Here is a 55,391-nt window from a genome sequence, read left to right on the forward strand (position 1 = left end):
GCACCGAACCCGAATACTCAGTGGCGCTCAACGACAAGATCGCGTCGACGAGCAAGTGGCGCTCAACCGCGATACCCATGGCGCTCAGAGAAGCGAATATTCAGCACGATGAACGCCACGATCGTGAGACCCGCCGCGACGAGGCCGAAAACGGCCCACCCGCGAGCCCCACGGAGACCGGCGATGCCGGTGACCACCGCCCCGAGAAGACCGATCGGGAGAAACACGAGCCCCAGGATGCGCACCCAGTTCGGCGGGTCGAGCGGCGTGGCCGACAGCACCCAGAGCCAGGCGAACGCCGCGAGCGCGACGAGACCGAACACCGCGCCCAGCCGACCCGGAGTCTTCGACGGACCGGACGCGGATCACGCACATTTCAGAGGGATCGATTTGAGCACTTTGCTCCGTATGGACCGCTCTATGCCGATATAGCTAGCAACATGCTCAATCGTACGCCGACGCGCGATGACGGCAACCCGTGCCCGGACGGCATCCCTCCCGCGGTGATCATCGACAGCTCGAGCGTCCGCGAAGTGCTGGTCAGTCCAAGGGAAAGGTGTGCTTGTCGAGCCACAGCTCGACGTCGTGCGGAGGCGGTGGGTTCGCGCCGGCGATGAGCCGAATGTAGTGGTCGGCGTCCTCGGCGTCGGCGCGCAGGTCGTAGCCGTTGATCTCATAGAAGGCGACCGTGACGAACCAGCTCAACCGCTTGTTTCCGTCCAACAGCGGATGGTTGTGGTTGATCGCGCTCATCAGGACGGCCGCCTTCTGGTGAATCCCTGGGTAGACCTCCTCGCCGAACACGGGCATCGGGGACGCCAGCGCAGACAGCAGGCCATTGCGATCCCGGTAGTGAAATCCCTCATCCTCGACGAGGTCGTCGACGTCTTCCGGCTCGATGTACTCCGTCACCGGGACAGCCGGTCGAGCAGCTCAGCGTCGCGGTCGCGGACCCGATCGAAGGCGCGGCGTACCCGCTCGCGCCGGATCGTGCGAGCGTCCAGCTCGAGCACGGCCTTCTCGATCACGCTGTTCTTGCTCTGCCCCATCAGGGAGGCGAGCTCGGTGAGCTTCGTTTCCGCCTCTGGCGAAAGGCGCACAGTGCGGGCCATGACGGTTCCTCTCCTCGTGGTGTCATCATGATACCACCGACGTAGCGCGGCTGCACCGTACCGCGTCCACGGCAACGCATGACCGGACGTCGTGCGCACGGCGTCATCGACCGATCGACGGCCCTCCGGGCTGAGACGGCCCGACGTGGGGCGCCGAAGGGTCGTACGGCCTGCCCGGGTTATACGGGTCAACCGCTGGCGCCCGCCGAGGCTCCTGGATCCGTACTTCCGGCGCGAGACTCGCATCACGGGCGCGGGTCATGAGGCGGGTCGCGGTGCTCTGACTGATCTTGAGAGTGTCGGCGACGAGCTTGAGCGGGGGGTAGCTGATTGCCGTCGCGACGCGATAGACGGCGATCGCGGCGTACAGGGACTCCAAGGGTTCGCGCTCCTCCTCCGCCAGCACGCGGCTGAGAAAGTCTCGCACCGGGATGCGGTCGCGATCACCGACACCCTCCCCGCCGACGTCCACCGTGACAACCTCGAGCGCCGACCTCGTCATGATCCAATGCGTGCGCACCTCGCGGAGCACCTGGCTGGTGATGTCGACGCCTTCCCCTTCGCGTTCGAGAGCGGCGAACACGACGGCAGTGCGGCCGAGCGCAGCATCCCACTCCACACGCACGGTGATCGTGCCGGGCACGTCCTGCTCGCCCGACACGCGCGCATGCCAGGACTTCGGCAGCGTTACGCGGCTGCCGAGATCAATGCGTTCGTCACTGATGTCAAATGCCTCGACGTCTGCCATAGGGCCCACTATTCCAGGTTCGCCGCCGATTCGCGAAGAAGAGTGTCGATCTTGGCTCACATGTGTGCAACCTTGCGACGAAGGGAGACTGACACTGCTGGCTCAGAAAGGGAAGGGCTATGAACCACTCACCGGAGCACCTTGTGTTAAGACGATGAAGGATGCCGCCAAGCTCGTCGGCGTCGACTACCGCACGATCAAGCTCGGCATCGAGAGCGGGACCATTCCCACGGTCCAGCTTGGCCCGCATACCAGGTCGCTGGACTATCGGTACCGAGAAGCGCTACGCGCCACAGATGATCGACCGCCTCACCAAGCGAAGCCTTCGGTTTGTTGGTCAGAGTCCGACAGAGCGCTTCAAGGGCCTTTACGGGCTCGCGGATCGCGGGGAGGCAGTCGGCCGGTCGACTATTGAGCGCGTCAAGTCCACGCTGATACTGCCGCCGAACCGACGCGAACGCATGACTCCGACCGGGGTCATCGAGATCGAGTTCGAAGTCTGCAGCTTCCGGGTCGAACGGCTCGAACTTTCCGTCCACCAGCAATCCGCTCTTCAGTCCGAGTTCAGACTAAGCGCCCACCACGCACCGCGATGGACAATTAGTGGAAGATCAGGGTTCACTGAAAGATTCGAATTTAGGTACCTAAACTCATGGTCTCTCGTCTCAGCACTGCGGTCGTGGCCAATCGCCGAGCACTCGAAGAGGATCTGTACGGCTTCAAGGACAGGGAGATCCGACCCGCGAGTTTGGGCGAAATTCGAGAGGCTGTGTAGCGTGAAGGACCTCTTCCGCAGGGCAGAGAACAACCCGAACACGCCGTCTACGTGATCAGGCTTGAGGTATCCCTGGAGTTCGTCCTTGAGTTCGGGAACAAAGTAGTCAGTCGAGTATTCGTTCAGGGCCTTCTGAATAAGGCTAGTGGTTACTGCGGAGCGCCCGACTTTACGTTGAACTTTCGTAAGGAGGGCGATCAAATCGCGTGGAGTTCGCCGGGTATGTTCGACGAGATACGGCCACATGTCTGTTTGATGCTTCCCGACGGAAGCCTTGTGCGGCAGCAGATCTCTAATCGGATCGTCTCCCACATAGCCACTGAGACGCGCACGGTGCAGGATCAGAGCCTCCAACGAGGCCTCATCAGGCTCGTCTGAGATGGCCGACCATCGAAGAGTGACCGCGAAGTTTTGGCGAATTTTGTTCTTATTCGGACTGCTGAGCCGCTCATATAGATCTGCTCGACACAGGAGGACGATCTTTATTGCGCTTTTCGCCCTATAGAACGCCTCGTTGAGTGATTCGACCTCTCCTAACAGCGCTGATAAGGACGCATATGTACGGTCGTCGGGCGACAGCAGCTCGTCGAGCCCGTCGATGATCTGAATGTGGCGGCTCTCGGTGCTGAACGTGGATGCAATCTGCTCCACTCTTCCCGCCGCATCTGTGAGTTGCACTTGACGTGTCGAGAATTCCGCATCGACGGATGCACCGTACACAGACGGCAAGCCGCCTTTCAGCGCAACGTTGACGGATCGGAGACTCAATTCGGTGAGGTTCTTACTTGGGATCAGGCTCTCCTTGACGAGGAGTCTTTTCAAGCGCTCGCACTCGGCAGCATCCTGCGGGTCGGCGCCGACATCGGTGAGCATCGACTGAAATACTCTGAGCAGTAGGAGCCAGCGCCAGCTGAGACGGAGAAGCTGAAGTGATGAATCATCAGACGCAAGCTGGCTAAGCGTGCCATATGGGAAGTCTTTGAGGTCGATTAGGTCGACGAACAGATTGGGATCAAGGTCCGCCCTCCGGACGAGATGCTCACCGATGGCGGACTTTCCCGAGCCCTTGTGACCAAGCACAACATATTCGCTGCCTTCGACGAGCGAGCGCGCCACGTCTCGATTGTCGTAGAAGCCCTCAAGCAGGAGTTGCGGTGCTCTTGCGCTCTCAGCGCCCGCGGACGCGTACCCGAACTGGATGTCGGCGAAAGAGACACCTTGCGGCTCGGGTGGGAACAGATCGACCACACTACGGCCGTGACCCGGCCGCTCCTTAAGCACCACATAGCCAGCCTGTTCAGCATCGCGAAGAAACTCTCCGAATCGCTGGTACCGCAACGCGCCCTCGGAGAAAGTCGCGTCCCACTGGATGAGCAGCTGCTTTGCACGAGAGGCGTTTGTAGCGGTCCCGTTCTCATGTCGTTCGGTAACGATCCTCCGCAATGCAGCGAAGGCCTCGTCGAGAGGAATCGCCTTGACCGCTAAGCCAGCCTCATTCGCACCATCTAGCCGCCGTTGGTCTTGGGTCGCCGAGGGGATCTGAGATTTCGAAGCGAGCTCGGCCGCGCCACCCTGGTTGGCAACTGAGAGCGTGAAGTCCGGCATTTCCGGCTTATCGAGCACAGAGACGTACCCCGCACGTTGAGCCGCCATGCAAAATTCCTTGAAGGTTCGATAGCCCAAAGCTGACTGATCGAAGTAGACACCGAGCGCGTCAGACAACATGGGCTTGACGTATGCGCCCTTTGCCACCGCCCCGCGCGAAGCAAAGTGCTGGACGACCTCGGAGAGCACCCGAAACTCGGTATTTACCGTCCCCAGTACGATGTCCGAGTTCTTGTGTACGCTCACCACCCGGAGATAGCCAGCTTCGGCCCCCGCAGTAACCAATCTTCTGAAGGTGCTGTAGCCGAAGTCAGCCTCCACGATCTTGTGACCGAGCGTTACTTGGGCGCGAGATTTCACAATGGCACCCGTTGGTAGGATGCGTCGGTCCTCGAACTCTCCGACGGTGTCGGCGATCAAGGTCCAGATGGCCTCGACGGGCCCTCCACTGACCATTCATTTTCCCCTTCTGAAATGGCACTTGTTGCCCCTGCGCTCGCCCGACGGCGCCCGCACCCACCTTCCTATCATCATGACGATCTCGAGGCCTGACGCGGACCGAGACGACTCGCCGAGGACGGATCGCCACGGTGAGCCACTTCAATAGGCGGTCGGATATCTCATAGCGGTGATGCGCGGCCGATCAACTAACAGACCATCCTTCGGGACCGTGACGGATTTCTGTGCTGCGACCTAATGTGCCGCTTCTCCGGCCATCCACCGCCAGTGGTCGCAATTTCGTCTGGGGATCTCGAGAACATGCCCACTCGCGGTATCGAACGTCGCTACATCCCCATCACACGCCCCGCACTCGGCGCGCCAACCACCGGCCCGGTCGCCATCGCCGTCTCCCGGTTCCGCGCCGCGCGCCGCATCTCCGCCTGAGCTGCGCGCACAGCATCCTGCATCGTCAGTTCGGGCGTGCCTCGCTGGGCGAGGCCACGGGACTGCGCGTGCGCAGCGTGAACCGACTGCGTCGACGCTTGGTCATCGAGGAGAACGCGGTAATGATCGCCTACGAGATCCACGTCGGCACGCCCAAGACGCACGAGAAGCGCTCGGTCCCCTACCCCGAGCGTCTCGCTCCTATGATCGAGGAAGCCTGCGCCGGCAAGGGCCCGGAAGGGCTGCTGTTCGGTGACGGGGTCAACCACATGCGCAACTCTGGCGACAAGGGATGGTTCGCGAACGCGGTCCGGCGCGCGCAGGCGTTCGATCCGTCAATCCCCCGGCTCACTCCTCACGACCTTCGGCACACCGCCGCATCGCTCGCGATCAGCTCGGGCGCGAACGTGAAGGCTGTGCAGCGGATGCTCGGCCACGCGTCGGCCGCGATGACGCTGGACACCTACGCCGATCTCTTCGACGACGATCTGGATGCCGTGGCGACGAGACTGAACGACGCCATGCCGCTGGTGGCACTGCCGACGGGTCCGCAGACCCGGTACGCCCGACCGCGGTGACCACAGAGAGCAAAACGCTCAGTTTCGAGCCTGGGCGCACGGCACCCCAAAATGCTCGATTTCGGCGCTCCGAGACGTCGAACGAACGCCTTTGAAGACCGTCGTCGCTGCCCTCGGAGTTTTTAGAATGCGGGCAAAAAACGGGCAAAAACGCACTTCTGTGTGGTCTGACCTCAGAAGAATTCTTTGGTCAGAGGCAAAAAAGACTGTGCCCCTGGAGGGACTCGAACCCCCAACCCTCGCCTTAGGACGGCGCTGCTCTTCCATTGAGCTACAGAGGCTGACCGCACGAGTCTACCGGCTCGCGATAGCGTCGTGAACGGCACGAAGGGCGCCGCGGCGGGCGCCGCAGCCGGAGAGCGAGGCGGGCAGCATGACCACGACGGAGACCACGCGGTTTTGGGTGGGTGCCTCGACGTCGGGCCGACTCGGGTCGCCGTCACGCCGTTCGGCCCCGTAGGCGGCACCGGCGCCGGTGGTCCCTGCTTCCCCGCGTTCGACGAGTCGGGGTCGTGGATCTTCGCCGCGAACTACTCGGGTGGTCGCCTCACGGCCCACCCGGTGGCTCCGGATGCTCCGGCCGACGCCGTCTTCTCGATCGGGTTCGACGGATCGGGCCCGCACGAACGCCAGTCGTCGCCGCGTCCGCATCAGGCCGTTATCGACGCCGCACGCGACCGCCTCCTCGTGCCCGACCTCGGCTCGGATCGCATCCGCGTGCTCAGGCCGGCCGACCTCCCCGATCGGCTGAGGCACGACGACGACGACGATATCGTCGTGCACGCCGGCGCCGGTCCCCGACATCTGGTCGTCGCGGGCGATGTCGCGATCGTCGCGAACGAGCTCGACCGCACGGCGAGCCTCGTCGACCTCGCCGAGCGACGGGAACTCTCGTGGGTGCCCGTCGACGCGACGGTCGCCGCTCGCGGACTCGGCGTCTCGGCCATCCGGCTCACGAGCGCCGGCACCGTTCTCGTCGGCGATCGCGACGCCGACGCGATCGCCGCACTGCGGTACGACGCCGACGCGCGGTCGCTCGAGCATGTCGCGTCGATCACGACCGGCGGGGGGCATCCGCGCGACCTGCACGTGACGCACGACGAACGATTCGCCCTCGTCGCCGACCAGGCCTCGGACTCGATCGCGGTCATCGTGCTCGAGCAGGGCGTGCCGGTCGAGGTGGTGGAGACCCTCAGCACTCCCGCGCCGGCATGCCTCGCACGGGTCTGGTAGGCGGGTTTCGAGACCGGCGCTGGCGCGCCCCTTCGACCCGCCGGGACCCGGTCAGTTGTAGCCGAGGATGACGATCGCCGAAGTCGACGGAGCGGGCTCGTCGACGAACCCGATCTCCTCGAGCCGCACCTCGTCCAACGGCTGCGCCATCTCGGTCACCTGCCTGTTCATGGAAATGACACCGGGACCTCGCACACGGGTTCACTGGCTGCGTCGTCCAGCGAAGCCGACCGGATTCGCCATGGTGTCCACGACGACCCGGTGCGGCGAGACTCATCCCGGCGGGTACAGATAGAGCGCGTCGCTCGCGGCGATCGTGCGCCGATGGTACGAGTGGTCGGAGTTCCGGTTGTACTCCTCGAGGTTCACGCTGCCGTCGGCGTTGATCGACTGCACGTACGCCACGTGGTTGTACGGGAACCACGCAACAGCTCCGACGACGGGCGTGCTCGAGGTGGGCCATCCCTTCGACGCCCAGGCATCGGCCCACGCGTACGCGCTTCCGGACGCGAGGTTCCCCCAGTCCCACTTCCACGGGGCGCTCGTCACACCGGCGTCGCGGTTCAACCGCCAAGCGACGAAGTCCACGCACTCGCGGTAGTAGTAGCGCAGGGGCGAGAGCCCGCCGCCGTAGTCGTCGGGCACCTGGTCCCACCAGGGGTAGTCGTCGCCCTCGGCCTTGACGGTGTAGATCGCGTAGCTGCCGGAGCCGGAGCGCGACGCGAGCTCGGCGGCCCACGCGGCCTGCTCGGCCGCCTCGGCATCGAGGCGGGCCCGCTCCAGGTCGGCCGCCGTGGTGATCGCGTATGAATCGCGTGAGACGGGTACGCCGCTCGCGAGCACGGAGACGTCGACATCCTGCGCCTCCGCGACCGAGAGGCTGAAGACTCCGGATGCCTCGAGCCCGTCGCCGCCCGGCATGAGCGCGTAGGCGGGCAATGCGACGGTGCCGACGATCGCCGGCACCACGAGTACGGTCGCGAACGCGCGCAGCGGGCCGTTGCGTCGGGTCGCGCGCGGCGCCGCGACCACGGCGCGCGTGGCGGAGGTTCCGGCGGCCGCTCCCGGCGCGACCGAGACCGGCATGGAAGACGCGGGCGGCATGTACGCGGCACGATCGGATCGGGCGCGGCCTGGCTGCGTGGGGGCGGATCGACGGGTGCGGGCTCGCTCGGCCGCTCGCCGGGCAGAGCGCGTGTACGCGTGGGCGCCGTTCTCGTCACCGTGCAACAGTCGAACCTCCGGATCCCGCTGAATGCCGCACTGCAGCACCGAACGGGTTGGCGTCATGTGCTCCGGAGGTCAGGGGTGGCTCCGGACTCGTACCACGATAGGGCACACCCGCAGGGCTTGTCACGACTCTCCACACGGCGGGTCGCGACCTCGGCGGCCCGCGAGGTCAGGCCGCAGTGGAGAGGAACTCGTCCCACTGCGGCAACGGCCGCTCGAACCCGCGCACGACCCAATTGCGCCCCTGCGGCATCCTGGGCGTGAATCTCAGCTGCCAGCCCATCTCGGCGGGCGTGTGGTCGCCCTTCGTGTTGTTGCATCGCAGGCAACAGGCGACGAGGTTCTCCCACGTGTCGCGCCCGCCCCGCGAGCGTGGCAGCACGTGGTCGATGGTGGCGGCCGATCGTCCGCAGTAGGCGCAGCGATGCTCGTCGCGCCGGAGCACGCCGCGACGGCTCACAGGAACCTGGTGCACGTGGGGCGTTCGCACGTACCTCGTGAGCAGGATGACGCTCGGTCGCTGCCACGTCCCGCTCGCCGCGCACACCGGATTGTCCTCCTCGTGGAGGATCACCGTGGCCTTCTGGTTCATCACGAGCAGGAGCGCGCGCTTGAATGAGACGACGGCGAGCGGCTCATATCCGGCGTTGAGCACGAGGGTGCGCATGGGGTGCCTTTCGATCGGGGCTGGATGGCTTCCAGCCGCGTGAACGGATCGACGCCCGGAGCGCGCGAGCGCGCGCCGGTGAAGGGGGTGCGAGTCGTGCGCGAACGCCCGCGAAACGAAGAACGGGCACCGTCATGAAGACAGTGCCCGTCGGCGCGCTTGCGCGAAGGATGCTCGGCTGACTACTGCGCCGTTGGTCGAACTGCGCGCGCACACCCGTGGAATGGGTGCTGCGCGTCTCGGCCATCGGCTTTCCCTACCCGGTTCTCGGATCGTCAGAGTACAAGGCTAAGGCACGAATGGCGCACCGGGAGCCACCGGCGCGCCATTCACGCATCGAGTAACGCGATGTTCACGAATCAGATGCGGACGATCCAGTAGTCGCTCGTCCAGATCGGCTGGATTCGCACGGATGCTCCCTCATAGGGTGCGTGCAGGATCATCCCGTTCCCCGCGTAGAAGCCGTTGTGACCCGCCATCATGACGATGTCGCCCGGTACCGCGTCAGCTACCGAGATCTGAGTGCCTCTGTCGCCCTGTGCCGCAGCGGAGTGCGGCAGGCTGATGCCGAACTGCGCGTAGACGTACATGATGAGCCCTGAGCAGTCGAAGCCTGCGGGCGTGGCGCCGCCGTACACGTACGGGACGCCGATGTACTGCTGCGCCACGGCGAACACGCTCGCCGGATCAGCGGAGCCGTAGACCGGCGCGGCGGCGAGTTCGGCGGCCGACGGACCCGAGTAGCTCGCGGCATACGAGGCCATCTGCGCTTCCGCTGCCTGGCGGGCCGCCTCGGCCGCGGCGGCCGCCTCGGCCGCCGCCTGGATCTCGGCGCCCGTGACCGCGGAGTAGGTGTCCTTGGTGAGCGGCGCCGCGATGACGTCGTCGGTCACCTCGACCGACTGCGCCTGCGCCTTCGTGAGCGCAGTCTCGGCGGACGTGCCGAACTGCGGACCCTCGCCGCCGGGCGCGAACGCGTACGCCGGAATGGCGAGCGTGCCCACGATGCCGGCCGCCACCGTCATGACGACGACGTTCGCGAGACCGCCCCGCCGGAGGCGGCGCGTGGACGCGAGCGGCGCGGTGCGGACAGTGGTGGCGAGGTCCTGGGAGCGGGTTGCCGGAGCCTTCGGGGCGGCAGTCGCCCTCGAGACGGCCCCTCGGGCGATGTTGCGGGTCTGACGCCGCCGGGGGAATCGAGCCAAAACGGTACCTCCGCCCCACGACATCGCTGCCGTCCCACCTGCTGCGCACAATGGCGCGTCGCGGGTTCTGAATCGAGCGGTGGGCGCCGGGGGGCGATCTCGATCCTGTTCCGCCGACCGGCTTCTTGCCGGCGGACTCGAACGACGATACGCGAGGCACGCCCAAATGTCACACTCTGATCACGGCGTGCCCGACTTCCGGGCGGATCGGGCCTATTCCCCGATGAAGATGTGCCCAGCGACCTCGGCGGGCAGCTCGAGGCCGCCGTCGACGCCGTCGACCTCGACGAGCACCCGGGCGCCGGAGGCCCTGAACGTGGCCGTCGCGCCGGGCACCACGCCCGCGAGCTTGAGCTGGGCGAGCAGCTCGGGGTCGAACTGCACCGGCTCGCCGAGACGCCGGACGACGCCGCTCACGCTTCCCTCGCCTGCCGACAACGCGTCGAGCACGCGCACCACGCCCGTCATGAACGAGTCGGCGGCCGGGACGCCGAGCTCATCGAGTCCGGGGATCGGATTGCCGTACGGCGACTCCTTGGGCTGTCCGAGGATCTCGATCAGGCGACGCTCGACCTGCTCGCTCATCACGTGCTCCCAGCGACATGCCTCATCGTGCACGAACTCCCAGTCGAGCCCGATGACATCGGCGAGCAGCCGCTCCGCGAGTCGATGCTTGCGCATGACGTGCACGGCCTTGCTGCGCCCCGAGGGCGTGAGCTCGAGGTGCCGATCGCCCGAGACGACGACGAGTCCGTCGCGCTCCATCCGGGCGACCGTCTGCGAGACGGTGGGTCCCGAGTGACCGAGACGCTCGGAGATGCGGGCACGCAACGGCACGATGTTCTCCTCCTCGAGGTCGAGGATCGTGCGGAGGTACATCTCCGTCGTGTCGATGAGATCGGTCACCTGAAGCCTCCCGGTCGCGCCGTCATCCAGACTACCGGCCCACCACCCGTCGATAGACTCGACGCATGCCGAGCCTCGTGATCCCCAGCGACCTCCTGCCCGCCGACGGACGATTCGGCTGCGGCCCGTCGAAGGTCCGGGCCGAGCAGCTCGCCCACCTCGCCGCCGAAGGCCCCGAGCTGATCGGCACGTCGCACCGCCAGGCACCCGTGAAGAACCTCGTCGGCCGCGTCCGCTCGGGGCTCGCCGACCTGTTCGCCCTGCCAGCCGGCTACGAGGTCGTGCTCGGCAACGGCGGATCCACCGCATTCTGGGATGCTGCGGCATCCGGTCTCATCGAACGCCGCGCCCAGCTCTGCTCGTTCGGCGAGTTCGGCCAGAAGTTCGCGATCGAGGCAGGAGCCCCATGGCTGGAGGCACCCGACGTGCGTCGGGCCGCACCGGGCTCGCGGTCGGCGCCCGAGCCCGTCGAGGGCGTCGACGTCTACGCGTGGCCGCACAACGAGACGTCGACGGGCGTCATGGCGCCCGTCACCCGCGTCACGGGCGATGACGGCGCCCTCACGGTCATCGACGCGACGAGCGCCGCGGGCGGCGTCGAGGTCGACCCGACGCAGTTCGACGTGTACTACTTCGCCCCCCAGAAGAACTTCGCCTCCGACGGCGGCATCTGGTTCGCGCTGTTCTCCCCCGCGGCCATCGAACGCGTCGAGCGCATCGCGGCCGGCGACCGCTACATCCCCGAGTTCCTGTCGCTGAAGAACGCGATCGACAACTCGCGCCTGAACCAGACCCTCAACACGCCCGCGATCGGCACGCTGCTACTGCTCGAGAGCCAGCTCGAGTGGATGAACGAGTCGGGCGGCCTCACCTGGGCCGATGCGCGCACACGCGAGTCGTCGTCGGTGCTCTACGACTGGGCCGCCCGCACCGAGGTCGCCATGCCGTTCGTCGCCGAGCCCGCCGACCGCTCCCAGGTCGTCGTGACGATCGACTTCGACGAGTCGACGGATGCCGCGCGCATCTCGTCGATCCTGCGCGAGAACGGCGTCGTCGACACCGAGCCGTATCGCAAGCTCGGACGCAACCAGCTGCGCATCGCGACGTTCACGGCCATCGACCCCGACGATGTCCGCGCGCTCACCGCGTGCCTCGACCACGTACTCGAGCGGATGGGCTGACCGCCGTGCGGTTCTGGCTGAGCGAATCCGAGCGGCGCCCCGACCCGGCGCCCGCCCGGGCCGACGCGCGCAAGGCGCTGTTCGCCGGAACGCTGGCCTGGCTCGTGGCGTTCGTCGTGTCGCTCATCACTCGCGCGCAGCTGGCCGCCGCCGGACTCGAGTGGTTCGTATGGGCCGCGGCGATCGGCACCGGCATCGGCGTCGTCGGGCTCGTCGTGGTGCAGCTGCTCCGTCGCCGCGTGGCGCGTCAGGAGCGTCGGTCGTCCGACTGACCGGCGGCGTCGTCCGCCGAGTCGTCCTCGTCCGCCGAGTCGTCCTCGTCCGCCGGGTCGTCGATGGCCGAGTCGTCGAGCGAGTCGATGTCGATGCCGTCGAACGCGTCGTCGCCGGAATCGTGGCCGAAGGCCGCGTCGAGCTCCGCCTCGTCGTCGAGATCGGCGTCGTCCTCGTCCTCGTCCTCGTCGTCCGCGAGCTCGTCCTCGTCGTCCTCGAGCTCGTCCTCGGCTGCCGCTGCGAGCTCCTCGAGGTCGCCCGCGCCGCCCTCGGCGGACGCCGCCGCGGCGGCGGCTTCCTGCGCCGCACGGTAGTCCGCGAGCCGCTCCGACCACGGCACCCACTCGGGGGCGAGCAGTGCGGCCTCGCCGGGCATGAGCTCGGTCTCGAGCACGGTCGGCTCGGCGCCCTCGACGCGAGCGATCGTCACGCTCCAGTGCCAACCGGGATACCCGGACAGGTCGGCGGCGAAGAGCAGGGTGAGCACGTGCTCGTCCTCGACGACGTGGCCCACGACCGAGCCCACGGTCTCGGGGCGTGTGACCTCGAGCATGGTGCGGCGCGCCAGGTCGACGGCGGCGAGGAGCACCTCGTCGGCCACCGGGGCGGGCGCGGGGGCATCCGTCGCCGGGCTCGGCGACTCGGCCTGCTGATGTTGCTCAGACATCCAGGTCGTCAGCCACCCTGCGCAGCACCGCTGCCACCGTGCGCGCCTTGGACTTGTCGGGGTACCGGCCGCGACGCAGGTCGGCGCCGATGCCGTCGAGCACCTTCACGACGTCCTCGACGATGATCGCCATGTCGTCGGCGGGCTTGCGGTTCATCTTCGCGAGGCTCACGGGGGCGTCGAGCACCCGCACCGAGAGCGCCTGCGCACCGCGCTTGCCCTGCGCGACGCCGAACTCCAGCCGCGTGCCCGCACGCACGGTCACGCCGGCGGGAAGAGCGGACGCGTGGAGGAAGACCTCCTGGCCGTCATCGGAGCTGATGAAGCCGAATCCCTTCTCCTCGTCGTAGAACTTGACCTTGCCGGTGGGCATCGTGGAACCTCGCTAGCGTCGGAAGGCGCGCGGAATCGCGTCGCGGTGCAGACTCCAGTCTAGGAGGCTGCAACCCCTCCGTCGGCCCGCTGCCCTATTCTTGACAGGTGAGCGAATCCGGTCCCATCACCGAACACCGCGCCGAGCGCATCCTGGCGTACATGTTCGTCGGCATCGTCGGGATCTCGATCCTCGCGTTCCTGGCGGTCATGTTCGGCACCCTCGCGGGCGCCGCCGAGAACGACGGTTTCAGCTCGGGAGTCTGGCCGTTCGTCATCATGCTGCCGTGGTTCGGCCTGCCACTGGCGTTCCTGCTCCTCATCGCCCTGCTGATCGTGAACGGCGTGCGCCGACGCCGCCAGTCCACCCCCGGATCGAGCTGACGGGGGCCGATGCTCGAGCTCGCCGCACGACTCCGGGGGCTGCCGCGAGAAGCACTCGCCGCGGCACTGCAGACGCGCGAGTTCGAGACCTCGGCCGCGCGCGACCTCTTCGATCTCGCTGAGGCGCTGCTCGCCCCCGACTCGGTGGACCACGCGCTGACCCGCCTCGATCGCCGTCACCTCGCCGTGCTCGTCGCAGCCTCCGGCGTCGCCGACGAACACGGGTCCACCACCACCCGGGCAGTGTACGACGAGCTCGCTCGGCTCGGTGGCTCCGAGGAGCTGTCGGATGCCTCCGCCGCCCTGTTGGACGAGCTCGCCGCGAGCCTGCTCGTGGTGCTCGCCGCCGATCACGTGCACGTTCCGACCGCGATCAGCGCGCGACTCGCCGTGCACGCCGGCCGTGAACTGCCACCGGCCGCGGAGCTCGCCGCGCCGGCGCCCGCCGTGCTCGCGGCCGTGGACGACGTGGACCGGAGCCTCCTCGAACGCCGGGCGGCCGAGGCCGCATACGCGACCGTCGCCGCGACGTCGGAACTTCTCGCAGAGCTCGGCAGCCAGCCTGCCCGCGAGCTGGCGAAGGGCGGGCTCGCCCTGCCCGACTCGAAGCGGCTCGCCGAGTCGGCCGGCATCGAACTCGAGGCACTCCCCCGGCTCTTCCATCGCGCCGACGAGGCGGGCCTCGTGGTTCGCGACGGGGCCTTCTGGCTGGAGTCCGACCTCGGCGCGGCGTGGACGCAGCGGCGCGCAGCCGCGCGCTGGCGCCGACTGGCCGAGTGCTGGCGCGACCGCATCCCGGCACCCCTGCGCGACCTCGTCGCCAGGCGCAGCGAGACCCTCTCCGCTACGGACCTCCGCGACGATGTGCGATGGTTCTACCCGGCGGGCGGGCGCTGGATCGACGAGGCGCTCGACCGGCTGGTGGACGACGCCGAGGCGCTCGGCCTCGCCGTCGCCGGAGAACCCGTGGAGACCGGCCGGCTGGTGCTCGCCGGTGACATCGACCGCGCAGCACGCATGCTCGCAGCCCACTTCCCGGCACAGGTCGACAAGGTGTACCTGCAGCACGACCTGTCGGTGGTCTCGCCCGGACCGCTCGAGCCCGCGCTCGACGCCCGGCTCCGCGGGTTCGCCGATGTCGAGGGGCGCGACCTCGCCTCGACGTATCGCGTGAACGCGGCATCCGTGAACCGCGGACTCGCGGCCGGCGAGACCGCCGAGTCCATCCTCGAATTCCTCACGGGCGTGTCGCTCACCGGCATCCCGCAGCCGCTCGCGTACGTCGTGGGCGAGGCTGCAGCGCGGTTCGGCACCGTGCGCGTCGCCGCCGCCGACGAGCGCGACGCCCCGGCACGCTCTGCGGTTCGCTCCGACGACGATCAGCTCGTGCGCACGCTCGCCGTCGACCAGTCCCTCGCCTCGCTCGGGCTCCGGCAGACCGGCCCGCACCGACTGCTGTCGCGGTTCACCGCCGACATGGTGTTCTGGGCCCTCTCCGACGCGAAGTACCCGGTCGCCGCAGAGGACGCGAACGGCGAGATCGTGCGCCTGCGCCGCCACCGCCTCGCGGCGTCGCCGACCCCGCCGCCGAAGTCGGATCCGGTCGCGGCCCTCCTCGATCGGGTGCTCGCGACCGGCGACGATGGTGCGACCGAGCAGGCCTGGCTGGCCCGCCAGCTCGAGGCCGCCGCCCGCGCCAAGGAGACGCTGACGGTGACCGTGCGGATGCCGGGCGGCCAGACGGCCGACTACCTCCTCGCGCCCGCGAGCGTCGCGAACGGCCGGCTCAGGGCCCGCGACCGCAAGGCCGACATCGAGCGGACGCTGCCGCTGTCGGCGATCGCCGCGGTGTCGCCGGCGCCGACGAACGTCTGATCCGCGGGTTTCGAGACGCGTCCACGGCCGTCTCGAAACGCGCGAGGTGCGCGACCGGCCGTGCACCCATGAAGCGGGCGTAGACTCGAACGCTATGTCAGACGGCCCCCTCATCGTGCAGAGCGACCGGACCGTGCTCCTCGAGGTGGCGCACCCGCTCGCCGAGGACGCACGCCACGACCTCGCGGTCTTCGCCGAACTCGAGCGGGCACCCGAGCACGTGCACACGTACCGCATCACGCGCCTCGGGCTGTGGAACGCGCGCGCGGCCGGCCACGACGCCGAGGACATGCTCGGCACGCTCGAGCGCTACGCGAAGTTCCCGGTGCCGCAGACCGTGGCGGTCGACATGCGGGAGACCGTGGGCCGGTACGGCCGTCTCGTCGTCGACCGCACCGAAGACGGCGCGCTGCGGCTGCACTCGTCGGACGTCGCCGTGCTCACCGAGGTCTCGGGTTCCCGACGCATCGCGCCGCTGCTCACCGAACGCCTCGCCGACGAGAGCTTCCTCGTCGCGCCGTGGGCGCGCGGCCAGCTCAAGCAGGAGCTCGTGAAGCTCGGCTGGCCCGCCGAGGACCTCGCGGGCTACACGCCGGGCACCCCGCATCCGATCGAGCTGGATCAGCGGGAGTGGCACCTGCGCGACTACCAGCAGAAGGCCGTCGACAACTTCTTCGACGGCGGCTCGGGCGTCGTCGTGCTGCCCTGCGGGGCGGGCAAGACCCTCGTGGGCGCAGGCGCGATGGCGACCGCGAAGACGACGACGCTGATCCTCGTCACGAACACAGTGTCGGCCCGGCAGTGGCGCAATGAACTGCTCCGCCGCACGTCGCTCACGGCCGACGAGATCGGCGAGTACTCGGGCCAGGTCAAGGAGATCAAGCCCGTCACGATCGCGACCTATCAGATCCTCACCGCGAAGCGGAAGGGCGAGTACGCCCACCTCGCGCTCCTCGACGCGCTCGACTGGGGCCTCGTCGTCTACGACGAGGTGCACCTGCTGCCCGCGCCGGTGTTCAAGCTCACCGCCGAACTGCAGGCGCGTCGTCGCCTCGGCCTCACGGCCACGCTCGTGCGAGAGGACGGCCGCGAGGGCGACGTGTTCAGCCTGATCGGGCCGAAGCGGTTCGACGCGCCGTGGAAGGAGATCGAGGCCCAGGGCTTCATCTCGCCCGCCGCATGCTACGAGGTGCGCATCGACCTGCCGCAGTCGGAGCGGCTCGCCTACGCGGCATCCGCCGACGACGAGCGCTACCGACTCGCCGCGACTGCACCCGCGAAGCTCGACGTGGTGCGCGAGCTCGTGGCGAAGCACGCGGGCGAGCGGATCCTCGTGATCGGCCAGTACCTCGACCAGATCGACGAGCTCGCCGAGGCGCTCGATGCGCCGCAGCTCACGGGTTCGACGCCCGTCGACGAGCGCGAGCGGTTATTCCAGGAGTTCCGCGAGGGCACGACGCCCGTGCTCGTGGTGTCGAAGGTGGCGAACTTCTCGGTCGACCTGCCCGAGGCGACCGTCGCGATCCAGGTCTCGGGCTCGTTCGGCTCGCGCCAGGAGGAGGCGCAGCGTCTCGGGCGCCTGCTGCGCCCGAAGGAGTCGGGTCTCTCGGCGAACTTCTACACGCTCGTCGCGCGCGACACTGTCGATCAGGACTTCGCGCAGAATCGTCAGCGGTTCCTCGCCGAGCAGGGCTACAGCTACACGATCCTCGACGCGCACGCGCTTGCGGCCGCCTGAGGTCCCGCCGTCATCCGGCGGCACGACTTTGCGGCGGGGCGCGAATTAGCTTAGGCTTACCTAAGCCGCGGCACGCGGTCCCGCACCCGACTCTCGGAGACCGACCTCCATGCGCTCATCCCGTCACGCCCGCTCCGCCGGCGCGTTCATTGCCATCGCCCTCACCCTCACGGCGTGCACCGCAAGCCCCGAATCGGGGTCGACCGGCGAGGGCACCCTCACGATCTACGCCGGCCGGAACGAGTCGCTCATCGGTCCGCTCATCGAGCAGTTCACCGACGACACGGGCATCGAGGTCGACGTGCGCTACGCGACGAGCCCCGAACTCAACGCGCTGCTCCTCGAGGAGGGCGAACGGACCCCCGCCGACGTGTTCTTCTCGCAGGACGCCGGCGCGCTCGGCTCCATCGCGAGCGCCGGGCTCACGTCGACGCTGCCGGGCGAGCTCGCCGACCTCATCCCGGCCGGCTTCACCTCCGACGACGGCAGCTGGATCGGCGTCACGGGCCGCGCGCGGGTCATCGCCTACGACGGCGACGACCTGACGAGCGAGACCGTGCCCGACACGGTGGATGCACTGACGGCGCCCGAGTGGAGTGGTCGAGTCGCCTTCGCGCCCGGCAATGCGAGCTTCCAGTCGTTCATCACGGCGCTTCGCGTGCTCGAGGGCGAAGCGGCCGCCGCCGAGTGGGTGAACGCGATCGCCGCGAACGATCCCATCCTCACCGACAACAATCTGGCGACGCTCGACCTGGTGAACTCGGGACAGGCCGACATCGGGCTGATCAACCACTACTACTGGTTCGAGCGCGCGGCCGAGCTCGGCGAGGAGAACATGCGCGCCCAGCTCGAGTTCCTCCCGGGCGACCCCGGCGGCATCGTGAACGTGAGCGGCGCGGCGATCCTGAAGGGCGCAGCGGGCGACGCCGACGCCCTCGCCTTCGTCGAGTACCTCGTCTCGGAGGCGGCACAGCGATACTTCGTCGAGGAGACGTTCGAGTACCCGCTGGTTCCGGGCATCGACGCCCCCGAGGGCCTGCCCGCACTCGAGAGCCTCGTGAATCCCGAGCTCGACCTCTCGGACCTCGAGTCCCTCGAGCAGACGCAACGGCTGCTCGCGGACGCGGGCCTGCTGTAGGTCGCCGTAAGCTGAGACGGATGTCCCACACGCGCGCGGTGCGGCCGCCGCGAGCGTTGCTCGCGGCGGCCGTCGTCGCGTGTGCCGTCGCCGCGATCCCCCTCGCATACCTGCTCGTGCGCGTCGGCGCTGCGGGGATCGAGGAAGTCATCGCCGTGTTCGGGCGACCCCGGGTGCCGGTGCTCATCGCGAACACGGTGCTGCTCGCAGCATCCGTCACCCTCACGACCGTCGCGATCGGCGTTCCGAGCGCGTTCCTGCTCGCCCGTGCACGGCTGCGCGGCCGGGCGGTGTGGACCATGCTCGCGGCCCTGCCGCTCGCGGTGCCGTCATACCTCGCGGCCTACGGGTGGCTCGCGGCGCTGCCGTGGATGCAGGGTTTCTGGGCGGCATGGTTCGTGCTCACGCTCGTCGCCGTGCCCTACGTGACACTCCCCGTCGCCGCCGCGCTGCGGGCCGGCACGACGGGACTCGATGACGTGGCGCGCACGCTCGGACGCGGTCCGCTCGCGGCCTTCCGGCTGGGCACCTGGCCGCAGATCCGGCCCGCCGTGCTCGCCGGCGCACTGCTCGTCTGCCTCTACACCCTGAGCGACTTCGGCGGCGTGGCCCTGTTCCGCTACCAGGTGCTGACCACCGCCATCCAGCAGGCGTACGGAGCGAGCTTCAACCGCGACTATGCGGCGATCCTCGCGACCCTCCTGGTGCTGCTCGCCGTGGCGGTCGTGGTGGGCGAGCAGGTGGCTCGGGGCCGGGCCGCCCGGCAGTTCGGCGCCGTCACGGGTCCGGCCCGGCAGCGGAGGGTCCGCCTCCGACGGTGGACGGTGCCCGCCCTCGCGCTGTTGCTCGTGCCGCCCGCGCTCGCGGTCGCGGTGCCGGTCACCGTGCTCGTGGTGCGGCTCTTCGAGGCGCAGACGCTTCGGGCCGTCGATGCCGTGGAGCTCGGGTCGGCGGTCGCCAACACCGTGCTGCTCTCGGCGAGCGGCGCCGTCGTGGCGATCCTGCTCGCACTGCCCATCGGCATCCTCGCGGCCCGCTACCGCGGGCGAGTGGTGCGCGCCGTCGAGACGACGGGATACCTCGCCCTCGGGCTGCCCGGCATCGTGGTCGGGCTTTCGCTCGTGTTCTTCTCGCTCGCCGTGGTGCCGGTGTTCTACCAGACCGCGTTCGTGCTCGCCTTCGCCTACGGAGTGCTGTTCATGCCGAAGGCCATCGGCGGCATCCGCAGCGCGACCGCACAGGTGCCCACGTCGCTCGAAGACGTGTCCCGCACGCTCGGCAACGGCCGCACCCGCACGTGGTGGTTCGTGACCGCGCGGCTCGCCCGGCCCGGCATCGCCGCCGCGGCCCTGCTGGTCACCGTCACGGCCATGAAGGAGCTGCCCGCGACGCTCCTCCTGCGTCCGACCGGCACCGACACGCTCGCGACCGAGCTCTGGTCGCGCACCGACGTCTCGGCATACGGCGCGGCCGCGCCCTATGCTGTCGTGCTGCTCATGGTGGCCGCGATACCGGCGTTCCTGCTCTCGCGGGCGCGCACGGGTGAATTCGACGAGGCCGTGCCGTGAGTCGGCTCGAGGTGCGCGACCTCGTGGTCGGCTACGAGGCCGCCGACGTGCTGCACTCCGTGAGCCTCGACGTGCCCGACGGCGCACTGCTCGCGATCGTCGGCCCGAGCGGCTGCGGGAAGACCACGCTGCTGCGCACCATCGCGGGGCTCGTGCGCGCTCGCGCGGGCGAGATCCGCATCGGGCAGCGCATGGTCACGACGCACGGCATCCACCTCGCGCCCGAGAAGCGCCGCATCGGCTGGGTGCCGCAGGACGCGGCGCTGTTCCCCCACCTCACCGTCGCCGAGAACGTGGCCTTCGGGCTTCCGAGCGCCCGCGGCTCGGCACGGAGCGCGCGGCGCGCCGCGCGCGGCGCGGACGTGCGGCGGCTGCTCGACCTCGTGGGCCTCGGCGCGCTCGGCGACCGCCTCCCGGCCCAGCTGTCGGGCGGCCAGGCGCAGCGCGTCGCGCTCGTGCGAGCACTCGCCTCCGCTCCCGACGTCGTGCTGCTCGACGAGCCGTTCGGCGCGCTGGACCCCATCCTCCGCGCGGAGCTGCGCACCTCGGTGCGGGAGCTCCTCCGCGAGGAGGGCGTGACGGGCATCCTCGTGACCCACGACCAGGCCGAGGCCCTCTCGATCGCCGACCTCGTCGCGGTCATGCGCGGCGGCGAGGTGCTCCAGCTCGACACGCCCGAGCAGGTCTACCGCCGGCCCGCGACGCCGTGGGTCGCGGGATTCGTCGGCGACGCGGTGTTCCTGCCCGGCACCTGGCACGGCGACGAGGTGGCGTGCACGCTCGGCCGGCTCCCCGCCGACTGGGTGTCCGATGACCAGACGTCGACGTCTCTGGCCGACGTCCCCGTCGACGGAGCGCCCGTCGAGGTGTTGGTGCGCCCCGAGGAGCTCACGCTGTCGCCGCTCGCGGACGGCGAGTCCGGCCGGCGCCGTGAAGCCGGCGAGTCTCGCGACGAGTTCGCCGCGACCGTCGTCGACATCAGCTACACCGGCCACGACGCCATGCTCACCCTCGTCGCGGGCGAGCTGCGGCTCCGGGCGCGGGTCACCGCGGCGGGCCTCCTGCCAGTCGGCTCCCGGGTGGGCGTGCGCGTGGCGGGTCGCGTGCTCGCCTACTCCGCCCGGGCGTAGCGGAGCAGCAGCAGGTCGCCCGCGGGGATCGCGTGCACGAGCCGCATGCGGCGCTCCGCCTCGCTCGCTCCGCGCACCATGCGTCCGGCGTCGCCGCCCACGAGCATCGGGCTGAGGCTCAGGCACAGCTCGTCGACGAGGCCCTCCTCGACGAGCGCACCGAACAGGTGCGGGCCGCCCTCGCAGAGCAGCTGCGGCATCCCGGCCTCGGCGAGCGCGCCCAGCATGGCGCGGACGTCGAGGGCCTCGGACCCGACGGTGAGCACGTCGGCCACCTCGCCGAGCGCCGCGCGCCGCTCGGCCGGGGCGGACGCGTGCGTCACGAGGATCGGGCGCTCCGCGGCCCCCGCGAAGAACGCGTGCTCGGGTCCGAGGTCGAGGCGCGAGGACACCACGGCGACCCGGGGCTGGCTCGGGAGGCCGTGCGCACGGCGCCACGCGGCATCCGTCTCGTCGACGCGCACGCCGCCGTAGCCCTCGACGCGCACCGTGCCCGCCCCGATGACCACCACATCGGCGAGCGTGCGCAGCACCCCCATGGCCAGCCGATCGGTCTCGTCGCCGAGGCCGCCGCTGCGCCCCTCGAGGGTGACGGCGCCGTCGAGGCTCATCACGAAGTTCATGCGCACGCGCGGCGTGGCCCGGTCGTCGATGGCGTACGCCGCCAGCAGCTCCTCGCGGCCGATCGCGGCGATCATCGGTTGTGCTCCAGGACGACGGGCGCGCGCCACCCCTCGATCGCACCGAGCATCCGCACCGCGTCGACCGTCTCGCGCACATTGTGGACGCGCACGAGACGCGCACCCCGAATGACGCTGTACACCGCGGCGGCGATCGACCCCTCGACGCGCTGCTCACGAGGGCGGCCGAGGCTCTCGCCCACGAAGTCCTTGTTCGAGAGGGCGACGAGCGTGGGGTAGCCGAGCGCGACGACCTCGTCGAGGCGGCGGGTGAGCTCGAGCGAGTCGAGCGTGTGCTTGTTGAGATCGTGGCCCGGGTCGACGATGATGCGATCGGATGCCACGCCGCGGGCCTCGGCGAGAGCAGCGCGCTCGCCCAGGAACGCCACGACGTCGGCGACGACGTCGTCGTAGCGGGGCGACGGGTATGGCGTTCGCGGCGCGGCGAGACTGTGCGTCACGATGACCGTGGCCCCTGCCCCGGCCACCACGTCGGCCATCGCGGGATCGTGCAGGCCTGTCGTGTCGTTCACGACGTGCGCGCCCGCCGCGAGCGCCTCGTGCGCGACCTCGGGGTGGAAGGTGTCGACCGAGAGCACGGCGCCCGATCCGGCCAGCGCGGCGACGACCGGAAGCACGCGGTCCAGCTCCTCGGCCACCGGCACGGGCGGCCCCGGGGCGAACCTCGCGCCGCCGATGTCGAGCCAGTCGGCGCCCTCCTCGATCGCACGGTGGGCCGCCGCGACGGCCGCGCCGAGCGAGTCGGTGCGCCCCCGGTCGTAGAACGAGTCGGGCGTGCGATTCACGATCGCCATGACGGCGACCTGGCGCGAGAAGTCGAAGTCGCGCGGTCCGATGCGCCGGCGCATGGCTGGCGAGACCACGCTCATCCGGCGGCAGCGGCGAGTGCCTCGAGGGGCACCGCCGGATCGCTGAGGCGCCGGGGATCGACCACGGCACGCGAGCGGATGAGTCGCTGCACCGCGTCGTTGACGTCCCACACGTTGACGTTCATGCCGGCGACGACGCGGTCGTCGCGGAGCCAGAACGCGATGAACTCACGGGCGTCGCGGTCGCCGCGGAATACCGGGACGACACCCGCGGCGAGCACGCCGTACCCGGAGTATTCCATGCCCAGATCGTACTGGTCGGTGTAAAAGTACGGGATCTCGTCGTACTCGACGGCCTCGCCTGCGAGCGAGCGCCCGGCGGCCCTTCCCGCGTTCTCGGCGTTGGCCCAGTGCTCGATGCGGATGCGCTGCCGCAGCACGGGATGGAAGACGCTCGCGACGTCGCCGACGGCGTACACGTCGTCGGCGCTCGTGCGGAACGCGGCATCCGTCAGCACACCGCGGTCGACCTCGAGGCCGGCGGCCTCGGCGAGCCCCGTCTCGGGGACCGCGCCGATGCCGACCACCACGACGTCGGCGGGCACCACGTCGCCGCCCTCGAGCTCGACGCCCGTGACCCGGCCGCCCTCGCCGCGGATGCCCGCGACGCTCGTGGACATGCGCAGGTCGACGCCGTGTTCGCGGTGGAGGGCGGCGAAGACCGAGCCGGCGTCGTCGCCGATGGCGACGTTCAGCGGCACGGTCTCGAGGCCGAGCACCGTGACGTCGTTACCGTAGCCGCGCGCCGCCGCGGCGACCTCGAGGCCGATCCAGCCTGCACCGATGACCACGACGTCTCGCCTACCGGCTCGCAGCGCGTCGCGAAGGGCGACCGAGTCCTCGACGGTGCGCAGCAGGTGCACCCCCGCGAGGTCGGCGCCCGGCCCGCCGAAGCGGCGGGGCGACGCGCCCGTCGCGAGGAGGGCGCGCCGGTACCGCAGCGCCCTGCCGTCGTCGAGCTCGATCGCGTGCGCCGACGGGTCGAGCCGCGCCGCGCGTCGCCCGAGCAGCACGTCGACGCGCCGCTCCTCGTACCACTCGGCAGGGTGCACGTCGATGGAGTCGCGCCCGGCGTCACCCGCCAGGAACTCCTTCGAGAGCGGCGGTCGGATGTAGGGCAGCGCGGCCTCGCCCGCCACGATGACGAGCGGTCCGTCGTGGCCCGCGTCGCGTGCGCCCTCGGCCGCCCGCGCACCGGCGAGCCCGCCGCCGATGATGACGATCGCGTCCTGCTCGGGCATGTCCATCCACCTCACTCCATGATCCCGCGCAGGCCGCACCGCGCGAGGAACTCGCGTCGCGTGCGCCCGTCGTCGCGGACGACGCCCACGAACGAGCTCGTGACCGTTCGCGTGCCCCGCGCCTGCACGCCTCGCACCGACATGCAGAGGTGTTCGGCCTCGAGCACGACCCCGACACCGGCCGGGGCGAGCTCGGCCTCGATCCACCCGGCAACCTGCCGGGTGAGCCGCTCCTGCACCTGCAGGTCGCGGGCGAAACGTTCGACGACCCTCGCGAACTTCGACAGGCCGAGGAGCCGCGCGCCCGGCACGTAGCCCACGTGCGCCGTGCCGCTGAACGGCAGCAGGTGATGCTCGCAGAGCGAGTCGAACGGGATTCCGGCCACGACGATGAGGTCGTCGTACCCCTCGTCGTTCGGGAACGTCGTGGCCTCGAACGGGCGCGGGGTCAGCAGCTCGATGAACGAGTCGGCGACCCGGCGCGGCGTCTCGGCGAGGTGCGGCGAGCGGATGTCGCGGCCGAGCGCCGTGAGAAGCTCGGCCACGGCCGCCGTGGCGCGTGCCCGGTCGACGGGCTCGACGGTCTCGCCGGGTGCCACGGCGGCGCGCTCGATCGAGTGGGCGGACGTATCGGGTGCGACCGCATGCAGGTGGGCCCTGGCCGCACCCGGCTCGGCGAGTTCGATCGAGGTCATGCCGTACACCCTTCCGTCGATCTCGACGCTAGGCCCGCCCTGTTCTTTTGTCAATGAATGTTGTTTTTAGAGCTATGATCGGCTCATGGCATCCGATGACGGAGTGAGCTTCGAGCAGCGGCTGAGCGCGGTCTCGGCGCTCGCCGATCCGCTGCGCCGACGCGCGTACGAGGTCGTGGCCCGCAGCCTCGAGCCACTCGGCCACGACGCCGTCGCCACGACGCTCGGCATCCCGCGCTCGACGGCCGCATTCCACCTCAACCGGCTCGCCGCCGAAGGGCTGCTCGACGTGGAGTTCCGCCGGCTCGGCGAACGCATCGGCCCGGGGCAGGGCCGGCCCGCCAAGGTGTACCGGCGCACCGACGCCGACCTCGCGGTGCAGCTGCCGCGTCGCCTCTACGAGGTGGCCGGGCGCATCATGGCCGGGGCGATCGCCGATGCCGCAGACGGGGAAGCACCCGTGATGGACTCGATGCGCGTCGTGGCGGCGACGACCGGGGCACGGCTCGCCGGCGCATCCGCCGATCTCGACGAGGCGCTCGCCCGCCTCGGCATGGAGCCGATGGCCGACGGACCCGACCTGGTGCTCGGCACCTGCCCCTTCCACGGCCTCGCCCGCGAGAACCCTGCGATCGTCTGCGCGCTCAACCACGCACTGGTCTGCGGCATGGCGCAGGCGGTCGGCGACGACCCCGACCGGGTCCGGCTCGATCCGGGAGCCGGCCGGTGCTGCGTGCGCATCGGCCCGCCCACGCCTGTCCAACGAGTTCCCAGCTAGGTTTCAGCCAACGCGCAGATAATCGTTCGCATGAGCGACGGACCACGCATTCTCATCGTCGACGACGAGCCCAACATCCGCGACCTTCTCACCACCAGCCTGCGGTTCGCGGGATTCGCGGTGCGCGCCGTCGGCAACGGCGCCCAGACCATCTCGGCCGTGCTCGAAGAGGAGCCCGATCTCATCATCCTCGACGTCATGCTGCCCGACATGAACGGCTTCGGGGTGACGAAGCGCCTGCGCTCCGCCGGCTACACCGCGCCGATCCTCTTCCTCACCGCCAAGGACGACACGGAAGACAAGATCACCGGCCTCACCGTCGGCGGCGACGACTACGTCACGAAGCCGTTCAGCCTCGACGAGATCGTCGCGCGCATCAAGGCGATCCTCCGGCGCACCATGCACGCCGAGGAGGATGCCGTCGTCCGCACCGGCGAGCTCACGATGGACCAGGACACGCACGAGGTGCTCGTGGGCGATGTGCCCGTCGAGCTCTCCCCCACCGAGTTCAAGCTCCTGCGCTACCTCATGCTGAACCCCAACCGGGTGCTCTCCAAGGCGCAGATCCTCGACCACGTGTGGGAGTACGACTTCAACGGCGACGCGGGCATCGTCGAGAGCTACATCTCGTACCTGCGCCGCAAACTCGACCAGCACTCCACCGAGCCGCTCATCCAGACCAAGCGAGGATTCGGGTACATGCTGAAGTCCTCCAAGCCCTGACTCAGGCTTCGCCGCCTAGACTCGGCCCGCCATGCATCAGACGATTTCCGAGCGGTGGAACCGCATCTCACTGCGCACCAAGATCACCGGCGTGACGGTGCTGATGCTCACCCTCGGCCTGCTCGTCTCGGGCATCGGCACCGCGGCCATGCTGCGCTCCTACGTCGAGGAGCAGATGGCGTCGAAGCTCGACACCATCGCGACGGGCGACCTGACCAAGTACTTCGAGCAGGACGAAGGCCGTTCGGCCGACCTCTACGGGCGCGACTTCGCCGACTCGGAGGACGTCTTCGTCGCGGTCTACCGGCCGTCGGGCGAGTACGTCGGCAACAACTGGGCGACGACCGACCGCGACACCCCGCGCATCCCCCGCACGCTCACCCAGGCCGAGGTCACGGAGCTCAACCCGGGCGAGTTCACCGTCATCCAGCTCGACGACTCGAGCGGTGCGCAGACCTACCGTGCGGTGACCGCCCTCATGCCGGCCGACAACCACGGCAACTACGCGCCCATCATCATCGCGATCTCCTCGAAGGACACCGAGCGGCTCCTCGCGGTGTACCTCACCATCTTCTTCGGATTCGGACTCGGCGTCGTGCTCGTGGGCGCCCTGCTCACTCGGATGCTCGTGACGACGACGTTCACGCCGCTCCGCGAAGTCGAGCGCACCGCGGCCGCGATCGCCGACGGCGACTTCGGCCAGCGTCTCGGCGGCGCGACGCCGAACACCGAGGTCGGCCGGCTCAACCGCTCCCTCAACACCATGCTGAACCGCATCGACCGGGCCTTCCGCGACCGCGCCCGCACGATCGAGCAGATGCGCCGATTCGTCGGCGACGCCTCCCACGAACTCCGCACCCCGCTCGTCTCGGTGCGCGGCTACGCCGAGCTCTACCGCATGGGCGCCTTGCAGACACCCGACGAGGTGGCGCAGGCGATGGACCGCATCGAGAAGGAGGCCATCCGCATGGGCGGCCTCGTGGAGGACCTGCTGGCCCTCGCCCGGCTCGACGAGGCCAAGCCTCTCGAGCTGGCCGAGGTCGACCTCGTGCCCCTCGCCCGCGACGCCGCCCTCGACGCCATGGCTGCGAACCCCGGGAGAGTCGTCACCGTCATCGCCCCCGAGGAGCCCGGCACGGCGGATGCCGCGGGCGAACGGCCGGCCGACGTCGAAGTCGAGCTCGAACCCGAGCGGCCGGTGACCGGGGCCATGTCGTTCGCCGGCGCGACGCTCGCGCGGCTCCGGGGGCGCAGCCCACGGGGCGAGGGCGCGGGCGGCGGAGGGGGCCGGCGCGGATCGGGCCAGAAGGCCGGCGCCGGGGCATCCGGTGCCTCGAAGCGGTCGGGCGGCTCGCGCAACCGCGGCTCGTCGGCCGAGACTGCCGCGACGACCGTCGCACCGGCTCCGTCGGCACCCGAGCCGAAGGCGCCCGTGACGGTGCCCGTGCGGCGTGCGGTCGTGCTCGCCGAGGAGAACAAGATCCGCCAGGTCATCACGAACCTCATGGCGAACGCGATCCGCTTCACGACCGACGGCAGCCCGCTCGAGATCCGCGTGTCGGTCGACGATCCCGCCGAGCGCGCGATGATCGAGGTCGTCGACCACGGCGAGGGCATCGCCCCCCAGATCCGGGAGAAGATCTTCCAGCGCTTCTGGCGCGCCGACACGTCGCGCACGCGCGAGACGGGTGGCTCGGGCCTCGGGCTGGCCATCGTCTCGTCGATCGTCGCGGCCCACAACGGCACGGTCGACGTGGTCGAGACGCCCGGTGGCGGTGCCACGTTCCGCGTCTCGCTGCCGCTCGCGGGGTCGGCGGCGGCCCCACAGCCGGTCACGCAGGGCTGAGCCGACTCGTCCTCACGAGGCATCCGCGACCGGATGCCACTCCCTGCGCCCCGGTCCGGGCTCGCCATGCGCATCGTTCGTCGTAGCGTGGCGCGCACCACTCGAGCGAAGGGAAACCCCATGACCACCTATCACGTCGACGCCGCACAGGTGTCCGCCGCCACCCAGACCGTGCAGGGCACGATCGGCCGCATCCAGGCCGAGGTGGCCTCGCTCCTCGGCCAGCTCACCGGGCTGCAATCCTCCTGGTCTGGCCAGGCCGCCACGGCGTTCCAGGGCGCCGTGTCCGATTGGCGGGCCACCCAACTGCACGTCGAGCAGAGCCTCGCCCACCTGAACCATGCGCTCGGCATCGCCGCCACCCAGTACGCCGAGGCCGAGCAGGCGAACGCGCGGCTGTTCCTGCGCTGACCGAGGTGTCGCGTCCGCGCAACGACCCACTCGCATACTCACCCGCCGCACGCCGCTGCGCCACTTGTAGGTCGTCTGCGCCAGCAGTGGTGGCGCAGAGGCCGCAGAAACGGCGCGCAGGCAGAGAGACGTGTGGCGCACCGACGACGAAGGGCGCCTCCCGGAGGAGGCGCCCTTCGCGCGTGGTGAGGTGCGGACTAGAAGTCCATGCCGCCGCCCATGTCACCGGCTGCCGGAGCCGCGACCTTCTCGGGCTTGTCGGCGACGACGGCCTCGGTGGTGAGGAAGAGGCCGGCGATCGACGCGGCGTTCTGCAGCGCCGAGCGCGTGACCTTCGCCGGGTCGATGATGCCCTGGGCGATGAGGTCGCCGTACTCGCCGGTCGCGGCGTTGAGGCCGTGACCGTCGGGCAGCTCGGAGACCTTGTTCGCGACGACGCCCGGCTCGAGGCCCGCGTTGAGGGCGATCTGCTTGAGCGGCGCCTCGATGGCGACCTTCACGATGTTGGCACCGGTCGCCTCGTCGCCCGTGAGCTCGAGGTTCGCGAACGCCTTCTTGCCGGCCTGGATGAGGGCCACGCCACCACCGGCGACGATGCCCTCCTCGACGGCGGCCTTCGCGTTACGCACGGCGTCCTCGATGCGGTGCTTGCGCTCCTTGAGCTCGACCTCGGTCGCGGCACCCGCCTTGATGACGGCGACGCCGCCAGCGAGCTTCGCGAGGCGCTCCTGGAGCTTCTCGCGGTCGTAGTCCGAGTCGGTGTTCTCGATCTCGGCACGGATCTGCGCGACGCGACCGGCGATGGCCTCGGGGTCGCCCGCGCCCTCGACGATGGTGGTCTCGTCCTTGGTGATGACGACCTTGCGAGCCTGGCCGAGCAGGTCGAGGGTGACGTTCTCGAGCTTGAGGCCGACCTCCTCGGAGATGACCTGTCCGCCGGTGAGGATCGCGATGTCCTGCAGCTGCGCCTTGCGACGGTCGCCGAAGCCCGGGGCCTTGACCGCGACCGACTTGAAGATGCCGCGGATCTTGTTGACGATGAGCGTCGCGAGCGCCTCTCCCTCGACGTCCTCGGCGATGATGAGGAGCTGCTTGCCCGTCTGGATCACCTTGTCGACGATGGGAAGCAGGTCCTTGATGTTCGAGACCTTGCCGTTGACGATGAGGATGTACGGGTCCTCGAAGACCGCCTCCTGGCGCTCGGGGTCCGTGACGAAGTACGCCGACAGGTAGCCCTTGTCGAAGCGCATGCCCTCGGTGAGCTCGAGCTCGGTGCCGAAGGTGTTCGACTCCTCGACGGTGACGACACCCTCCTTGCCGACCTTGTCGATCGCCTCGGCGATGATCGCGCCGATCTCGGGGTCTGCGGCGGAGATCGAGGCGGTGGCCGCGATCTCCTCCTTGGTCTCGATCTCCTTCGCCGCAGCGAGCAGCTCCGCGGTGACCGCCGCGACGGCCTTCTCGATGCCGCGCTTGAGGAGGATGGGATCGGCGCCGGCGGCGACGTTGCGAAGCCCCTCGCGCACGAGCGCCTGGGCGAGCACGACCGACGTGGTGGTGCCGTCACCGGCGACGTCATCGGTCTTCTTCGCGACCTCCTTGACGAGCTCGGCGCCGATCTTCTCGTACGGGTCGTCGAGCTCGATCTCCTTGGCGATCGACACGCCGTCGTTCGTGATGGTGGGGGCGCCCCACTTCTTCTCGAGCACGACGTTGCGACCGCGCGGGCCGAGGGTCACCTTCACGGCGTCGGCGAGCTGGTTGAGGCCACGCTCGAGGCCGCGGCGGGCCTCCTCGTCAAAAGCAATGATCTTTGCCATGTGTGTTTCTCGTCCTTTCCCGGACGTATTCAAAGATTCGTTGGTTTAGCACTCAAAACGAGTGAGTGCTAAGACGATTCTGGCACTCTACCGGCACGAGTGCAAGCGAGACCGGATGCCCCGGGGCCGCCGCCCGCCGCCGAGGCCGCCCGCCTCACGGCGCGAACGCGACCGACCCCTCGAGCGGCACGAGCTCGACCCACGTGTTGCCCGGGGCGAGACGCAGCACGCTGCCGTCGTCGGCGGTGAGCACGATGGGCGACGCCTCGGCGTCCTTCGACCAGGTGCCGTGGGCGGTCCGCCCTGCCACCGACACCCACGCCTCGCCCGAGCCGACCAGGATCGTGAGCGGCACCTCCCCGAACGGCCAGTCGACGCCGACGCGCAGGGTGACCACGTTCGTGGCGCGCACCCGCTCACCCGAGGCCTCCAGGTCGGGCTCGCCATCCTGCGAGCGAAGCCACGCGGACGCCCCCGCATCGAAGTCCCACGAGCGCGACCCACCCTCGGAGAAGGCGAGCGCCAGATGCGTCGTCGAGGCGGCAGCGAGGGCCGGCGAGGCGAGCGGGTCACCGCTGCCGAAGGCGAACTGCACCGGCGGCGGCGGCAGTTCCGCATTGCGGCCCACCGCCTCGGTGGCGTCGAGGATCACGTCGTGCGGTCCGGGCCGGTCGGCGGCGCGCTCGAACAGTCCGGTGTCGTCCTCATCGAACACGAGGTTCACGAGCGAGGTCGCCTTCATGAGGTCGACGAAGTACTCCTGGCCGCCCGAGTACGCGATGACGCCGCCGAACGGCGAGACGATGGCCGGGTCCATGGGCCGGATGGAGCGCACCGGGCCGACTGCCTCGGGCACGTCGGAGTGCCAGACCACGAGGTACCGCGTGAGCCCGCCCTCGACGAGTTCCTCGAACACGATGTCACTGCGGTTCAGGGCGAGCTGCGGCCGAGCGCCCGGGTGGTTGTCGATCTTCACGGCGAGCGACGGATGCCGCAGCCCCGCGGCATCGGCGGGCGTGCCGCGCAGCGGTGCGAACGCCACCGCGGTCGGCGGACCGCCGTCACCCACCGGTCGGGTCGGCTTCGGCGGCAGGAGGACGTCGACCGGCACTTGGGCGCACGCGGACAGCAGGAAGGCGGATGCCACGACCGCGACGAGCGGCATCCCCCACGCACGGGCCGTACCGGCCGCGCTCCCCATGGCGTCATGGTACGACGGCACCCGGGCGCGCGCCATCGACGCGCCATCGGGTCATCCGTTCCCTGCCGCCGGCGGCCCCCCTACGTCGGGACGGCGGACGCGCCACCGGAGCACCGGCGACGCGCTCGAGCGCGAAGGTCAGGCGGGGCGGACGGCCTCGGCCTGCGGCCCCTTCGAGCCGGTGCCGACCTCGAAGACGACCTGCTGGCCCTCCTCGAGCACCTTGTAGCCCGCCATGTCGATGGCGGAGTAGTGGACGAAGACGTCCTGACCCCCGCCGTCGACGGTGATGAACCCGTAGCCCTTTTCAGCGTTGAACCACTTGACGGTTCCGTTCGCCATGCGTTGCTCCCATGTTGCCGTTGTGCAGATCAGCACGTGCCTCTCGCCTGTACCGGGCCCCCTCGGATCGTGCCGACCGGGCGCCGCGCGCGGCGCCGGGCTTTCCACACGGGATCGAGCGACCAACCCCAGATAACAACGACGAGATACGGCGGCACAAGAGCGAGCACGCACGAAATGGTCGCAGAATGGCAACGATTCGGCGGGTTTCAGCCGCCCGTGGCCGTGGCGTAGTCGGAGCCCACCACGAGCACGAGCGGGGTTCCGATCTCGGCGAACTGTTCCGAGAGTCGCACGTCGGCCTCGGGCACCGCCTGGGCAACACCGCGAGCGGCACCCTCGAGGTCGGGCGTCGCGTAGTAGACGACCGTCTCGGGGAGGTCGCTGGTGTCCGCGTTCGCGGTCGTGCCGACGGGGATGCCCGCCGCGGCGAGCGCCTCGCCGGCCCGTGCGGCGAGGCCCGAGGTCGCGGTTCCGTTCAGCACCGTGACCGGGATGTCGGGCGCGATCGTCGGCGGCGCGGTGACGACCGGCGTCGGCGAAGGCGCGGCGGCCGTGCCGGGGTCGCCGAACTCCAGGCGGTCGTTGAGGACGACCACTCCGCCGATGCCCACGGCGACGAGCACCAGCGTCGCGAGCGTCGCCCAGCCGAACGCCACCCAGCGCGCGCCGCGTCGGGCCGGCGCCCGGTGCGCGCCAACCCGCTCGATGCCGTGCGGGATGGAATCGAATCGATCGCGGGGGAACTTCTGCGCCATGGGTCCAGTCGGGGGTCGGGGCCGTGCTCAGTCGAGCGGACGGCCGATCAAGAGGGAGCGACGCGCGCGCGCAACCGCGCGCGCCTCGCGCATCCGCTGCAGGCGCTTGACGAGCATGGGGTCGTGTCGGAGCGCTGCCGGCGAATCGATGAGTTCACCGAGGATCCGATAGTACCGGGCGGCCGAGATGCCGAACTCCTCGCGGATCGCGTCGGCCTTCGGGCCCGGATGCTGCCATGCCCCGGCCTCGAACTCCAGCACGTGCATCGAGCGCTCGTCGAGTCCGCCGTCGTCGCCACGGGCGGGCATCGGCTCGGCGCTCATGCATCCTCCCCGTCCTGGCGGCGGGTCTCCGCCTGTTGCACATCCTAGGGACTCGCCGCCGTGAGGACGTCGAGGGCGGCGGCGTGTGAGGCGAGGCGGAACATGGCGCATCCGTCACGCGTTGCATGGTGCGGGCGAAGACCTGCGAGCATGGTCGGTGGGGCCCGCACACGATCGGAAGGAGCGCCCATGGCGTATCGCGTGATCAAGACGGACGAGGAGTGGCGCGCCGAGCTCGGTGAGGAGCGGTACGCGGTGCTCAGGGATGCCACGACCGAGCGTCCATGGTCGGGCGAACTCCTCGACGAGGAGCGCGCCGGCGTCTACGCCTGCGCCGCATGCGGAGCCGAGCTCTTCAAGAGCGGCACCAAGTTCGACTCCGGCTGCGGCTGGCCGAGCTTCTACGAATCGGTGCGACCCGAGGCCGTCGAGCTCATCGAGGACACCTCGCTCGGCATGGTCCGCACCGAGGTTCGGTGCGCCGCATGCGGCTCGCACCTCGGCCACGTCTTCCCAGACGGGTTCGGCACGCCCACGGGCGACCGGTACTGCATGAACTCGATCGCCCTCGACTTCACCGCGGAGTCCTGAGCCGTGGCCTCCGCTCTGGAGGCCTCGCTCGCGAGGCGGTCGTCGCCCAAGGTGACCGATTCCGCACCGGATGACGCGGCCCTCAGGACGCTCCTCGAGGGCGCGGCGCGCGTCGCCGACCACGCGTCGCTGCGCCCCTGGCGGGTCATCGCACTCCGCGGTGCCGCCCGTGAGCGACTGGGCCAGGCGCTCGCGACGGCGGCCGGCTCCGAGGGCGACGCCGCCGCGAAGCTCGCCGCGAAGCCCCTCCGCGCCCCGCTCCTCGTCGCGATCGTCGCCGCGGTGACGCCCGGGCACCCCAAGGTCCCCGAGTGGGAGCAGGAGGCGTCGGCGGCGGGTGTCGCCCACGTGCTCAGCCTCCTGCTCGACGAGGCGGGCTGGGGCGTGATGTGGCGTTCGGGGCCGCACACGAGGCATCCGCTCGTCGCCGAGATGCACGGCCTCACGCCGAACGAACGCCTGCTCGGGTGGCTCTACGTGGGCGGAGTCCCGGCTGGCGGCCGCGTCGAAAGGCGGACCGATCGGCTCGCGACCACGCGTCTCACCACGCTCGACTAGCCCCCGGTCGCTCGACCGGCGGATGCAGCGTGCCCGAGCCGCCGCCGCGGCATCCGTCTCGGAATTCTCGGTCTCGGAATTCTCGGTCGGGAGCCGGCTGCGGGACTCGAACCCGCAACCACCGCTTTACAAGAGCGGTGCGCTACCAATTGCGCCAAGCCGGCCTGAGGTCTGCACCTCGCGAACATCCTACCGACCGAACGACGGCCCCGGCACTGGGCCGGACCGTCGTCATCGATCGGATCCGCTGTTGCGCACCTACTGCGCGGGCGTCGGAGTCGGGGTCGGGGTCGGGGTCGGGGTCGACCCGGAGTCGTTGAACGTCGCGCTGGTGGCCTGCAGGACGAACGACTGGAACTCCGCCGGGTCCTGGAGGGAGCCGGAGTACTGCCGGCCGTTCACGAGCACGGTAGGGGTTCCGGTGATCGACGGCAGGTCGGAGTTCGGCACGGGCTCGGTGAGGGCGCGGTTCGTGGCATCCTGCACCCACGCCTTGAACTGCACGTCGTCGATGCACTGCTCGATGGTCGACCGACTCGACACGCCCGCCTCGGCGGCGAGCCCCTTGAGGTCGTCATTCGTGAGGCCCTCGGTGCCCTCCTCGGGCTGGTTCGCGAAGAGGATCGCGTTGAACTCGAAGAACGAGTCGGGCGACGCGTCGGCCACGCAGGCGGCGGCGTTGGCGGCGCGCAGCGAGTACTGGGTACCCGCCGACTTGTTCGTGAGGATCGAAATCGGGTGCACCTCGAGCGTCGCGGCGCCCTCCTCCACCATCGTGCGGATGCTCTCGGAGTTGGTCGCCTCGAACTGGCCGCAGAAGGGGCACAGGTAGTCGACGTAGACGACGATGTTCGCCACGGTGCCGCTCTCGTCGGGCACCGTCGGCGTCGGCGTGCCCTCGGCCGCCAGCGCCGGCGTCTCGACGGCTGTGATGCCGCCGTCGTCACCGGCGATGAGCAGGATGCCATCGCTCGCCATGTTCCGCGGGCCCGGACCCGCCGGCTGGTTGTTCTGCACGATGAGCGTGACGACGACGGCCGCGATCGCCAGTACCGCCACGATCACGCCGCCCTGGATGAGGAACCTGTTGCGGCGCTCCCGCTTCTTCTGCTCCTCGCGGAGCGCGCGGGCCTTCTCCCGGGCGGCCTCCCTGCGTTCATTTCGGGTGGGACGTGGCTGGTTCGAACCGCCGTAGGTCATCGATGGTCACTCCGGTCGCTGTGGGGGCGCGCGCGTATGCACGCGAACGCACCAACGATAGTAGGAACTGTGCCTGTGAATCACCCAAGCAGGAGCCGCATGCTGCGGCCCCCGCCGCGTGGCATACTGAAGGGGCGTCGACGCCGTTGTCGACGCATTCCATTCACTACGGATCGTCCGGCACGTACCTGCCGGTGAAGGAGAAGCACGATCATGGCATCAGTCACGTTCGACAAGGCCACCCGCCTCTACCCGGGGGGCACCCGCCCCGCTGTCGACAAGCTCGACCTCGAGATCAACGACGGCGAGTTCCTCGTCCTGGTCGGCCCGTCGGGCTGCGGTAAGTCCACGTCGCTCCGCATGCTCGCCGGCCTCGAGGAGGTCAACGAGGGCAACATCTTCATCGGCGACCGCAACGTCACCGATGTGCCCCCGAAAGACCGCGACATCGCCATGGTCTTCCAGAACTACGCGCTCTACCCGCACATGACCGTCGCCGAGAACATGGGCTTCGCGCTCAAGATCGCGGGCGTCGGCAAGGAGGAGCGCGCCGCGCGCGTGCTCGAGGCCGCCAAGCTCCTCGACCTCGAACCCTACCTCAGCCGCAAGCCGAAGGCGCTCTCGGGCGGCCAGCGCCAGCGCGTCGCCATGGGCCGGGCGATCGTGCGACAGCCGCAGGTGTTCCTCATGGACGAGCCGCTGTCGAACCTCGACGCGAAGCTGCGCGTGCAGACCCGCACCCAGATCGCGTCGCTGCAGCGCCGCCTCGGCGTCACCACGGTCTACGTCACGCACGACCAGATCGAGGCACTCACCATGGGCGACCGCATCGCGGTGCTGAAGGACGGCGTGCTGCAACAGGTGGGCACCCCGCGCGACCTGTACGAGAAGCCGGACAACGTGTTCGTCGCCGGATTCATCGGCTCGCCGGCCATGAACCTCTTCCACGCCGACCTCGTCGAGGGCGGCGTGAAGTTCGGCACCGCGACCGTGCCGGTCGACCGCGAGATCCTCGCGGACACGAGCAGTACCATCGCGACGATCGGCGTGCGTCCCGAGGACATCACGGTGTCGCCCCACGAGGGCGAGGGCCTCGCGGTCGAGGTCGACCTCGTCGAGGAGCTTGGCGCCGACGGCTACCTCTACGGCCACTCCACCGTCGAAGGCAAGCGCACCGACATCGTCGCCCGCGTCGACGGCCGCCTGCACCCGAACGCCGGCGAGACCGTGTACCTCACGGCCACGCCGAACCACGTGCACCTCTTCGATGCCGAGTCGGGCGAGCGGCTGAGCGACAAGGCAGTGGCGATCTGATTCCGTTACGGTGATCGCTGGTGCCGGTCGGGCTTCGGCCCGGCCGGCACCGCCGTTCTCCGCCACGACCTGCGAACCACGGCTACGCTGAACCACGATGAGCGGCTCTCTTTCGATCACCTCGGCCATGGCCGACCCTGCCCTGCTCGACCTCCCGTGGGACCTGCCCCTCGAATCGTGGCCGAACGAGACCATCGCGGCGCTGCCGAAGGGCATCTCCCGGCACCTGGTGCGCTTCGCCCACCTCGCCGGTCACGTGGTCGCCATCAAGGAGACGACGGCCGAGATGGCCAAGGGCGAGTACGAGCTGCTCCGCATGTTGCAGCGTCTCGAGATCCCGTGCGTCGAGCCCGTCGCCGTCATCACCAACCGGACGGATGCCGAGGGCGAGGCCCTGAAGCCCGTGCTCGTCACCCGGCACCTGCGGTTCTCGCTGCCGTACCGCGCGCTGTTCTCGCAGACCCTTCGGCCCGACACTGCGACCCGTCTCGTGGACGCGCTCGCGGTGCTGCTCGTGCGACTGCACATCGTCGGATTCTTCTGGGGCGACGTGTCGCTCTCGAACACCCTGTTCCGTCGCGACGCGGGCGCGTTCGCTGCCTACCTCGTCGACGCCGAGACCGGCAAGCTCTACGAGGGTGGCCTCTCGAACGGCCAGCGGGAGAACGACCTTGAGATCGCGCGAGTGAACATCGCCGGGGAGCTCCTGGACCTGGAGGCCGGCGGCCGCGTGGCCGATGAACTCGACCCCGTGAACATCTCGAACGGCATCGTCGAGGCGTACCGCAGCCTGTGGACGGAGCTCACCGGCTCCGAGTCGTTCTCGTCGGCGGAGCGATGGCGCATCAACGAGCGGGTCAATCGTCTCAACGACCTGGGATTCGACATCGAGGAGCTCGCGATCAAGACGGATGACTCGGGCACGACCGTGCGCATCCAGCCGAAGGTCGTGGACGCCGGCCACCACCAGCGTCGACTGCTCCGGCTCACGGGCCTCGATGCGGGCGAGAACCAGGCCAGGCGCCTGCTCAACGACCTCGACTCGTACCGTGCGTCCTACGGCAAGTCGGACCTCGACGAGGAGATGGTCGCCCACGAGTGGCTCATGCGCGTGTTCGAGCCGGTCGTACGGGCCATCCCGATCGAGTTGCGCGGAAAGCTCGAGCCCGCCGAGGTGTTCCACCAGCTGCTCGAGCACCGTTGGTTCATGGCACAGCAGGCCGGGCACGACATCCCGCTCGCCGAGGCCGTCTCGTCGTACGTCAACACCGTGCTGCGGCATCGCCGCGACGAGGCGACCGTGATCGGCCCCGGGACCGGCGCCATCACGACGGCCATCGACGTCCTCGCCACCGAAACGTCCGCGATCGCCGTGGTCGATCCCGACGACGAGAACGACTGGCGCCTGAAGGTCTGACCGCCCCCGGTGGTCGGGTGGCGATGAAGGAGCGTACCGAGACCCCCGTACGTCGCTTCCGACTCACCGCCCTGAGCACGGTCTCATCGCCGCTTGCGAGCGCGAACCGCTTGGCGCGGCTCCAGTTCTGGATCTGCTTCTCACGAGCGGACGCGTCGTCGATTCGTTCGAACTCCTCAACGTGGATCAGCCGAACTGGACGCCGAAAGCGAGCATACGCGGCGCCGTCTCCCGCGTCGTGTTGGGGTCTCGATACGCTCCTTCGTCGCTACCACGCGCCGGCCTCCGCGGCCGCCCGCAGCTTCGAGATCTCATAGAGGGTGACGGATGCCGCGATGCCCGCGTTGAGGGACTCCGTCGACGCGCTGATCGGAATCGACACGATGGCGTCGCAGGTCTCGGCGACGAGGCGCGACAGCCCCTTGCCCTCGCTGCCGACAACGATCACGATCGGACGGTCGGCCCACGAGAGCCCGGGAAGCGTCACGTCGCCGCCGCCGTCGAGCCCGAGCACGAACACGCCGCGCTCCTTCAGGGCCTTGAGCGTCTGCGTCAGGTTCGGCGCCATCGCCACCGGCACCCTCGCCGCCGCGCCGGCCGACGTCTTCCACGCGGCGGAGTTCACGCCCACCGAGCGGCGCTGCGGCACGATCACGGCCTGCCCGCCGAAGGCGGCCGTCGAGCGCAGGATCGCACCGAGGTTGCGGGGGTCGGTGATGCCGTCGAGCGCGACGAACAAGGGTGTCTCGTCGCGCGCGAGCACGCGGTCGAGCACCTCGATCGGGTGCGAGTACTCGTACGGGGGCACCTTGAGGGCGAGGCCCTGGTGCACGCCGCCCTCACCGGCGAGACGATCGAGCTCGGGCCGCATCACCTCGAGGATCGGGATGCCGCGATTCGTGGCGAGCTTCATCGCCTCCTTGACGCGGTCGTCCATCTCGACCCGGGCGGCCACGTAGAGCGTCGCGGCCGGAATGCGGGCGCGAAGCGCCTCGACCACCGAGTTCCGACCCGTCACGATCTCGGATTCGTCGCCCGACTTCGCGCGTCGCGCGGCACCGGATGCCCCGCGCGGGGCCCCGGCGCGCTGGCCCTGCCCGGCCACCTTCCCGGGTGCCCTGCCCTTGCCGCCCGAAGCGCGGTACCGCTCCTCGGCGGCCTTGCGCTTGCCCGCGGGGTGCCAGGCGCGGTCCTCGGCCTTGGGCGTGGGGCCCTTGCCCTCGAGCGCCTGACGGCCCTGGCCGCCCGAACCGACCTGCTTGCCCTTCGCCTTGCGCACGGCTCCGGCGCGCGGCTTGCTGCTGCCCTTCATGATCCCAAGCTCCAATGCGTGCCGGTCTGGCTGTCTTCGATGGTGATGCCCGCTGCCGCCAGCTCGGCGCGGATCCGGTCGGCCGCAGCGAAGTCCCTGGCGTCCCGCGCGGCTTGCCGGTCCTCGATGAGGCGGGTGACGAGCGCATCGAGCGCGGAGAACGCCGGACCGGCCTCGGGCGCGTCCCAGTGCGGATCGCGCGGGTCGATACCGAGCACCTCGACCATCGCCACGGCCTGGCCGTGCAGCACGGCCGCCTCGTGCAGGTCCTCGGCGTCGAGCGCCTGGTTGCCCGCGCGTACGGTGTCGTGCAGCACGGCGAGCGCCTGCGGCACCCCGAGGTCGTCGTCCATCGCCTCGGCGAACGCGTCGGGGATGAGCGGGCTGCCGACGCCCACGTACCGCGTGCCGGCGAGCCGGCGCTCGACGCGCGTGAGGAACGAACGGATGCGGTCGACCGCGGCCTCGGCCTCGGCGAGCGACGTCGGCGAGTAGTCGAGCGTCGAGCGGTAGTGCGCCGCGCCCAGCACATAGCGCACGGCGAGCGGCGACGCGAGCTCGAGGAGCTCGCTCGCGTACACGGAGTTGGCGAGGGACTTCGACATCTTCTGCCCGCCCACGTTCACGAGCCCGTTGTGCACCCAGTAGCGCGCATATCCGTCGCCGGCCGCGGTCGACTGCGCCAGTTCGTTCTCATGGTGAGGGAAGCGCAGGTCGAGCCCGCCGCCGTGGATGTCGAACTCGGGGCCAAGGTAGCGCGTGGCCATGGCGGAGCACTCGATATGCCAGCCCGGGCGGCCGTCGCCCCACGGCGAGGCCCAGCTCGCCGACGCGGGCTCCGTCTCCTTGTGGCCCTTCCACAGGGCGAAGTCGCGCGGGTCGCGCTTGCCGCGCGGGTCGGCGTCGGCCGCGGCCTCCATGTTCTCGCGCGACTGGCGGGTGAGCCCCCCGTAGGCCGGCCAGCTGCCCGTGTCGAAGTACACGTCGCCCGATCCGTCGGGAGCCTGATAGGCGTGACCGCGATCGATGAGTCGGCCGATGATGTGCTGCATCTGCTGCACGCTCGCCGTCGCGCGCGGCTCGTAGGTCGGGGCGAGGATGCCGAGGAGGCGATATGCCGACGTGAACTCGAGCTCGACCCGGTAGGCGAGCGCCCACCACTCCTCGACCTTGCCATCGCCGTCGAAGTCCTCGGACGCCGCGAGGATCTTGTCGTCGATGTCGGTGACGTTGCGCACGAACGTCACCTCGCTTCCTCGGTAGGCGAACCAGCGACGCATGATGTCGTAGACGAGTGCACTGCGAAGGTGTCCGATGTGCGGGCTCGACTGCACCGTGGGTCCGCAGACGTACATGCCGACGTGCCCCTCGCGGAGGGGCACGAAGGCACGCAGGGCCTGGGCCTTCGAATCGTAGAGTCGCACGGTCACCCTGCAAGACTACCGGCGGCGCATGACGCGTGACGGGAGGGCTCAAGCGGGCAGGACGAGGGCCGTCGCGATCGCGGCGACACCCTCGCCGCGGCCCGCGAAGCCGAGCGCGTCGCTCGTGGTCGCCGTCACGCTCACGGGTGCGCCGACGATCCTCGAGAGGTACGCCTCGGCCTCGGCCCGTCGGGGCGCGAGCTTCGGCCGGTTGCCGACGACCTGCACTGTGACGTTGCCGACGACGAAGCCCGCCTCGCGCACGCGCCGCACGGTCTCGGCGAGGAACACCTCGCCGTGCGCTCCCTCGAAGCGCGGTCCGCCTATGCCGAACACTGCGCCCACGTCGCCGAGTCCCGCAGCGGCGAGCAGGGCGTCGCAGACAGCGTGACTCGCCGCGTCGCCGTCGCTGTGGCCCGAGAGGCCGTGCTCGCCCGGCCAGTGCAGGCCCGCCAGCCAGAGCGGCGCGCTGGGATCGTCGGCGAAGGCGTGCACGTCGATGCCCGTGCCGATGCGCGGCGCGATCGGCCCCCGGACTCCGTCGGGCCGAGCGCCGCGCGCGGCCTCCCGCTCGGCGACCATCGCCTCGGCCCGCCGCAGGTCGGCCGGCAGGGTCACCTTGAACGAACGCGCGTCGCCCGGCACCACGTCGACGGTCATATCAGCGGATGCCGCGAGCGCCGCGTCATCCGTGAACTCCGTCGTCGCGGCGGCGTACGCGGCATCGAGCGCGCGCCGCGGAAACCCTTGCGGGGTCTGCACCGCCACGAGTTCCGAGCGTTCGACCGTCTCGAGCACCCGGCCGTGCTCGCCGACCCGCTTGATGGTGTCGGCGACATCGAGCGCCGGTACCACGCCGTGGCCACGTGAGCGCACGGCAGCCACGACCTCGTCGAAGACGACCGACGGCGTGAGCGGCCTCGCGGCATCGTGCACGAGTACGACGGCGACCTGCTGCGGGAGCGCGGCGAGGCCACGGGCCACCGACTCCTGCCGAGTCGCGCCGCCCGCGACCGCCTCGAACGGTGCGGATGCCGCGTCCGCGACGGGGCCGTACCGGGCTCGCGTCTCGTCGACGCGGTCGGCCGGCACCACGACGATCACGTGTGGCGTCTCCCGCATGCCGAGCGCGGCATCCAGTGCGACGCCGAGGATCGTGTCGCTGCCGAGTGGCACGAACGCCTTCGGCTCAGCATGCCCGAGACGCGAGCCGCTGCCCGCGGCGACGACGATGACGGCGACCCTTGACGCGCTCATGTGTCGAGCGTATCGCGGGTATCGGCACGCGGCCTTCGCCGCTACTCGACCACCGAACCTAGGAGGCGAGCACCTCGTCGAGCACCGTGGAGGCCCGCTCCTCGTCGGTCTTCTCCGCGAGCGCGAGCTCGGAGATCAGGATCTGGCGGGCCTTGGCGAGCATGCGCTTCTCGCCGGCAGAGAGACCGCGGTCCTGGTCGCGGCGCCACAGGTCGCGGACGACCTCGGAGACCTTGATCACGTCGCCGGAGGCGAGCTTCTCGAGGTTCGCCTTGTAGCGACGAGACCAGTTCGTGGGCTCTTCGGTGAAGGGAGCGCGCAGCACCTCGAAGACCTTGTCGAGACCTTCCTTGCCGATGACGTCACGGACGCCGACGAGGTCGACGTTCTCGGCCGGCACCTCGATGACGAGGTCGCCCTGCGTGACGTTCAGCTTGAGGTAGAGCTTCTCTTCACCCTTGATGATCCGTTTCTTCACCTCGGTGATCGTTGCGGCTCCGTGGTGGGGGTAAACGACGGTTTCGCCAACCTCAAAAAGCATGAATGAATGTCCTTTCGGCAACTTTCAGGATATCACATTCCGGTTCGTGCTAAGGTTCGCCACCCCTCACCTGACGCGTCCTCTCGGTAGGCTACACTCGGATCGATTCCCTTGCGCGGGAACGCTTCAGTTCGTGCGCACGCTGGCACTTGGAGGTTCTGTGAAGGCGCGTCTCGCGGCATCCGCTGCTCTTGCCCTTGGTCTCGCCGTGGGTGCGAGCGGCTGCTCGATGATCACCTACCAGGCGACCACGGCGAAGTACGACCCGAGCGACGGCGTCTCGGCCGGACTCGGCGACCTCGACCTGCGGAACATCCTCGTCGTCAGCGAGGACGGCGAAGACGGCACGCTCGTGATGACCGTGGTGAACCGGGGCGAGCGCAGTGCGACGCTCGGCGTCCAGTTCGGCGACGGCGGCGACATCGTCGAGGTTCCGGTCCCGGCCGGCCAGACCCTGGTTCTCGGTTCCGCGGTCGAGGAGCCCGTCGTGCTCGAGGGAATCGACGCGGAGGTCGGCGGGCTCATCCCGATGTACTTCCAGTACGGCGACGCCGAAGGCGTCGAGAAGCTCGTCCCGGTGCTCGACGCGCGCCTGCCCGAGTACGCCGACCTCGCCCCGTAGGTCTCGACACGCGGCTCCGCCGCTACTCGACCACCGGGCGGTTCGCCGGCCTAGGCCTCGAAGCGGTACCCGAGCCCACGCACCGTCACCAGCTGCACCGGCTCGGACGGCTGCAACTCGATCTTCGATCGGATGCGCTTGATGTGCACGTCGAGGGTCTTGGTGTCGCCGAAGTAGTCCGAACCCCACACGCGGTCGATGAGCTGGCCACGTGTGAGCACGCGGCCGGGGTTGCGCATGAGCAGTTCGAGCAGTTCGAATTCCTTCAGCGGCATGGGCACGGGCTCGCCGTCGACCTCGACCGTGTGACGGTCGACGTCCATGCGCACCCGCCCGCCCTCGAGCACGGCCTCGTCGAAGTCCTCCACCTCGTTGCGGCGGCGGAGCACCGCGCGGATGCGTGCGAGCAGCTCCCTCGTGGAGTACGGCTTCGTCACGTAGTCGTCGGCGCCCAGCTCGAGGCCCACCACGATGTCGATCTCGGAGTCCTTCGCCGTCAGCATGATGATGGGCACGTTCGAACGGCTTCGGATCTCACGGCACACCTCGGTGCCTGGCAGGCCCGGCAGCATGAGGTCGAGCAGCACCAGATCGGCACCGTGCTGGTCGAAGTCCGCGACGGCCGCCGGGCCCTCGGCCGCGACCTCCACCTCGTAGCCCTCCCGCTCGAGCAGGAAGCTCAGCGGGTCGCTGAGGGCGATCTCGTCCTCGACGAGCAGGATGCGGGTCACGTACGTTCTCCTCGGTTCGATCGGACGGGTCTCGTCGCGAGCACTGCGGCAGCGACATCCGGCGCGCCGGGCTGGGGACCGGCCGTGTGCTCGACGGTCTCGGCCGACGCCGCATCGGCCGGGGTCTCGGCGATCGGCAGCCGGATCATGAACGTCGACCCACGGCCGGGCTGCGACCAGACGCGCACGTCGCCGCCGTGGTTCTGCACCGTGTGCTTCACGATGCTGAGCCCGAGGCCCGATCCACCGGTGTTGCGCGAGCGGGCCTGGTCGACGCGGTAGAAACGCTCGAACACGCGCTCGAGCTCCTCGGCGTCCATGCCGATGCCCTGGTCGGTGACGGCGATCTCGACGGTGTCGCCGACGACGTTCGCCCCGATGCCGACGCGTCCGCCCTCGTTCGAGTACGCGATGGCGTTGGCCACGAGGTTGTGCACTGCGACGATCATCAGGGCGCGGTCGCCGTACACCGTCGCCTTGGTCGACGCGCGCATCGCGACATCGACGCCCTTGGCCGTGGCCACGACACGGTTCTGGTCGACCGCCGCCGCCACCACATCGTCGATGTCCACCAGTTCGTCGGGACGCAGCGCGTCGCGTGCCTGCAGGCGCGACAACTCGATGACTTCGCTCGTGATGTGCGCCAATCGGTTCGCCTCGACCGACAGCCGCCCCGCGAAGCGGCGCACCCGTTCGGGCTCGTCGGCCGCCTGGTCGAGTGCCTCGGCGAGCAGGCTGACCGAGGCGATGGGCGTCTTCAGTTCGTGGCTGATATTCGCCACGAAGTCACGACGCACCTCGTCGAGGCGGTGCGCCTCCGTGCGGTCCTCCGCGAGCAGCATCACGAACCGAGTGCCGAGCCTGGCCACGAGCACGCGCAGCCGCACCGTGGACTCGCCGAACGGACCGCGGGTCACGCTGAGCTCCTTCGCGACCGGTTCGCCGGTGCGCCGAACGGATGCCACGAGCTCGAGCAGTTCGGGGTGCACGAGCGACCGCTGCCGCACGAGGCCCATGGCGAGCGCGCCCGGCGAGGCCTTCAGCACGTTGTTCGACGGGTCGAGCACGACACCGGCGGACTCGAGCACCTCGAGCACCTCGTCGATGCCGTCGGGAATGGTCGGGGCCACGACGCGCGCGGCGCTCGATCCACGGCGCTCGGCCATGTGCAGCACGATCACGAAGGCGGCCCCGAGGAAGATGCCGAGGGCCAGTGCCGTGAGCACCACCCACATGGAATCCATGGCTTCACCCTAACCAGTCACGCTGAGGGCGCTCCGTGCCTCGTCTCGCCGGACGGCGGTAGGTTAACGAGTGTTCAGGGTTCCGGCACCTGTTGTTCACCTCCCACCGGGAGGATGTCCCGGGGGCCGGGTCGAACCGGCAGGCCCGTGCGCGCCCGGCGCGGGATCGAGAAGACAAGGATTTTCGTTCATGCGTGAGGTGTTCCAGCAGGAGCTGCGCGAGGTGCAGGACCGACTCGTCGAAACCGCCCAACTCGTCGCCGACTCCATAGAGAAAGCCACCCGCGCCTTCAACAGCTCTGACGTGAGCCTGGCCGAGGAGGTGATAGCCGACGACTACCGCATCGACCAGCTCACCGTCGCGCTAGACGAACTCGCCATCACCATCCTCGCGCGGCAGCAACCCGTGGCCAGAGACCTCCGCATCGTGGTGAGTGCGCTGCGCATCAGCGCGTCCCTCGAGCGCATGGGCGACATGTCCACGCACATCTCGCAGCTCGCCCGTTACCGCTTCCCCGACAAGGTGGTGCCGAAGTCGCTCCGGCCGACCTTCGCAGAGATGGGCGCACTCGACGTCGGCATCGCGCGGAAGCTCGTCGAACTGCTCCGAACCGAGAACGTCGCGCTCGCCGAGGAGATCCGCAACGAGGACGACAAGATCGACGCACTGCACCTTTCGGTCTTCGACAAGGTCCTCGGCGAAACGTGGAAAGGCCAGGCCGTGAACACGGTCGACGCGACGCTCGCGAGCCGCTACCACGAACGCTTCGCCGACCACGCGGTGTCGATCGCGAAGAAGGTGCAGTACCTCGCGACGGGCGACTGGGACCCCGAGAAGTCGGCCCCCTGACACGACGCGCGGACACCACGCGCAGGCAGACGTGAAGGGCAGGGGATGCGACATCCCCCGCCCTTCGAGGTGGGTGCGTTCGCTACTTCCTGCCCTGCGCCGCGACCGCGGCCGCGCCGGCCGCCGCCGCCTCGGGGTCGAGGTACTCGCCCGGCTTCGCCGGCATGAAGTCCTCGCCGAGCTCGTACACCAGGGGGATGCCGGTGGGGATGTTCAGCTCGGCGATGTCGTCGTCGGAGATGCCGTCCAGGTGCTTCACGAGCGCGCGCAGCGAGTTGCCGTGCGCGGTCACGAGGACCGTCTTGCCATCGCGCAGGTCGGGCATGATGTCGGACTCCCAGTACGGCAGCATGCGCGCGATGACGTCCTTCAGGCATTCGGTGCGGGGCATCTCGGCGTCGGAGAGGTTGGCGTAGCGCGGGTCGCCGACCTGCGACCACTCGCTGTCGTCCGCGATCGGCGGCGGCGGGGTGTCGAACGAGCGTCGCCAGAGCATGAACTGCTCCTGCCCGTACTTCTCGAGTGTCTCCGCCTTGTCGAGGCCCTGCAGTGCGCCGTAGTGGCGCTCGTTCAGGCGCCACGAGCGGCGCACGTCGATCCAGAGCCGGTCGGCCTCCTCGAGGGCGATGTCGGCGGTCTGGATGGCTCGCGTGAGCACCGAGGTGTGCAGCACCTCGGGCAGGACGCCCTGCTCGACGAGCAGCTCTCCCGCTCGCTTCGCCTCGGCACGGCCGAGATCGCTGAGCCGCACGTCGACCCAGCCGGTGAACAGGTTCCTCTGGTTCCAATCGCTCTGGCCATGGCGCAGCAGCACGAGGGTGTGTGGCATGCGGTCCAGCCTAATGGGGGCGAACCTCAAGCTTCGCGCTGCAAAACTTGGAGACCGTGCCCGTCGGATCCATCACCCGCGGCACGACGAACGCGAACCGGCTGCGGCGGATGGACCGCTGGATCTCCGAACACCAGGCGTTCCGTCGCGCCGCCGACCCGTTCGTCGTCGACCTCGGATACGGCGCGAGCGGCGTCACGACGTTCGAGCTCGCGACCCGCCTCGCGAACGTGCGACCCGATGTCGAGGCGCTCGGCCTCGAGATCGATCCCGGCCGCGTGCACGCTGCACCGGCGCAGCTCGATCGGCTCGATCATGGAGGGCGCTCGTTCCCGCCCGGCCGCGCGGTGCGGTTCGACCTCGGCGGATTCGAGCTGCCGACGATCGGCCGGATGCCGCAGGGTGGCGGGGTCGCGATCTCGGCCAGTTCGACGCACTGATCATGTTCCCGACCTCGGACGACCCGTGCACGACGCGACCGACATGCGCGGGAACTGGTCGGCAGGATCGCGAGGGAATCGAGGTGGCGCGTGATCTCGGCGAACGCCTGCCTCGCCGCCGGTTGCTGCGAGACGTCGCGCAGCGAGTCGGCGAGCAGGCCGACCGCGACGGCGATGCGCGCGTTGCACGTCGGCGACCTCCGGCCTCGGGCGACCGTCGCGCAGCACCCACTCGATGCGCCGCGCGATGATCCGAAGGTTCCTCGTCGCGAGATCGAGCCCCGCGAGCATGATGCGCTGGCGCTCGAGGTCGAAGCGAGAACCCCGCACGAGCGGGGAGATGCGCGCGACGGCGAGACCGGAGTCGACCGAAGTCGTCCAATTCTCCACGAGCGTTGCGTCGGCCGCCCCCGCGACAGCGCCCGGCCCGCGAGGTCCGTGCTGCCCGACCGCAGCGCCTCGGCGAGTTCGCCGGGCACCGCGACGTGCTCGCCGATGAGCCGACGCCCTCGCGTATCGATGCCCGGCGCGGATCGCGTGGGATGATCGCCGTCGCGGCCAGCGCGAACGCGCCCCCGACGGCCGCGTCGATGGTGCGCACGAACGGCCCGCCCTCCGGAGCCGGTACGAGCATGACGAGCGTGCACTGCACGGCCGCGGCGATCGCGAATGCAGCGCGTTTCGCGGAAACCAGCCGCGCGACGGCGAGCGTGAGGGCGAGCGCGACGGCGAACTGAACCACGCCCTGGCCGGAACCGAGGAGCAGCACCTCGGTGAGCGCGATGCCGAGCGACATTGCGACGACCGTCTCGAGCACGCGCACCGGGCGGGCGTCGCGCACGAAGCCGAGCGCCGTGATCGCGACGATCGCGGCGATCAGCGGCTGGTCGTGGCAGAGGACGAACCGCGCGAAGGCGTATGCGGCGGATGCCGTGACCGTGATCTGCAGGATCGCGGGCAGCGAATCGCGGAGCGGTGCCACCCCGCTCCGAGTCGCACGGCGAGGCGGCCGGCGAGCGTCACTTCCGGACGCCGAGCCGGGGCAGCCGGGGCACGTCGGTCGCCGCCCCGGCACTCGCCGGCACGATCTCGACCTGGGCCGCGGCGACGTCGATGCCGTGGCTCTCGACGATGAGATCGAGGTCGGGCGGAACCTGCCGCTTGATCACGGCGAGCGCGATGGGTCCGAGCTCGTGGTGCATGGCACTCGACGTGACGCGCCCCACGACGCGGCGTTCGGGGGCTTCTCCCGGCTCGGGCTCGGGTCGCACTTTCTCGCCGACCACCGGATCGCCCGGAACGGGCAGCGCGGTGTCGCTGCCGTCGAGGTGGAGCAGCACGAGCCGTCGCGGCGGGCGGCCGAGGTTCAGCACCTTCGCGACCGTCTCCTGCCCCTTGTAGCAGCCTTTGCCGAGATCGACGGCGCTACGCAGCCAGTCGAGTTCGTGCGGGATCGACTTCTCGTCGACCTCGGTGGCCAGTCGCGGACGCCAAGCGGCGATGCGGAGCGCCTCCGCCGCCAACGAGCCGGCCGCCGCCACCCGACCGGCGCGGACGGCGGCCGCGGCGTCGGCCAGCGCCGTGCGGGGCACGACGCGCTCGATCCAGTGCCAGGCGGATGCCGGGTGCCCCGCGTCGGGGGCGTACCGGTGCGCCGTCGGGGCGGGCGACGACCAGGAGTCGGTCCAATCGAGCGCGACGCCGTTCGGCGCGAACGCGGGCGCCGCAGCATCCAGGGCCTTTGTCGACATCGCGCCCAGCACGGCCACCTCGGTCGAGCGGTCGGCCACCTCGACCCGCAGCATGAACCGCATGCGGTCGAGCCAGGTCGCCAGCGGCGCGGCATCCGCCCCTTCGACGACCAGCCAGGTCGACGCTCCGTCGTCGACGACGTGCACGACGTGCTCGATACGACCGGAGGCATCGAGGAAGAGCGCCTCGGCCGAGGCGCCGGGGGCGAGCCGGTCGAGCGCCTGGCTCGCCATGGAGTGCAGCCAGGTGAGCCGGTCCGGGCCGGTCACCGTGAGCACGCCGCGGTTCGAGCAGTCGACGATCGCCTCGCCACGTTCGAGCCGGCGCTGCTCGACGATGGGGTTGCCGTAGTGGCCTACGACGCCTTGGTCGACCCCTTCGGCGGCGACGGCCCCGTCGAGAAGGAGGAACGGCGTGCCGGTCATCAGTCCACCTTCGCGAGTCGGGCGGATGCGTGCGTACGCAGGTCCTGACCGAGCGCCGCGATGTCCCATGCCCAGAGCAGGTGGCCGTCGACGAGGCCGTAGAGGCGGGTCGCCGCGGCGTAATCCTTGGCGCCCGCGGTGCGCATGACCGCGTCGGTCGCGAGGTCGATGCGCGGCCCCTTGACCTGGCCGAGGTAGAGTTCGGCCACGCCGCCCGGGTGCACCAGCGACACCTCGAGGTCGAACCCCCCGTCGGCGTTGCGCAGCGTCTCGACGGACTCGGCGTCGCGATAGCGCGACCGGCCCACGGCCGGCAGCATCGCGGGACCGACGTCCCCCTCGCCGAGCCGGCGCTCGAGGCGCCAGTAGCCGGTCTCCGTCGTGAGCGGCGTGGGATCGCCGCCGGGATCGTCGGGGAACAGCCACGTGTACGACGTGTAGTTCAGGTGCGGCATCCCGTCGTGGCTGAAACTCAGGCGCTGGCCGAACTCGTGCGTGATCGACGCATCGCCCACCTTGTAGTCGATGACGCCCGACCCCTCCCAGACCCCGACGAGCCAGGAGAGCGGAACGAGCTCGGCTGGCAGGTCAACGGGCAGCTCGATCATGCGACTAGCGCTGCCCCCTGAACAGCTTGTAGACGACGACGCCACTGATCCACGCGATGGCCAGGCTCGCGAGTCCGAGCAGGCCGATGAAGAGGAGTTCGAGGGCGAGCAACTGCGACATGCCTCGAGTCTACCCGTCAGGCCGAGGCGGCGGGCACCACGGCGAGCGCCGCGATCGCCACCACGAGGGTCGCCCCCGCGATGCTCGTGCTCGCTCGCGTGACGAAGCCGCTCGGGCGTCGCGCGGCGAGCTGCACGACGAGCGAGGCGACCACGCTGGTCGCCAGCACGACGCCGAGCGCGCCGTAGACCGCGAGCGGCGAGGCGTCGCCGAACCAGTCCGTCGTGCCCGTGTAGGCGAGGGCGATGACCGTGACCGCGCCGACGATCGAGATCGCCCAGACGAGCAGGATGCCGGGCCATCCGCCCCGCGTCTCCGAACCCGCCTGCATCGTCTCCCCATTCGCGTCGTCATACCGGGTGCCCGGCGTCACGTAGTATTGACCGCACCTTACTACTGGAGGCCACTGACTGCGGAGGGAGTACTGCCGTGGCGCAGCTGCTGATCCTGTCGCCGGCGGCCAACGAAGACGTTCTCCCGGCTCTGTCGCTCCTGTCTCATCGAACGCGGGTCATCCCCGCTTCGCCCGAGCAGCTGGTCAGAGCGCCCGAATCCGATCTCGTCCTCCTCGATGCGCGCACGAACCTCGCCGCCGCCAAGGCGCTCTCGCAGATCCTTCGCACCACCGGGATCTCCGTGCCGCTCATCCTCATCGTCACCGAGGGCGGCCTCACCGCCGTCACGCCCGACTGGGGCGTCGACGACGTCGTGCTCGATCACGCCGGGCCCGCCGAGGTCGATGCCCGCATCCGGCTCGCGATCGGCCGGGCCCAGACCACCCAGCCGGCCGAGCGGATCCAGACCTCCGGCGTCGTCATCGACGAGGCGAGCTATTCCGCGAAAGTGCACGGCCGCACGCTCGACCTCACCTACAAGGAGTTCGAGCTCCTCCGGTTCCTCGCCGCGCATCCGTCGCGCGTCTTCACCCGCGAGCAACTGCTCAGCGAGGTCTGGGGCTACGACTACTTCGGCGGCACGCGCACGGTCGACGTGCACGTGCGACGACTGCGCGCAAAGCTCGGCGACCTCGACAGCCTCATCGGCACCGTGCGGAACGTCGGGTATCGGTTCAACGTGCACGAGGAGGACGACGAGGGCGCCGCCGTCACAGCACGTTGACACCACGTTCACCTGCCGCGACCGAAGCGAATGGCAAGATGAGGGGATGACTGACAGCGTCCTCGACGAAGACCGTACGTCGAGCGACTTCGACGACGACTTCGAGCCCTTCGACATCGAGGGCGCCCCCGAGTTGCTCGCCGAACGCTACCTCGACCGTGAGCTCGGCTGGCTCGCGTTCAACCAGCGGGTGCTCGAACTCGCCGAGGACTCACGAGTGCCGGTGCTCGAACGGGCGAACTTCCTCGCGATCTTCGCCTCGAACCTCGACGAGTTCTTCATGGTGCGGGTCGCCGGCCTGAAACGTCGCATCGCCACGGGACTCGCGGTTCCCACGAACGTCGGACGCTCCCCGGTGGACGTGCTGACCGACATCTCCCGGAAGGCCGGCGAGCTACAGTTGCGGCACGCGGCCGCGTACCAGGAGCTCGTGAAGCCGGCGCTTGCCCAGGCCGGCATCCGCATCGTCTCGTGGGCCGAGCTCGGCGCCGCCGAGGTCGCGCACCTCCGCGACTACTTCTCCAGCCAGATCTTCCCGGTGCTCATGCCGCTTGCAGTCGACCCCGCGCACCCCTTCCCGTACATCTCCGGGCTCTCGCTGAACCTCTCGGTACGGGTGCGGAACAGCCGCACCGGCCGCCAGGAGTTCGCCCGCGTCAAGGTGCCGCAGATGCTGCCGCGGTTCGTCCGCGTCGACCCCGCGGAATCGGTCGAGAACGCTCGCTACGTCGCGCTCGAGGAGCTCATCGCCAACCACCTCGGCGACCTCTTCCCCGGCATGGAGATCGTCGAGCACCACGTGTTCCGGGTCACCCGCAACGAGGACGTCGAGATCGAGGAGGACGAGACCGAGAACCTCATCCAAGCGCTAGAGAAGGAGCTGCTCCGCCGCCGGTTCGGTCCGCCCATCCGCCTAGAGATCACCGACGACATGGACGAGGTCACCCTCGGCCTGCTTTCGCGCGAGCTCGACCTGCCCGACCAGGGCATCGTCCGCCTGCCCGCCCCGCTCGACCTCGGAGGACTCTTCGACCTCGCGAGACTCGACCGGCCCGAGCTGCATTACCCAACGCACGTGCCGACGACGAGCATCCTGCTGCAGCCGCCCGAACCGAACATTCGGCCCGACATGTTCGCGGCGATCGCGCGCAAGGACGTGCTGCTGCACCATCCGTACGAGTCGTTCGCGACGAGCGTGCAGGCGTTCCTCGAGCAGGCCGCGGCCGACCCCGACGTGCTCGCCATCAAGCAGACCCTGTACCGCACGTCCGGCGACTCCCCCATCGTCACAGCCCTCATCGACGCCGCCGAGTCGGGGAAGCAGGTGCTCGCGCTCGTCGAGATCAAGGCGCGCTTCGACGAGGCCGCGAACATCACATGGGCGCGCAAGCTCGAGAAGGCGGGCGTGCACGTGGTCTACGGCCTCGTCGGGCTGAAGACCCACTGCAAGGCCGCGCTCGTCATCCGCCAGGAGAAGGGCGTACTCCGGCACTACAGCCACATCGGCACAGGCAACTACAACCCGAAGACGAGCCGCATCTACGAGGACCTGGGCCTCCTCACGGCCGACGCCCAGGTCGGCAAGGACCTCACCCGGCTCTTCAACGAACTCTCCGGCTACGCGATCGAGAAGAAGTTCAAGCGGCTCCTCGTGGCACCGCTGCACCTGCGCAACGGCCTGTTGAAGCTCATCGCAGCGGAGACGCGCAACGCCGAGGCCGACCGGCCCTGCGGCATCCGGATCAAGGTCAACTCGATCGTCGACGAGGCGATCATCGACGCGCTCTACCGGGCGTCGAACGCCGGCGTGCCGGTCGACGTGTGGGTGCGCGGCATCTGCAGCCTGCGGCCGGGCATCCCGGGACTGAGCGAGAACATCCGGGTCCGCTCGATCCTCGGGCGGTACCTCGAGCACTCCCGCGTCTTCTCGTTCCTGAACGGCGGTGAACCGCAGGTCTACATCGGGTCGGCCGACATGATGCATCGCAACCTCGACCGTCGGGTCGAGGCGCTCGTCCGCCTCACTGAGCCCGACCACCTCGCCGAGATCGACGCGCTCTTCGACCTCGCAATGGACGAATCCACGAGTTCGTGGCGCCTCGACGGCGACGGCGAGTGGATCCGCTCCTCGACCGACGCCGAGGGCCGCCCGCTGGTCGACATCCAGAACCTCCTCATGCAGCAGATCGGACAACGCACCCGCTCGGGGAAGCGGCGGTGACCACGGCGGTCTATGCAGCAGGGGCCGTGTGCTGGCGCCTCATCGAGGGCAAGCTGCACGTGCTGGTGATCCACCGCACCGTATACGGCGATGTCACGATCCCCAAGGGCAAGGTCGATCCGGGCGAGTCGCTGCCGCGCACGGCCGTGCGCGAGATCGCGGAGGAGACGGGCCTCGAGGTCGCGCTCGGCGTGCCCCTCGGCGTCTCACGGTACACGCTCGCGAGCGGCCGCGAGAAGATCGTGCACTACTGGGCAGCGGAGGTGAACGAGCGGGCCGTGCAGCGCTCGACGTTCAAGCCCAACGCTGAGGTCGCCGCCTTGGAGTGGGTCACGATCAAGCGTGCCCGCAGGTACCTCAGCTACCCGCCCGACGTGGAGATCCTCGAGAACTTCGCGAAGCTCGTCCAGCAGGGGGTCACGAGTACCTTCGCACTCCTCCTCGTGCGGCACGGGAAGGCCGTCGGGCGCAGCGGCTGGAGCGGTCCGGATGCCACGAGGCCGCTGGTCGACCGGGGCGTCGCCCAGGCCGCGGCCCTCGTCGACACGCTCACCGCCTGGGCGCCGAAGCGCATCGTGTCCAGCCCCACGGTACGCTGCGTGACCACGGTGACGCCGCTCGCGGCGGCGACGGGCATCCGCATCAAGGGCGACGAGGGCATCAGCCAGGACGCGTGGGAGTCCGGCGAGGACGAGGTGCGACGCGTCGTCGGCAAGCGCGTGCGGTCGGGCAGGAGCGCCGTGATCTGCAGCCACGGCCCGGTGCTGCCGCAGATCGTCCGGGAGATCGCGCTCGCGACCGGCACCCCGCTCGGTTCGTATGTGACGGATGCCGCGGAGCTCGAGCCCGGGGCGTTCAGCGTCGTCCACCTCTCCGTGACGAACTCGGGGTCGGGCATCATCGCGATCGAGACGCACGCGCCCCGCGCCTGATGCCGCGGGTCGAGGCGCGGGCTGCGCGCCGCTGCGGCCCCGCGGGGCCTCGGGGCGACATCCGCATTGGTCCGTGGTCGTTCACCTTCCGTTCACCGACGTGGCGGAAGCTCGTAAGGCCCGCGACCTAACGTCGCAGGCGAGCCAGCACCGGCTCGACCCCTGCAATTCGAACCCGGAAGGGAATCACGTGAACCTCAAGCGTTTCGGCGTGCCCGCCGTCATCGCCGTCACCGCGGCGCTCGCGCTCAGCTCCTGTGCCTCGAACGAAGGCGGGGCGACCCCCGAGGAGTCGCCCTCGTCGCTCTCGGGCAACCTCGTCGGCGCCGGCGCGTCGTCGCAGGACGCCGCCCAGAAGGCGTGGACCGCCGGTTTCCAGACCGCGAACCCCGACGTCACCATCAACTACGACCCGACCGGCTCGGGCGCGGGGCGTGAGACGTTCCTCCAGGGCGCCAGCGACTTCGCCGGCTCCGACCGGGCATTCGACGACGAGGAGATCGCCGCGGGCGGCTTCGCGAAGTGCGCGCCGGACTCGAGCATCGTCGAGCTCCCCCTCTACGTCTCGCCGATCGCCGTGATCTTCAACCTCGAGGGCGTCGACACGCTGGACCTCGACCCGGCGACGCTCGCGGGCATCTTCGCGGGCACCATCACCAAGTGGAACGACCCGGCCATCGCCGCCCTCAACGAGGGTGTCGAGTTGCCCGACCAGGCGATCACCCCCGTGCACCGCTCCGACGACTCGGGCACCACCGAGAACTTCACGGACTACCTCTTCGCCGCGGCGCCTGAGGTGTGGACGTGGGAGGCAGACGGCGTGTGGCCGTTCGAGGGCGGCGAGGCCGCCCAGGGCACCTCAGGTGTGGTCGACGCGGTCACCAACGGTACGGGCACCATCGGC

The 55,391-nt window shown here is 69.7% G+C and carries 57 protein-coding genes, 2 tRNA genes and 2 pseudogenes (1 of these 61 running past the window's edge); 26 read left to right on the forward strand and 35 right to left on the reverse strand.

All coding sequences use genetic code 11. From position 1 onward, the window contains the following. Positions 1-62: 62 nt before the first annotated feature. From IEX31_RS05765 to IEX31_RS05785, 5 genes are all read right to left on the reverse strand, one after another. Positions 63-323, reverse strand: coding sequence for a hypothetical protein (locus IEX31_RS05765; protein WP_188742498.1), 261 nt, complete (start codon positions 321-323; stop codon positions 63-65). Positions 324-540: 217 nt separating this feature from the next. After that, the gene (locus tag IEX31_RS05770; protein ID WP_188742499.1) at positions 541-912 is read right to left on the reverse strand and encodes a type II toxin-antitoxin system death-on-curing family toxin; all 372 of its coding nucleotides are present in this window, start codon (positions 910-912) and stop codon (positions 541-543) included. Then, positions 909-1,112: a DNA-binding protein gene (locus tag IEX31_RS05775; protein WP_188742500.1), complete on the reverse strand. Its 204-nt coding sequence runs from the start codon at positions 1,110-1,112 to the stop codon at positions 909-911. The genes IEX31_RS05770 and IEX31_RS05775 overlap by 4 nt, the downstream gene beginning before the upstream one ends. A gap of 103 nt (positions 1,113-1,215) precedes the next feature. Next, positions 1,216-1,860 (reverse strand): hypothetical protein, encoded by a 645-nt coding sequence (locus tag IEX31_RS05780; RefSeq protein ID WP_229662141.1) that lies wholly within the window; start codon positions 1,858-1,860, stop codon positions 1,216-1,218. A 553-nt stretch (positions 1,861-2,413) separates the two neighbouring features. Continuing rightward, positions 2,414-4,696: a P-loop ATPase, Sll1717 family gene (locus IEX31_RS05785; protein ID WP_188742502.1), complete on the reverse strand. Its 2,283-nt coding sequence runs from the start codon at positions 4,694-4,696 to the stop codon at positions 2,414-2,416. A gap of 303 nt (positions 4,697-4,999) precedes the next feature. On the opposite strand from IEX31_RS05785, the gene IEX31_RS19240 reads away from it, so the two are divergent. Together IEX31_RS19240 and IEX31_RS05790 are read left to right on the forward strand one after the other, a co-directional pair. After that, positions 5,000-5,125, forward strand: a complete 126-nt coding sequence (locus tag IEX31_RS19240; protein WP_268236957.1) for a hypothetical protein — start codon at positions 5,000-5,002, stop codon at positions 5,123-5,125. 62 nt (positions 5,126-5,187) lie between these two features. Continuing rightward, entirely contained in the window at positions 5,188-5,703 is a 516-nt protein-coding gene (locus IEX31_RS05790) for a tyrosine-type recombinase/integrase (protein ID WP_308423484.1), read from the forward strand. A gap of 209 nt (positions 5,704-5,912) precedes the next feature. Here the strand turns inward: IEX31_RS05790 and IEX31_RS05795 are convergent. Continuing rightward, a tRNA-Arg gene (locus IEX31_RS05795) sits at positions 5,913-5,984 on the reverse strand. A 34-nt stretch (positions 5,985-6,018) separates the two neighbouring features. Here IEX31_RS05795 and IEX31_RS05800 point away from each other — a divergent pair. Then, positions 6,019-6,936 (forward strand): lactonase family protein, encoded by a 918-nt coding sequence (locus tag IEX31_RS05800; RefSeq protein ID WP_188742503.1) that lies wholly within the window; start codon positions 6,019-6,021, stop codon positions 6,934-6,936. Between the two features lie 273 nt (positions 6,937-7,209). Here the strand turns inward: IEX31_RS05800 and IEX31_RS05805 are convergent, their stop codons facing one another. The 4 genes from IEX31_RS05805 to IEX31_RS05820 form a co-directional block, all read right to left on the reverse strand. Continuing rightward, positions 7,210-8,022, reverse strand: coding sequence for a CHAP domain-containing protein (locus IEX31_RS05805; protein ID WP_188742504.1), 813 nt, complete (start codon positions 8,020-8,022; stop codon positions 7,210-7,212). Positions 8,023-8,335: 313 nt separating this feature from the next. Further along, positions 8,336-8,833, reverse strand: a complete 498-nt coding sequence (locus IEX31_RS05810) for an HNH endonuclease (RefSeq protein ID WP_188742505.1) — start codon at positions 8,831-8,833, stop codon at positions 8,336-8,338. A gap of 359 nt (positions 8,834-9,192) precedes the next feature. Further along, positions 9,193-9,858: a C40 family peptidase gene (locus tag IEX31_RS05815; RefSeq protein WP_188742506.1), complete on the reverse strand. Its 666-nt coding sequence runs from the start codon at positions 9,856-9,858 to the stop codon at positions 9,193-9,195. 393 nt (positions 9,859-10,251) lie between these two features. After that, the gene (locus IEX31_RS05820) at positions 10,252-10,944 is read right to left on the reverse strand and encodes an iron-dependent transcriptional repressor DtxR (RefSeq protein ID WP_188742507.1); all 693 of its coding nucleotides are present in this window, start codon (positions 10,942-10,944) and stop codon (positions 10,252-10,254) included. Positions 10,945-11,009: 65 nt separating this feature from the next. Here IEX31_RS05820 and serC point away from each other — a divergent pair, with 65 nt between their 5' ends. Then, on the forward strand, positions 11,010-12,125 hold the full coding sequence (gene serC / locus IEX31_RS05825; RefSeq protein ID WP_188742508.1) for a phosphoserine transaminase: 1,116 nt from the start codon (positions 11,010-11,012) through the stop codon (positions 12,123-12,125). A 5-nt stretch (positions 12,126-12,130) separates the two neighbouring features. After that, positions 12,131-12,397 carry a DUF2530 domain-containing protein gene (locus tag IEX31_RS05830; protein ID WP_188742509.1) on the forward strand — a complete coding sequence of 89 codons (267 nt, stop codon included), beginning with the start codon at positions 12,131-12,133 and terminating at the stop codon, positions 12,395-12,397. On the opposite strand, the gene IEX31_RS05835 is transcribed toward IEX31_RS05830, so the two are convergent. Further along, positions 12,373-13,065 (reverse strand): DUF3027 domain-containing protein, encoded by a 693-nt coding sequence (locus IEX31_RS05835; protein WP_188742510.1) that lies wholly within the window; start codon positions 13,063-13,065, stop codon positions 12,373-12,375. The two genes, IEX31_RS05830 and IEX31_RS05835, sit on opposite strands and share 25 nt — an antisense overlap. After that, entirely contained in the window at positions 13,058-13,438 is a 381-nt protein-coding gene (locus IEX31_RS05840; protein WP_136709962.1) for a cold-shock protein, read from the reverse strand. Before IEX31_RS05840 ends, IEX31_RS05835 begins: the two co-directional genes overlap by 8 nt. 107 nt (positions 13,439-13,545) lie before the next feature. Between IEX31_RS05840 and IEX31_RS05845 the strand changes: the two genes are divergently transcribed. From IEX31_RS05845 to IEX31_RS05870, 6 genes are all read left to right on the forward strand, one after another. Continuing rightward, positions 13,546-13,821, forward strand: coding sequence for a multidrug ABC transporter ATPase (locus IEX31_RS05845; protein ID WP_188742511.1), 276 nt, complete (start codon positions 13,546-13,548; stop codon positions 13,819-13,821). A 9-nt stretch (positions 13,822-13,830) separates the two neighbouring features. Further along, the gene (locus tag IEX31_RS05850) at positions 13,831-15,696 is read left to right on the forward strand and encodes a helicase-associated domain-containing protein (RefSeq protein ID WP_188742512.1); all 1,866 of its coding nucleotides are present in this window, start codon (positions 13,831-13,833) and stop codon (positions 15,694-15,696) included. Between the two features lie 94 nt (positions 15,697-15,790). Then, positions 15,791-17,434 (forward strand): DNA repair helicase XPB, encoded by a 1,644-nt coding sequence (locus tag IEX31_RS05855; RefSeq protein WP_188742513.1) that lies wholly within the window; start codon positions 15,791-15,793, stop codon positions 17,432-17,434. A 109-nt stretch (positions 17,435-17,543) separates the two neighbouring features. Then, entirely contained in the window at positions 17,544-18,572 is a 1,029-nt protein-coding gene (locus tag IEX31_RS05860) for an iron ABC transporter substrate-binding protein (RefSeq protein ID WP_188742514.1), read from the forward strand. Positions 18,573-18,592: 20 nt separating this feature from the next. Beyond that, on the forward strand, positions 18,593-20,140 hold the full coding sequence (locus IEX31_RS05865; RefSeq protein ID WP_188742515.1) for an ABC transporter permease: 1,548 nt from the start codon (positions 18,593-18,595) through the stop codon (positions 20,138-20,140). After that, a complete protein-coding gene (locus IEX31_RS05870; RefSeq protein WP_188742516.1) occupies positions 20,137-21,270 on the forward strand; it encodes an ABC transporter ATP-binding protein in 1,134 nt (377 codons plus the stop codon). The genes IEX31_RS05865 and IEX31_RS05870 overlap by 4 nt, the downstream gene beginning before the upstream one ends. Here IEX31_RS05870 and IEX31_RS05875 read toward each other — a convergent pair. From IEX31_RS05875 to folE, 4 genes are read right to left on the reverse strand one after another with little or no spacing between them, the layout of a single operon-like run. Then, positions 21,252-21,968, reverse strand: coding sequence for a pyrimidine reductase family protein (locus IEX31_RS05875; protein ID WP_188742517.1), 717 nt, complete (start codon positions 21,966-21,968; stop codon positions 21,252-21,254). The two genes, IEX31_RS05870 and IEX31_RS05875, sit on opposite strands and share 19 nt — an antisense overlap. Next, positions 21,965-22,840, reverse strand: a complete 876-nt coding sequence (gene folP / locus IEX31_RS05880) for a dihydropteroate synthase (RefSeq protein ID WP_188742518.1) — start codon at positions 22,838-22,840, stop codon at positions 21,965-21,967. The genes IEX31_RS05875 and folP overlap by 4 nt, the downstream gene beginning before the upstream one ends. Next, positions 22,837-24,081 (reverse strand): NAD(P)/FAD-dependent oxidoreductase, encoded by a 1,245-nt coding sequence (locus tag IEX31_RS05885; protein ID WP_188742519.1) that lies wholly within the window; start codon positions 24,079-24,081, stop codon positions 22,837-22,839. Before IEX31_RS05885 ends, folP begins: the two co-directional genes overlap by 4 nt. Positions 24,082-24,092: 11 nt before the next feature. Continuing rightward, positions 24,093-24,776, reverse strand: coding sequence for a GTP cyclohydrolase I (gene folE / locus IEX31_RS05890; RefSeq protein WP_188742520.1), 684 nt, complete (start codon positions 24,774-24,776; stop codon positions 24,093-24,095). An 85-nt stretch (positions 24,777-24,861) separates the two neighbouring features. Between folE and IEX31_RS05895 the strand changes: the two genes are divergently transcribed. From IEX31_RS05895 to IEX31_RS05910, 4 genes are all read left to right on the forward strand, one after another. After that, positions 24,862-25,554 carry a helix-turn-helix transcriptional regulator gene (locus IEX31_RS05895; protein ID WP_188742521.1) on the forward strand — a complete coding sequence of 231 codons (693 nt, stop codon included), beginning with the start codon at positions 24,862-24,864 and terminating at the stop codon, positions 25,552-25,554. A 30-nt stretch (positions 25,555-25,584) separates the two neighbouring features. After that, positions 25,585-26,277: a response regulator transcription factor gene (locus IEX31_RS05900; protein WP_188742522.1), complete on the forward strand. Its 693-nt coding sequence runs from the start codon at positions 25,585-25,587 to the stop codon at positions 26,275-26,277. 31 nt (positions 26,278-26,308) lie between these two features. Beyond that, positions 26,309-28,123: a sensor histidine kinase gene (locus IEX31_RS05905; RefSeq protein WP_188742523.1), complete on the forward strand. Its 1,815-nt coding sequence runs from the start codon at positions 26,309-26,311 to the stop codon at positions 28,121-28,123. Between the two features lie 120 nt (positions 28,124-28,243). Continuing rightward, positions 28,244-28,534 carry a WXG100 family type VII secretion target gene (locus IEX31_RS05910; RefSeq protein WP_188742524.1) on the forward strand — a complete coding sequence of 97 codons (291 nt, stop codon included), beginning with the start codon at positions 28,244-28,246 and terminating at the stop codon, positions 28,532-28,534. A gap of 197 nt (positions 28,535-28,731) precedes the next feature. On the opposite strand, the gene groL is transcribed toward IEX31_RS05910, so the two are convergent. From groL to IEX31_RS05935, 5 genes are all read right to left on the reverse strand, one after another. Beyond that, a complete protein-coding gene (groL, locus tag IEX31_RS05915; protein WP_188742525.1) occupies positions 28,732-30,354 on the reverse strand; it encodes a chaperonin GroEL in 1,623 nt (540 codons plus the stop codon). 154 nt (positions 30,355-30,508) lie between these two features. After that, entirely contained in the window at positions 30,509-31,555 is a 1,047-nt protein-coding gene (locus IEX31_RS05920) for a DUF3048 domain-containing protein (protein WP_188742526.1), read from the reverse strand. Between the two features lie 138 nt (positions 31,556-31,693). Beyond that, positions 31,694-31,897 (reverse strand): cold-shock protein, encoded by a 204-nt coding sequence (locus IEX31_RS05925; RefSeq protein ID WP_136708612.1) that lies wholly within the window; start codon positions 31,895-31,897, stop codon positions 31,694-31,696. 209 nt (positions 31,898-32,106) lie between these two features. Then, positions 32,107-32,655, reverse strand: a complete 549-nt coding sequence (locus tag IEX31_RS05930) for a LytR C-terminal domain-containing protein (protein WP_188742527.1) — start codon at positions 32,653-32,655, stop codon at positions 32,107-32,109. A gap of 27 nt (positions 32,656-32,682) precedes the next feature. Next, positions 32,683-32,979 (reverse strand): DUF3263 domain-containing protein, encoded by a 297-nt coding sequence (locus tag IEX31_RS05935; protein WP_188742528.1) that lies wholly within the window; start codon positions 32,977-32,979, stop codon positions 32,683-32,685. Positions 32,980-33,168: 189 nt separating this feature from the next. On the opposite strand from IEX31_RS05935, the gene msrB reads away from it, so the two are divergent. Both msrB and IEX31_RS05945 read left to right on the forward strand, forming a co-directional pair. After that, complete coding sequence (gene msrB, locus IEX31_RS05940; protein WP_188742529.1) at positions 33,169-33,570, forward strand: peptide-methionine (R)-S-oxide reductase MsrB; 402 nt, start codon at positions 33,169-33,171, stop codon at positions 33,568-33,570. Positions 33,571-33,573: 3 nt separating this feature from the next. Continuing rightward, positions 33,574-34,128, forward strand: a complete 555-nt coding sequence (locus IEX31_RS05945; protein WP_188742530.1) for a nitroreductase family protein — start codon at positions 33,574-33,576, stop codon at positions 34,126-34,128. 91 nt (positions 34,129-34,219) lie between these two features. On the opposite strand, the gene IEX31_RS05950 is transcribed toward IEX31_RS05945, so the two are convergent. Further along, positions 34,220-34,292, reverse strand: a tRNA-Thr gene (locus IEX31_RS05950). A 94-nt stretch (positions 34,293-34,386) separates the two neighbouring features. Then, a complete protein-coding gene (locus IEX31_RS05955) occupies positions 34,387-35,328 on the reverse strand; it encodes a DsbA family protein (protein WP_188742531.1) in 942 nt (313 codons plus the stop codon). A gap of 213 nt (positions 35,329-35,541) precedes the next feature. Between IEX31_RS05955 and IEX31_RS05960 the strand changes: the two genes are divergently transcribed. Together IEX31_RS05960 and IEX31_RS05965 are read left to right on the forward strand one after the other, a co-directional pair. Then, on the forward strand, positions 35,542-36,642 hold the full coding sequence (locus IEX31_RS05960; protein ID WP_188742532.1) for an ABC transporter ATP-binding protein: 1,101 nt from the start codon (positions 35,542-35,544) through the stop codon (positions 36,640-36,642). Between the two features lie 97 nt (positions 36,643-36,739). After that, entirely contained in the window at positions 36,740-38,059 is a 1,320-nt protein-coding gene (locus IEX31_RS05965) for a DUF4032 domain-containing protein (protein WP_188742533.1), read from the forward strand. On the opposite strand, the pseudogene IEX31_RS19510 reads toward IEX31_RS05965, so the two are convergent. The 5 genes and pseudogenes from IEX31_RS19510 to IEX31_RS05990 form a co-directional block, all read right to left on the reverse strand. Then, positions 37,968-38,291, reverse strand: a pseudogene (locus IEX31_RS19510) (GIY-YIG nuclease family protein); the annotation flags it as partial. The gene IEX31_RS05965 and the pseudogene IEX31_RS19510 sit on opposite strands and share 92 nt — an antisense overlap. Positions 38,292-38,327: 36 nt before the next feature. Then, a complete protein-coding gene (gene rlmB, locus IEX31_RS05975; RefSeq protein WP_188742534.1) occupies positions 38,328-39,371 on the reverse strand; it encodes a 23S rRNA (guanosine(2251)-2'-O)-methyltransferase RlmB in 1,044 nt (347 codons plus the stop codon). Then, the gene (gene cysS, locus IEX31_RS05980) at positions 39,368-40,801 is read right to left on the reverse strand and encodes a cysteine--tRNA ligase (RefSeq protein ID WP_188742535.1); all 1,434 of its coding nucleotides are present in this window, start codon (positions 40,799-40,801) and stop codon (positions 39,368-39,370) included. The genes rlmB and cysS overlap by 4 nt, the downstream gene beginning before the upstream one ends. 42 nt (positions 40,802-40,843) lie before the next feature. Beyond that, positions 40,844-42,052, reverse strand: coding sequence for a 2-C-methyl-D-erythritol 4-phosphate cytidylyltransferase (ispD, locus tag IEX31_RS05985; protein WP_188742536.1), 1,209 nt, complete (start codon positions 42,050-42,052; stop codon positions 40,844-40,846). Between the two features lie 58 nt (positions 42,053-42,110). Continuing rightward, complete coding sequence (locus tag IEX31_RS05990) at positions 42,111-42,593, reverse strand: CarD family transcriptional regulator (RefSeq protein ID WP_188742537.1); 483 nt, start codon at positions 42,591-42,593, stop codon at positions 42,111-42,113. Positions 42,594-42,753: 160 nt separating this feature from the next. Here IEX31_RS05990 and IEX31_RS05995 point away from each other — a divergent pair, with 160 nt between their 5' ends. Then, positions 42,754-43,215, forward strand: a complete 462-nt coding sequence (locus IEX31_RS05995; protein ID WP_188742538.1) for a hypothetical protein — start codon at positions 42,754-42,756, stop codon at positions 43,213-43,215. Between the two features lie 50 nt (positions 43,216-43,265). On the opposite strand, the gene IEX31_RS06000 is transcribed toward IEX31_RS05995, so the two are convergent. Next, positions 43,266-43,946, reverse strand: coding sequence for a winged helix-turn-helix domain-containing protein (locus IEX31_RS06000; RefSeq protein ID WP_188742539.1), 681 nt, complete (start codon positions 43,944-43,946; stop codon positions 43,266-43,268). Further along, the gene (locus tag IEX31_RS06005) at positions 43,943-45,190 is read right to left on the reverse strand and encodes a sensor histidine kinase (RefSeq protein WP_188742540.1); all 1,248 of its coding nucleotides are present in this window, start codon (positions 45,188-45,190) and stop codon (positions 43,943-43,945) included. Before IEX31_RS06005 ends, IEX31_RS06000 begins: the two co-directional genes overlap by 4 nt. A 190-nt stretch (positions 45,191-45,380) precedes the next feature. Between IEX31_RS06005 and phoU the strand changes: the two genes are divergently transcribed. Beyond that, positions 45,381-46,040: a phosphate signaling complex protein PhoU gene (gene phoU / locus IEX31_RS06010; protein ID WP_188742541.1), complete on the forward strand. Its 660-nt coding sequence runs from the start codon at positions 45,381-45,383 to the stop codon at positions 46,038-46,040. Between the two features lie 82 nt (positions 46,041-46,122). Here the strand turns inward: phoU and IEX31_RS06015 are convergent, their stop codons facing one another. Then, complete coding sequence (locus tag IEX31_RS06015; protein ID WP_188742542.1) at positions 46,123-46,869, reverse strand: phosphoglyceromutase; 747 nt, start codon at positions 46,867-46,869, stop codon at positions 46,123-46,125. 56 nt (positions 46,870-46,925) lie between these two features. Here IEX31_RS06015 and IEX31_RS19515 point away from each other — a divergent pair, with 56 nt between their 5' ends. Next, positions 46,926-47,309: a hypothetical protein gene (locus IEX31_RS19515; protein WP_188742543.1), complete on the forward strand. Its 384-nt coding sequence runs from the start codon at positions 46,926-46,928 to the stop codon at positions 47,307-47,309. Between the two features lie 568 nt (positions 47,310-47,877). On the opposite strand, the pseudogene IEX31_RS19520 reads toward IEX31_RS19515, so the two are convergent. The 4 genes and pseudogenes from IEX31_RS19520 to IEX31_RS06035 form a co-directional block, all read right to left on the reverse strand. Next, a pseudogene (locus IEX31_RS19520) lies at positions 47,878-48,384 on the reverse strand (FUSC family protein); the annotation flags it as partial. Beyond that, positions 48,329-49,486 carry a CAF17-like 4Fe-4S cluster assembly/insertion protein YgfZ gene (ygfZ, locus tag IEX31_RS06025; RefSeq protein ID WP_188742544.1) on the reverse strand — a complete coding sequence of 386 codons (1,158 nt, stop codon included), beginning with the start codon at positions 49,484-49,486 and terminating at the stop codon, positions 48,329-48,331. The pseudogene IEX31_RS19520 and the gene ygfZ, both read right to left, overlap by 56 nt. Then, complete coding sequence (locus IEX31_RS06030) at positions 49,486-50,094, reverse strand: nitrobindin family protein (protein WP_188742545.1); 609 nt, start codon at positions 50,092-50,094, stop codon at positions 49,486-49,488. Before IEX31_RS06030 ends, ygfZ begins: the two co-directional genes overlap by 1 nt. A gap of 137 nt (positions 50,095-50,231) precedes the next feature. After that, complete coding sequence (locus IEX31_RS06035; RefSeq protein WP_188742546.1) at positions 50,232-50,546, reverse strand: hypothetical protein; 315 nt, start codon at positions 50,544-50,546, stop codon at positions 50,232-50,234. Between the two features lie 98 nt (positions 50,547-50,644). Between IEX31_RS06035 and IEX31_RS06040 the strand changes: the two genes are divergently transcribed. The 4 genes from IEX31_RS06040 to IEX31_RS06055 all read left to right on the forward strand — a co-directional run. Continuing rightward, positions 50,645-51,334, forward strand: a complete 690-nt coding sequence (locus IEX31_RS06040) for a response regulator transcription factor (protein WP_188742547.1) — start codon at positions 50,645-50,647, stop codon at positions 51,332-51,334. 46 nt (positions 51,335-51,380) lie between these two features. Next, entirely contained in the window at positions 51,381-53,555 is a 2,175-nt protein-coding gene (locus IEX31_RS06045) for an RNA degradosome polyphosphate kinase (protein WP_188742548.1), read from the forward strand. Beyond that, entirely contained in the window at positions 53,552-54,487 is a 936-nt protein-coding gene (locus IEX31_RS06050) for an NUDIX hydrolase (RefSeq protein WP_188742549.1), read from the forward strand. Before IEX31_RS06045 ends, IEX31_RS06050 begins: the two co-directional genes overlap by 4 nt. 190 nt (positions 54,488-54,677) lie before the next feature. Then, a protein-coding gene (locus tag IEX31_RS06055; RefSeq protein ID WP_188742550.1) for a phosphate ABC transporter substrate-binding protein PstS crosses the window boundary here: on the forward strand, positions 54,678-55,391 show its 5' portion. It continues 378 nt past the right edge of the window; only the first 714 of its 1,092 coding nucleotides appear in the window; the start codon lies at positions 54,678-54,680; its stop codon lies beyond the right edge, outside the window.

Origin of the sequence: Agromyces bauzanensis (assembly GCF_014645655.1) — a bacterium.
GTDB classification, from domain to species: domain Bacteria; phylum Actinomycetota; class Actinomycetes; order Actinomycetales; family Microbacteriaceae; genus Agromyces; species Agromyces bauzanensis.

What these genes read in the sequence shown, in the direction of transcription:
- IEX31_RS05785 (WP_188742502.1), bottom strand. Translation starts at nt 4,696, where the DNA reads ATGGTCAGTGGAGGGCCCGTCGAGGCCATCTGGACCTTGATCGCCGAC.
- IEX31_RS06045 (WP_188742548.1), top strand. Translation starts at nt 51,381, where the DNA reads ATGACTGACAGCGTCCTCGACGAAGACCGTACGTCGAGCGACTTCGAC.
- phoU (WP_188742541.1), top strand. Translation starts at nt 45,381, where the DNA reads ATGCGTGAGGTGTTCCAGCAGGAGCTGCGCGAGGTGCAGGACCGACTC.
- IEX31_RS05935 (WP_188742528.1), bottom strand. Translation starts at nt 32,979, where the DNA reads ATGAGCGCCGAGCCGATGCCCGCCCGTGGCGACGACGGCGGACTCGAC.
- IEX31_RS05965 (WP_188742533.1), top strand. Translation starts at nt 36,740, where the DNA reads ATGAGCGGCTCTCTTTCGATCACCTCGGCCATGGCCGACCCTGCCCTG.
- IEX31_RS05920 (WP_188742526.1), bottom strand. Translation starts at nt 31,555, where the DNA reads ATGGGGAGCGCGGCCGGTACGGCCCGTGCGTGGGGGATGCCGCTCGTC.
- IEX31_RS06030 (WP_188742545.1), bottom strand. Translation starts at nt 50,094, where the DNA reads ATGATCGAGCTGCCCGTTGACCTGCCAGCCGAGCTCGTTCCGCTCTCC.
- IEX31_RS05775 (WP_188742500.1), bottom strand. Translation starts at nt 1,112, where the DNA reads ATGGCCCGCACTGTGCGCCTTTCGCCAGAGGCGGAAACGAAGCTCACC.
- ispD (WP_188742536.1), bottom strand. Translation starts at nt 42,052, where the DNA reads ATGAGCGCGTCAAGGGTCGCCGTCATCGTCGTCGCCGCGGGCAGCGGC.
- IEX31_RS19240 (WP_268236957.1), top strand. Translation starts at nt 5,000, where the DNA reads ATGCCCACTCGCGGTATCGAACGTCGCTACATCCCCATCACACGCCCC.
- IEX31_RS06035 (WP_188742546.1), bottom strand. Translation starts at nt 50,546, where the DNA reads ATGCAGGCGGGTTCGGAGACGCGGGGCGGATGGCCCGGCATCCTGCTC.
- IEX31_RS05815 (WP_188742506.1), bottom strand. Translation starts at nt 9,858, where the DNA reads ATGACGGTGGCGGCCGGCATCGTGGGCACGCTCGCCATTCCGGCGTAC.
- IEX31_RS05960 (WP_188742532.1), top strand. Translation starts at nt 35,542, where the DNA reads ATGGCATCAGTCACGTTCGACAAGGCCACCCGCCTCTACCCGGGGGGC.
- msrB (WP_188742529.1), top strand. Translation starts at nt 33,169, where the DNA reads ATGGCGTATCGCGTGATCAAGACGGACGAGGAGTGGCGCGCCGAGCTC.
- IEX31_RS05990 (WP_188742537.1), bottom strand. Translation starts at nt 42,593, where the DNA reads ATGCTTTTTGAGGTTGGCGAAACCGTCGTTTACCCCCACCACGGAGCC.
- IEX31_RS05955 (WP_188742531.1), bottom strand. Translation starts at nt 35,328, where the DNA reads ATGACCTACGGCGGTTCGAACCAGCCACGTCCCACCCGAAATGAACGC.
- IEX31_RS05885 (WP_188742519.1), bottom strand. Translation starts at nt 24,081, where the DNA reads ATGCCCGAGCAGGACGCGATCGTCATCATCGGCGGCGGGCTCGCCGGT.
- groL (WP_188742525.1), bottom strand. Translation starts at nt 30,354, where the DNA reads ATGGCAAAGATCATTGCTTTTGACGAGGAGGCCCGCCGCGGCCTCGAG.
- IEX31_RS05840 (WP_136709962.1), bottom strand. Translation starts at nt 13,438, where the DNA reads ATGCCCACCGGCAAGGTCAAGTTCTACGACGAGGAGAAGGGATTCGGC.
- IEX31_RS05855 (WP_188742513.1), top strand. Translation starts at nt 15,791, where the DNA reads ATGTCAGACGGCCCCCTCATCGTGCAGAGCGACCGGACCGTGCTCCTC.
- IEX31_RS06015 (WP_188742542.1), bottom strand. Translation starts at nt 46,869, where the DNA reads ATGCCACACACCCTCGTGCTGCTGCGCCATGGCCAGAGCGATTGGAAC.
- IEX31_RS05925 (WP_136708612.1), bottom strand. Translation starts at nt 31,897, where the DNA reads ATGGCGAACGGAACCGTCAAGTGGTTCAACGCTGAAAAGGGCTACGGG.
- IEX31_RS05930 (WP_188742527.1), bottom strand. Translation starts at nt 32,655, where the DNA reads ATGGCGCAGAAGTTCCCCCGCGATCGATTCGATTCCATCCCGCACGGC.
- folP (WP_188742518.1), bottom strand. Translation starts at nt 22,840, where the DNA reads ATGAGCGTGGTCTCGCCAGCCATGCGCCGGCGCATCGGACCGCGCGAC.
- IEX31_RS05900 (WP_188742522.1), top strand. Translation starts at nt 25,585, where the DNA reads ATGAGCGACGGACCACGCATTCTCATCGTCGACGACGAGCCCAACATC.
- ygfZ (WP_188742544.1), bottom strand. Translation starts at nt 49,486, where the DNA reads ATGACCGGCACGCCGTTCCTCCTTCTCGACGGGGCCGTCGCCGCCGAA.
- IEX31_RS05805 (WP_188742504.1), bottom strand. Translation starts at nt 8,022, where the DNA reads ATGCCGGTCTCGGTCGCGCCGGGAGCGGCCGCCGGAACCTCCGCCACG.
- IEX31_RS05895 (WP_188742521.1), top strand. Translation starts at nt 24,862, where the DNA reads ATGGCATCCGATGACGGAGTGAGCTTCGAGCAGCGGCTGAGCGCGGTC.
- IEX31_RS05780 (WP_229662141.1), bottom strand. Translation starts at nt 1,860, where the DNA reads ATGGCAGACGTCGAGGCATTTGACATCAGTGACGAACGCATTGATCTC.
- rlmB (WP_188742534.1), bottom strand. Translation starts at nt 39,371, where the DNA reads ATGAAGGGCAGCAGCAAGCCGCGCGCCGGAGCCGTGCGCAAGGCGAAG.
- IEX31_RS05860 (WP_188742514.1), top strand. Translation starts at nt 17,544, where the DNA reads ATGCGCTCATCCCGTCACGCCCGCTCCGCCGGCGCGTTCATTGCCATC.
- serC (WP_188742508.1), top strand. Translation starts at nt 11,010, where the DNA reads ATGCCGAGCCTCGTGATCCCCAGCGACCTCCTGCCCGCCGACGGACGA.
- IEX31_RS05835 (WP_188742510.1), bottom strand. Translation starts at nt 13,065, where the DNA reads ATGTCTGAGCAACATCAGCAGGCCGAGTCGCCGAGCCCGGCGACGGAT.
- folE (WP_188742520.1), bottom strand. Translation starts at nt 24,776, where the DNA reads ATGACCTCGATCGAACTCGCCGAGCCGGGTGCGGCCAGGGCCCACCTG.
- IEX31_RS05905 (WP_188742523.1), top strand. Translation starts at nt 26,309, where the DNA reads ATGCATCAGACGATTTCCGAGCGGTGGAACCGCATCTCACTGCGCACC.
- IEX31_RS05810 (WP_188742505.1), bottom strand. Translation starts at nt 8,833, where the DNA reads ATGCGCACCCTCGTGCTCAACGCCGGATATGAGCCGCTCGCCGTCGTC.
- IEX31_RS05865 (WP_188742515.1), top strand. Translation starts at nt 18,593, where the DNA reads ATGTCCCACACGCGCGCGGTGCGGCCGCCGCGAGCGTTGCTCGCGGCG.
- IEX31_RS05850 (WP_188742512.1), top strand. Translation starts at nt 13,831, where the DNA reads ATGCTCGAGCTCGCCGCACGACTCCGGGGGCTGCCGCGAGAAGCACTC.
- IEX31_RS05875 (WP_188742517.1), bottom strand. Translation starts at nt 21,968, where the DNA reads ATGATCGCCGCGATCGGCCGCGAGGAGCTGCTGGCGGCGTACGCCATC.
- IEX31_RS05910 (WP_188742524.1), top strand. Translation starts at nt 28,244, where the DNA reads ATGACCACCTATCACGTCGACGCCGCACAGGTGTCCGCCGCCACCCAG.
- IEX31_RS06005 (WP_188742540.1), bottom strand. Translation starts at nt 45,190, where the DNA reads ATGGATTCCATGTGGGTGGTGCTCACGGCACTGGCCCTCGGCATCTTC.